60 protein-coding genes (2 of these 60 only partly in view) are annotated in these 57,671 nt (G+C 31.2%); 55 read left to right on the top strand and 5 right to left on the bottom strand.

The annotated features are described in order from the left end of the window. The 9 genes from fmt to ACREWB_RS14910 all read left to right on the top strand — a co-directional run. A protein-coding gene (gene fmt / locus ACREWB_RS14950; protein WP_431548242.1) for a methionyl-tRNA formyltransferase crosses the window boundary here: on the top strand, positions 1-552 show its 3' portion. It extends 429 nt beyond the left edge of the window; the window shows 552 of its 981 coding nt (coding positions 430-981); the start codon falls outside the window, past its left edge; it ends in the stop codon at positions 550-552. Between the two features lie 56 nt (positions 553-608). After that, on the top strand, positions 609-1,940 hold the full coding sequence (rsmB, locus tag ACREWB_RS14945; RefSeq protein ID WP_431548241.1) for a 16S rRNA (cytosine(967)-C(5))-methyltransferase RsmB: 1,332 nt from the start codon (positions 609-611) through the stop codon (positions 1,938-1,940). An 8-nt stretch (positions 1,941-1,948) separates the two neighbouring features. Then, positions 1,949-2,995: a dual-specificity RNA methyltransferase RlmN gene (gene rlmN, locus ACREWB_RS14940; RefSeq protein WP_431548240.1), complete on the top strand. Its 1,047-nt coding sequence runs from the start codon at positions 1,949-1,951 to the stop codon at positions 2,993-2,995. Positions 2,996-2,997: 2 nt separating this feature from the next. After that, positions 2,998-3,744: a Stp1/IreP family PP2C-type Ser/Thr phosphatase gene (locus tag ACREWB_RS14935; protein WP_431548239.1), complete on the top strand. Its 747-nt coding sequence runs from the start codon at positions 2,998-3,000 to the stop codon at positions 3,742-3,744. Next, positions 3,719-5,623, top strand: a complete 1,905-nt coding sequence (gene pknB, locus ACREWB_RS14930) for a Stk1 family PASTA domain-containing Ser/Thr kinase (protein WP_431548238.1) — start codon at positions 3,719-3,721, stop codon at positions 5,621-5,623. The genes ACREWB_RS14935 and pknB overlap by 26 nt, the downstream gene beginning before the upstream one ends. Before the next feature lie 66 nt (positions 5,624-5,689). Further along, positions 5,690-6,559, top strand: a complete 870-nt coding sequence (gene rsgA / locus ACREWB_RS14925; RefSeq protein WP_431548237.1) for a ribosome small subunit-dependent GTPase A — start codon at positions 5,690-5,692, stop codon at positions 6,557-6,559. Continuing rightward, positions 6,556-7,206 carry a ribulose-phosphate 3-epimerase gene (gene rpe, locus ACREWB_RS14920; protein ID WP_431548236.1) on the top strand — a complete coding sequence of 217 codons (651 nt, stop codon included), beginning with the start codon at positions 6,556-6,558 and terminating at the stop codon, positions 7,204-7,206. The genes rsgA and rpe overlap by 4 nt, the downstream gene beginning before the upstream one ends. 1 nt (position 7,207) lies before the next feature. After that, positions 7,208-7,843, top strand: a complete 636-nt coding sequence (locus ACREWB_RS14915; protein WP_431548235.1) for a thiamine diphosphokinase — start codon at positions 7,208-7,210, stop codon at positions 7,841-7,843. Between the two features lie 136 nt (positions 7,844-7,979). Beyond that, a complete protein-coding gene (locus ACREWB_RS14910) occupies positions 7,980-8,150 on the top strand; it encodes a hypothetical protein (RefSeq protein WP_431548234.1) in 171 nt (56 codons plus the stop codon). Between the two features lie 156 nt (positions 8,151-8,306). Here the strand turns inward: ACREWB_RS14910 and rpmB are convergent, their stop codons facing one another. Next, the gene (gene rpmB, locus ACREWB_RS14905) at positions 8,307-8,498 is read right to left on the bottom strand and encodes a 50S ribosomal protein L28 (RefSeq protein ID WP_291641315.1); all 192 of its coding nucleotides are present in this window, start codon (positions 8,496-8,498) and stop codon (positions 8,307-8,309) included. Between the two features lie 192 nt (positions 8,499-8,690). Between rpmB and ACREWB_RS14900 the strand changes: the two genes are divergently transcribed. The 6 genes from ACREWB_RS14900 to ACREWB_RS14875 all read left to right on the top strand — a co-directional run bounded on the left by ACREWB_RS14900 (position 8,691) and on the right by ACREWB_RS14875 (position 14,494). Next, positions 8,691-9,041: an Asp23/Gls24 family envelope stress response protein gene (locus ACREWB_RS14900; RefSeq protein ID WP_431548233.1), complete on the top strand. Its 351-nt coding sequence runs from the start codon at positions 8,691-8,693 to the stop codon at positions 9,039-9,041. Between the two features lie 13 nt (positions 9,042-9,054). Further along, positions 9,055-10,698: a DAK2 domain-containing protein gene (locus ACREWB_RS14895; protein ID WP_431548232.1), complete on the top strand. Its 1,644-nt coding sequence runs from the start codon at positions 9,055-9,057 to the stop codon at positions 10,696-10,698. A gap of 57 nt (positions 10,699-10,755) precedes the next feature. Further along, complete coding sequence (gene recG / locus ACREWB_RS14890; protein WP_431548231.1) at positions 10,756-12,792, top strand: ATP-dependent DNA helicase RecG; 2,037 nt, start codon at positions 10,756-10,758, stop codon at positions 12,790-12,792. 78 nt (positions 12,793-12,870) lie between these two features. Then, a complete protein-coding gene (gene rsmD, locus ACREWB_RS14885; RefSeq protein WP_431548230.1) occupies positions 12,871-13,434 on the top strand; it encodes a 16S rRNA (guanine(966)-N(2))-methyltransferase RsmD in 564 nt (187 codons plus the stop codon). 40 nt (positions 13,435-13,474) lie between these two features. Then, positions 13,475-13,957, top strand: coding sequence for a pantetheine-phosphate adenylyltransferase (gene coaD / locus ACREWB_RS14880; RefSeq protein WP_431548229.1), 483 nt, complete (start codon positions 13,475-13,477; stop codon positions 13,955-13,957). Positions 13,958-13,969: 12 nt separating this feature from the next. Next, the gene (locus tag ACREWB_RS14875) at positions 13,970-14,494 is read left to right on the top strand and encodes an ATPase (protein ID WP_431548228.1); all 525 of its coding nucleotides are present in this window, start codon (positions 13,970-13,972) and stop codon (positions 14,492-14,494) included. Here ACREWB_RS14875 and spoVV read toward each other — a convergent pair. Beyond that, positions 14,477-15,655, bottom strand: a complete 1,179-nt coding sequence (gene spoVV, locus ACREWB_RS14870; protein ID WP_431548227.1) for a dipicolinic acid transporter SpoVV — start codon at positions 15,653-15,655, stop codon at positions 14,477-14,479. The genes ACREWB_RS14875 and spoVV overlap by 18 nt on opposite strands. Positions 15,656-15,730: 75 nt before the next feature. Then, on the bottom strand, positions 15,731-16,954 hold the full coding sequence (locus ACREWB_RS14865; RefSeq protein ID WP_431548226.1) for a nucleotidyltransferase: 1,224 nt from the start codon (positions 16,952-16,954) through the stop codon (positions 15,731-15,733). A gap of 242 nt (positions 16,955-17,196) precedes the next feature. Between ACREWB_RS14865 and pta the strand changes: the two genes are divergently transcribed. The 20 genes from pta (at position 17,197) to rnhB (ending at position 35,005) form a co-directional block, all read left to right on the top strand. Next, positions 17,197-18,198 carry a phosphate acetyltransferase gene (gene pta, locus ACREWB_RS14860; RefSeq protein ID WP_431548225.1) on the top strand — a complete coding sequence of 334 codons (1,002 nt, stop codon included), beginning with the start codon at positions 17,197-17,199 and terminating at the stop codon, positions 18,196-18,198. Positions 18,199-18,231: 33 nt separating this feature from the next. After that, positions 18,232-19,425, top strand: coding sequence for an acetate/propionate family kinase (locus tag ACREWB_RS14855; RefSeq protein ID WP_431548224.1), 1,194 nt, complete (start codon positions 18,232-18,234; stop codon positions 19,423-19,425). Positions 19,426-19,632: 207 nt separating this feature from the next. Next, on the top strand, positions 19,633-20,133 hold the full coding sequence (locus tag ACREWB_RS14850) for a YceD family protein (protein ID WP_431548223.1): 501 nt from the start codon (positions 19,633-19,635) through the stop codon (positions 20,131-20,133). A gap of 12 nt (positions 20,134-20,145) precedes the next feature. Then, complete coding sequence (rpmF, locus tag ACREWB_RS14845) at positions 20,146-20,331, top strand: 50S ribosomal protein L32 (protein WP_291641753.1); 186 nt, start codon at positions 20,146-20,148, stop codon at positions 20,329-20,331. Between the two features lie 138 nt (positions 20,332-20,469). Beyond that, positions 20,470-21,480 (top strand): phosphate acyltransferase PlsX, encoded by a 1,011-nt coding sequence (gene plsX, locus ACREWB_RS14840; RefSeq protein ID WP_431548222.1) that lies wholly within the window; start codon positions 20,470-20,472, stop codon positions 21,478-21,480. Positions 21,481-21,509: 29 nt separating this feature from the next. Continuing rightward, positions 21,510-21,743: an acyl carrier protein gene (acpP, locus tag ACREWB_RS14835; protein WP_431548377.1), complete on the top strand. Its 234-nt coding sequence runs from the start codon at positions 21,510-21,512 to the stop codon at positions 21,741-21,743. Between the two features lie 176 nt (positions 21,744-21,919). Further along, positions 21,920-22,621: a ribonuclease III gene (gene rnc, locus ACREWB_RS14830; RefSeq protein WP_431548221.1), complete on the top strand. Its 702-nt coding sequence runs from the start codon at positions 21,920-21,922 to the stop codon at positions 22,619-22,621. Continuing rightward, positions 22,614-23,723 (top strand): elongator complex protein 3, encoded by a 1,110-nt coding sequence (locus tag ACREWB_RS14825; RefSeq protein WP_431548220.1) that lies wholly within the window; start codon positions 22,614-22,616, stop codon positions 23,721-23,723. Before rnc ends, ACREWB_RS14825 begins: the two co-directional genes overlap by 8 nt. A gap of 238 nt (positions 23,724-23,961) precedes the next feature. After that, the gene (gene smc / locus ACREWB_RS14820; protein ID WP_431548219.1) at positions 23,962-27,516 is read left to right on the top strand and encodes a chromosome segregation protein SMC; all 3,555 of its coding nucleotides are present in this window, start codon (positions 23,962-23,964) and stop codon (positions 27,514-27,516) included. Positions 27,517-27,559: 43 nt separating this feature from the next. Beyond that, positions 27,560-28,471 (top strand): signal recognition particle-docking protein FtsY, encoded by a 912-nt coding sequence (ftsY, locus tag ACREWB_RS14815; protein WP_431548218.1) that lies wholly within the window; start codon positions 27,560-27,562, stop codon positions 28,469-28,471. 108 nt (positions 28,472-28,579) lie between these two features. Continuing rightward, on the top strand, positions 28,580-28,927 hold the full coding sequence (locus ACREWB_RS14810; protein WP_431548217.1) for a putative DNA-binding protein: 348 nt from the start codon (positions 28,580-28,582) through the stop codon (positions 28,925-28,927). Positions 28,928-28,937: 10 nt separating this feature from the next. Continuing rightward, positions 28,938-30,287 (top strand): signal recognition particle protein, encoded by a 1,350-nt coding sequence (ffh, locus tag ACREWB_RS14805; RefSeq protein ID WP_431548216.1) that lies wholly within the window; start codon positions 28,938-28,940, stop codon positions 30,285-30,287. A 48-nt stretch (positions 30,288-30,335) separates the two neighbouring features. Continuing rightward, positions 30,336-30,578 carry a 30S ribosomal protein S16 gene (gene rpsP, locus ACREWB_RS14800; protein WP_431548215.1) on the top strand — a complete coding sequence of 81 codons (243 nt, stop codon included), beginning with the start codon at positions 30,336-30,338 and terminating at the stop codon, positions 30,576-30,578. Between the two features lie 33 nt (positions 30,579-30,611). Beyond that, a complete protein-coding gene (locus ACREWB_RS14795; RefSeq protein WP_431548214.1) occupies positions 30,612-30,839 on the top strand; it encodes a KH domain-containing protein in 228 nt (75 codons plus the stop codon). Positions 30,840-30,897: 58 nt separating this feature from the next. After that, positions 30,898-31,389, top strand: coding sequence for a ribosome maturation factor RimM (gene rimM / locus ACREWB_RS14790; RefSeq protein WP_431548213.1), 492 nt, complete (start codon positions 30,898-30,900; stop codon positions 31,387-31,389). Then, complete coding sequence (gene trmD / locus ACREWB_RS14785) at positions 31,386-32,111, top strand: tRNA (guanosine(37)-N1)-methyltransferase TrmD (RefSeq protein WP_431548212.1); 726 nt, start codon at positions 31,386-31,388, stop codon at positions 32,109-32,111. Before rimM ends, trmD begins: the two co-directional genes overlap by 4 nt. A 132-nt stretch (positions 32,112-32,243) precedes the next feature. Beyond that, on the top strand, positions 32,244-32,594 hold the full coding sequence (gene rplS, locus ACREWB_RS14780; protein WP_431548376.1) for a 50S ribosomal protein L19: 351 nt from the start codon (positions 32,244-32,246) through the stop codon (positions 32,592-32,594). A 60-nt stretch (positions 32,595-32,654) separates the two neighbouring features. After that, on the top strand, positions 32,655-33,209 hold the full coding sequence (lepB, locus tag ACREWB_RS14775; RefSeq protein ID WP_431548211.1) for a signal peptidase I: 555 nt from the start codon (positions 32,655-32,657) through the stop codon (positions 33,207-33,209). Beyond that, positions 33,175-34,026 carry a ribosome biogenesis GTPase YlqF gene (gene ylqF / locus ACREWB_RS14770; protein WP_431548375.1) on the top strand — a complete coding sequence of 284 codons (852 nt, stop codon included), beginning with the start codon at positions 33,175-33,177 and terminating at the stop codon, positions 34,024-34,026. The genes lepB and ylqF overlap by 35 nt, the downstream gene beginning before the upstream one ends. Before the next feature lie 199 nt (positions 34,027-34,225). Next, positions 34,226-35,005 (top strand): ribonuclease HII, encoded by a 780-nt coding sequence (gene rnhB, locus ACREWB_RS14765; protein WP_431548374.1) that lies wholly within the window; start codon positions 34,226-34,228, stop codon positions 35,003-35,005. Here the strand turns inward: rnhB and ACREWB_RS14760 are convergent, their stop codons facing one another. Continuing rightward, positions 35,006-35,374 carry a YraN family protein gene (locus tag ACREWB_RS14760; RefSeq protein ID WP_431548210.1) on the bottom strand — a complete coding sequence of 123 codons (369 nt, stop codon included), beginning with the start codon at positions 35,372-35,374 and terminating at the stop codon, positions 35,006-35,008. A gap of 186 nt (positions 35,375-35,560) precedes the next feature. Beyond that, positions 35,561-35,713, bottom strand: a complete 153-nt coding sequence (locus ACREWB_RS14755) for a hypothetical protein (RefSeq protein WP_431548209.1) — start codon at positions 35,711-35,713, stop codon at positions 35,561-35,563. A 98-nt stretch (positions 35,714-35,811) separates the two neighbouring features. Here ACREWB_RS14755 and ACREWB_RS14750 point away from each other — a divergent pair, with 98 nt between their 5' ends. From ACREWB_RS14750 to infB, 20 genes are all read left to right on the top strand, one after another. Then, a complete protein-coding gene (locus tag ACREWB_RS14750) occupies positions 35,812-36,159 on the top strand; it encodes an AIR synthase-related protein (RefSeq protein ID WP_431548373.1) in 348 nt (115 codons plus the stop codon). 173 nt (positions 36,160-36,332) lie between these two features. Next, positions 36,333-37,895: a YifB family Mg chelatase-like AAA ATPase gene (locus tag ACREWB_RS14745; protein WP_431548372.1), complete on the top strand. Its 1,563-nt coding sequence runs from the start codon at positions 36,333-36,335 to the stop codon at positions 37,893-37,895. A 49-nt stretch (positions 37,896-37,944) separates the two neighbouring features. After that, positions 37,945-39,027 carry a DNA-processing protein DprA gene (gene dprA / locus ACREWB_RS14740; RefSeq protein ID WP_431548208.1) on the top strand — a complete coding sequence of 361 codons (1,083 nt, stop codon included), beginning with the start codon at positions 37,945-37,947 and terminating at the stop codon, positions 39,025-39,027. Positions 39,028-39,074: 47 nt separating this feature from the next. Beyond that, positions 39,075-41,186 (top strand): type I DNA topoisomerase, encoded by a 2,112-nt coding sequence (gene topA / locus ACREWB_RS14735; protein ID WP_431548207.1) that lies wholly within the window; start codon positions 39,075-39,077, stop codon positions 41,184-41,186. Between the two features lie 202 nt (positions 41,187-41,388). Further along, positions 41,389-42,165: a GTP-sensing pleiotropic transcriptional regulator CodY gene (gene codY, locus ACREWB_RS14730; RefSeq protein WP_431548371.1), complete on the top strand. Its 777-nt coding sequence runs from the start codon at positions 41,389-41,391 to the stop codon at positions 42,163-42,165. 253 nt (positions 42,166-42,418) lie between these two features. Then, positions 42,419-43,120 (top strand): 30S ribosomal protein S2, encoded by a 702-nt coding sequence (gene rpsB, locus ACREWB_RS14725; protein WP_431548206.1) that lies wholly within the window; start codon positions 42,419-42,421, stop codon positions 43,118-43,120. A 112-nt stretch (positions 43,121-43,232) separates the two neighbouring features. Beyond that, a complete protein-coding gene (gene tsf, locus ACREWB_RS14720) occupies positions 43,233-44,153 on the top strand; it encodes a translation elongation factor Ts (RefSeq protein ID WP_431548205.1) in 921 nt (306 codons plus the stop codon). 59 nt (positions 44,154-44,212) lie between these two features. Then, positions 44,213-44,932: a UMP kinase gene (gene pyrH, locus ACREWB_RS14715; protein ID WP_431548204.1), complete on the top strand. Its 720-nt coding sequence runs from the start codon at positions 44,213-44,215 to the stop codon at positions 44,930-44,932. A 24-nt stretch (positions 44,933-44,956) separates the two neighbouring features. Further along, a complete protein-coding gene (frr, locus tag ACREWB_RS14710) occupies positions 44,957-45,514 on the top strand; it encodes a ribosome recycling factor (RefSeq protein ID WP_431548203.1) in 558 nt (185 codons plus the stop codon). Between the two features lie 80 nt (positions 45,515-45,594). Further along, complete coding sequence (gene uppS / locus ACREWB_RS14705; protein WP_431548202.1) at positions 45,595-46,374, top strand: undecaprenyl pyrophosphate synthase; 780 nt, start codon at positions 45,595-45,597, stop codon at positions 46,372-46,374. Between the two features lie 10 nt (positions 46,375-46,384). After that, positions 46,385-47,191, top strand: coding sequence for a phosphatidate cytidylyltransferase (locus tag ACREWB_RS14700; protein WP_431548201.1), 807 nt, complete (start codon positions 46,385-46,387; stop codon positions 47,189-47,191). 79 nt (positions 47,192-47,270) lie between these two features. Next, positions 47,271-48,431 (top strand): 1-deoxy-D-xylulose-5-phosphate reductoisomerase, encoded by a 1,161-nt coding sequence (dxr, locus tag ACREWB_RS14695; protein ID WP_431548200.1) that lies wholly within the window; start codon positions 47,271-47,273, stop codon positions 48,429-48,431. A 14-nt stretch (positions 48,432-48,445) separates the two neighbouring features. Next, on the top strand, positions 48,446-49,480 hold the full coding sequence (rseP, locus tag ACREWB_RS14690; protein ID WP_431548199.1) for an RIP metalloprotease RseP: 1,035 nt from the start codon (positions 48,446-48,448) through the stop codon (positions 49,478-49,480). Between the two features lie 12 nt (positions 49,481-49,492). Beyond that, on the top strand, positions 49,493-50,542 hold the full coding sequence (gene ispG, locus ACREWB_RS14685; protein WP_431548198.1) for a flavodoxin-dependent (E)-4-hydroxy-3-methylbut-2-enyl-diphosphate synthase: 1,050 nt from the start codon (positions 49,493-49,495) through the stop codon (positions 50,540-50,542). A gap of 20 nt (positions 50,543-50,562) precedes the next feature. Beyond that, entirely contained in the window at positions 50,563-54,897 is a 4,335-nt protein-coding gene (locus ACREWB_RS14680) for a PolC-type DNA polymerase III (RefSeq protein ID WP_431548197.1), read from the top strand. Positions 54,898-55,100: 203 nt separating this feature from the next. Further along, positions 55,101-55,562, top strand: coding sequence for a ribosome maturation factor RimP (gene rimP, locus ACREWB_RS14675; RefSeq protein WP_431548196.1), 462 nt, complete (start codon positions 55,101-55,103; stop codon positions 55,560-55,562). Positions 55,563-55,575: 13 nt separating this feature from the next. Next, positions 55,576-56,697 carry a transcription termination factor NusA gene (gene nusA / locus ACREWB_RS14670; protein WP_431548195.1) on the top strand — a complete coding sequence of 374 codons (1,122 nt, stop codon included), beginning with the start codon at positions 55,576-55,578 and terminating at the stop codon, positions 56,695-56,697. A gap of 11 nt (positions 56,698-56,708) precedes the next feature. Then, on the top strand, positions 56,709-56,978 hold the full coding sequence (gene rnpM, locus ACREWB_RS14665; protein ID WP_431548194.1) for an RNase P modulator RnpM: 270 nt from the start codon (positions 56,709-56,711) through the stop codon (positions 56,976-56,978). Then, the gene (locus ACREWB_RS14660) at positions 56,965-57,306 is read left to right on the top strand and encodes a ribosomal L7Ae/L30e/S12e/Gadd45 family protein (protein WP_431548370.1); all 342 of its coding nucleotides are present in this window, start codon (positions 56,965-56,967) and stop codon (positions 57,304-57,306) included. Before rnpM ends, ACREWB_RS14660 begins: the two co-directional genes overlap by 14 nt. Before the next feature lie 23 nt (positions 57,307-57,329). Then, a protein-coding gene (infB, locus tag ACREWB_RS14655; RefSeq protein WP_431548193.1) for a translation initiation factor IF-2 crosses the window boundary here: on the top strand, positions 57,330-57,671 show its beginning. It continues 1,725 nt past the right edge of the window; the window shows 342 of its 2,067 coding nt (coding positions 1-342); the start codon lies at positions 57,330-57,332; its stop codon lies beyond the right edge, outside the window.

Genomic DNA, 57,671 nt, shown 5'->3' with positions numbered 1-57,671 from the left:
GGAGAGTCTAAAAGCGGAAATACAACCATGTTTATGGATATTGGTCTTGATACAGGGGACATACTTTTAAAAGAAGAAGTTGAACTTAATAATACTATTACGGCAGGTGAACTTACTGATATTCTTAAAAGTAGTGGTGGTGAACTCTTAATTAAAACTATAAATGGTATAGTTAATAGTGAGATAGAGCAAATTAAACAGGAAAATGAGCACAGCTGCTATGCATCTATGCTAGACAAGAAAATGGCTCAGATAAACTGGAATCGAAGTAGTGTAGAAATTCATAATCTTATAAGAGGATTAAATCCTAGGCCCGTGGCTTATACTCACTACGAAGATGTGGTAATGAAAATATATAAATCAAGAGTAATAAATGAACAGTCAAATGAAAATGTTGGAAGCATTATTGAGGTTTCTAAAGAGGGATTAAAAGTAGCCACTGAAAGTGGTGTTCTACTTATTGAAGAGATACAATTCCCAGGTAAAAAACCACTAAAAGTAAAGGATTATATTATTGGAAATAAGATAAATGTGGGTGTCATCTTAAAATAAATACCTTGTTTTAAGTCGAGATAGATAAAAATCAAATAGAAAATTGAGGTAATAATATGAATAATAGTAGACTTGTAGCAATTGTAATTATAGAAAAGGTATTGAATGAAAATGCTTACTCTAATATAGTTTTAGGAATGGAACTTAATAAATCGGACTTAAGTGATAAGGACAAGGCACTAGTTACAGAAATAGTTTATGGTACAATAAAATATAAATATACAATAGATAAAATTTTGTGTAACTATGTTAAAAAGGGTATAGATAAATTAGATAGCTTTGTTTTAAATATATTAAGAATATCAATTTACCAAATTAGGTACCTAGATAAAGTGCCAAGTTTTGCAGCAGTTAACGAGGCTGTAAACTTAACCAAAAAAAAGAGCAATATAGGAGCATCAAAACTTGTTAATGCTGTTCTTAGAAGTTATCTAAGAGAAACAAGCGCAAATTATTATAACACAGAAGATGAAATTGATAGATTATGTTTTGAATATTCCTTTACGAAGGCCTTAGTAAAGCTTTTTATAAAGCAATATGGTTTTAATAGTGCTGAGGAAATTCTTAAAGGACTAAATTATAAACCTGATGTTACAGTTAGGGTTAATACTCTAAAGTTAACTTATGATGAAATATGGGAAAAACTTATAGAAAATGGGTATAATATAGAAAAAGGGAATGTAGCTCCTGAAGCGATACGAATTATTAAAGGGAAAAACATAGAGAATAATCTTTTGTTTAATGAGGGGTACATAACTGTTCAGGATGAAAGTGCAATGCTCACAGCACCTTCTATGGATTTAAAGCCAAATCAAAGGGTCTTGGATCTTTGTAGTGCACCTGGAGGAAAGACCACACATATTGCAGAGATTATGAGAAATACAGGTGGCGTTTATGCATATGATATACATCAAAACAAGCTATCATTAATCCAAGAAAATTTAAAGAGAATAGGGATTACTAATACAACTTGTGATGTTATTGATGCTACGGTATACACAGAGAATTTATTTGAAAGTGCAGATAGAGTACTTATTGATGTACCTTGTTCCGGGCTTGGAATTATTAGAAAAAAACCTGAGATAAAGTGGAGCAAACACATAAATAATATAAAAAGTATAATAGATACGCAAAGAAAAATCATGGATAATGCTTCGAAATACCTAAAAAAAGGTGGAGTGATGGTATATTCAACTTGTACTCTTAATAAAGAAGAAAATGAAGATAATATAGATTGGTTTATAGAGTCGCATCCCGAATTTAAAATTGAACCAGTATTTTTTGGACAATTGGATAATATAAGATATAATGATAGTGGTTATATTACTATATTTCCAAACCAGTACATGGATGGATTTTTTATAGCCAAAATTATAAAGTCTCGGTAGGTGTATAAATGATAAATATTTTAGACTTGAATTTAGTAGAACTAAAAGAGTGGATGAAAAATAATGGAGAGAGTCAGTTTAGAGCGAGGCAAGTTACAGATTGGATTTACAGGGGTATTTGGAAGTTTGAAGATATGAGTAATATTTCAGAGAGTACAAAAGAAAAGCTAAAAAATAATTTTTGCATAAGAATACCTGAGCTTATTTCCGAATATAAATCAAAACAAAACGATACAATAAAATATCTATTTGCACTTGAGGATGGTAATTTAATTGAATGCGTTGTTATGAAATATAAACATGGAAATTCTATATGTATATCCACACAAGTTGGATGTAGGATGGGATGTAAATTTTGTGCATCTACAATCGGAGGACTCATTAGAAATTTAACGTCTGGAGAAATGTTGTCTCAAATAATGAAAGCACAGGAACTAATTTCGGAGAGAATTTCTAATGTGGTATTAATGGGTAGTGGGGAACCTTTTGATAATTTTGATAATGTTATGAAATTTCTGGATATTGTAAATTCAGAAAATGGTTTAAATATTGGTCAAAGGCATATAACTATTTCTACATGTGGGATAGTTCCAAAAATTATAGATTTTGCTGATATTAATCTGCAAACAACACTGGCTATTTCACTTCATGCGGCTACAGATGAAGCTAGGATGAAAAGTATGCCAATTGCAAACAAATATTCTATTGCAGAAATTATAGAGGCGTGTAAGTACTACATAAGAAAAACCAACAGAAGAATAACTTTTGAATATGCTCTTGTTAAGGATGTAAATGATAGCGCGGGAGATGCAGAAAAGTTAAGCCATCTATTAAAGGGCATGTTATGTCATGTTAATTTAATTCCAATCAATGAAATAAAAGAAAATGAATTAAAAAGATCTACAAATGAAAATGTTGCTGAGTTCAAGAGAGTACTTGAAATTAATAATATTCAAACAACTATAAGGCGTGAAATGGGCCTAGATATTAATGCAGCGTGTGGACAACTTAGAATAAGCCACATTAAAAGCGAAAACTCAAATGAGGGGGTATAACAATGCTGGGGATTTTATCTGATGTCGGAAATGTTAGAAAAACAAATGAAGACTCAGTAGGTTATTTTGAAGGGGCTGATATTGCTATTTATGCTGTAGCAGATGGCATGGGTGGACACAATGCAGGAGAGGTAGCAAGTGAACTTGCTATAAATATTATAATAGAATACATCAAAGATAATCACAGTAATTTAGATATGAAAAAAGTGATTTCTGAAGCGATAAAATCTGCTAATGATAAAATTTATGATATGGCAAGTAGAGACGATTCCCTTAAAGGGATGGGTACAACTATAACAATGTGCTTATTAAAACAAAGTAAAATGGTTGTTGCAAACGTAGGAGACAGTAGTTGTTACATTGTTGACAATAAAAGAAAATTAATAAAAATAACAAGGGATCATTCACTGGTGCAACAGCTTTTAGATAATGGTAGTATAACTGAAGAAAAAGCTAGAAATCACCCGAATAAAAATATTATTACAAGAGCGCTTGGGACCAATGAATCAGTAGAAGTAGATTTATTTGATGTTAATTTAAATAATGCAATTAAATGTATTTTATGTACGGATGGCCTTAGTAACGAAGTAACCTATTCTGAAATGTCTAACATTATTACAGAAAATGATAATGATTCTAGCTGCAAACTATTAGTAGATTTAAGCAAATCAAGAGGTGGAAGAGATAACATATCAGTTATCGTATTCGAAGGAGGGTGCACAGATGATAGGAAGAATATTAGGGAGTAGATATGAACTGCTTGAAAAAATCGGTGAGGGTGGAATGGCAATAGTTTATAAAGCTAAATGCCGTTTGCTTAACCGTTTTGTTGCTGTTAAAATACTAAAAGAAGAATTTTCAAATAATATAGAATTCATGGAAAAGTTCAAAAGAGAAGCAGCATCTGTAGCTAGTCTTTCATCAAATAATATAGTTAATATTTATGATGTTGGACACGAAGGTGATGTTAACTATATTGTAATGGAGTATATTAAAGGTAAAACCTTAAAAGAAATTATACTTCAAAATGGTAGCATGGATAGTAATTTAGTAATAGACTATGGTATGCAAATTGCAAAAGCACTTGAGTGTGCTCATAAAAATAATATTATACATAGAGATATTAAACCCCATAATATTTTAATAACTGAAGATGGAACAGTTAAAGTCACAGATTTCGGTATAGCAAAAGCTGCTAGTTCTGTAACTATGACTAATACTAGCACGGTAATGGGTTCAGCTCATTATTTTTCACCAGAACAAGCAAAAGGAAGTTTTGTTGATTTTAGAACAGACATATATTCTTTTGGGATAGTGCTTTATGAGATGACTACAGGGAGAGTGCCATACGACGCAGAAAGCCCCGTATCAGTTGCACTAAAACATATACAGGAACCAGTTGTTCCACCTAAAAATATAAATGATAGGATTCCTTCAAATTTAAATAAATTAATAGTAAAAGCTATAGAAAAAGAGCCTATAAAAAGATATCAAACTGCTAAAGATATGTATTTAGATTTAAAAAGGATACAAAGTAATAGTGATTATACTATAGCAACAAATAACAATGAAAATGATTATACTAGAATTATGGCACCTGTAAACGTAGCTGACTATGCAAAAGAAGAAGATCTAAAAGATACAAATCCCAATCCAAATGTTAACAAGAAAAGTAAAACAAAGATAATAATATCTCTTGCAATAATTTTACTTCTTGTTCTAGGTAGTATTTCAGGTATAATATGGAAAACTATGCTTTCTCCAAACAAAGGTGAGGATAAAGTTGCAGAGCAAATACTAGTGCCAAAAATTATCGGGTTAGATCAGGAGGAGGCAAAAGCATTAGTAAAAGGGGAAAATTTACTTTTTACAGTAAGTGAAGAAATAAATAGTGAGGAACCTGAGGGCATAGTTGTAGAATGTTTTCCTGAGGAAGGAGCAGAAGCAGTTACTGGAGAAGTAAGAGTTAAAATAAGTAAAGGACCTAAAACTGTTAAAGTTCCTTATGTTAAAGGGTTTGATCAAATTCAGGCTAAAAACATGATTGAGCAAAGAGGGCTGGTGCTAAACACTGTTGATCAGGAATTTAGTGATTCCGCAGCTAGTGGCATTGTAATAAGTCAAGATCCGCCTGAAGACACTTTAGTCTCAAAAGGTGATAAAGTGAATTTAGTAATAAGTAAGGGAAAAGACTTTAAACCTACAGAGGTTCCAGATTTAACTGGAAGATCTGTAAGTGAAGCAGAAAGTTTATTAACAAGTAATAATTTAATATTGGGAAATAAAAAAGAAGTAGAAACTGAAGATAAAAAACTGGAGGGCCAAATATTTAATCAAAGTATTCCAGCAACTACTAAAGTTGAGGAAGGTAGCACTGTAGGCGTTAGTTATTATGTTTATAAAGAACCGGTTAAAGAACAATATGTTGTTCCGAATTTTATAGGAAAAACTGTTAGAGAGGCAAATGATTTAGCAGCAGCAGAAGACATAAACATTAAAGTTACTGGTGCAGATGAAGATATTATTGATTCTCAGGATAAAGCTGCGGATACTAAGGTTGATGTTGGAGATGCTATAACTTTAACATCCAAGGCAACAGTACCTCCAGTACCTCCAGTAACACCTTAAAATAATTAAAGGTTGTATAAAATATATTTAAAGAATATTAAATAATAAGTAAAAGATGGAGGATATATGCTAGGAGTAATTACAAAGGGTATAGGTGGACTTTATTTTGTGAAAGTTGAGGACAAAGTCATAGAATGTAAGGCAAGAGGGAAGTTTAGGTATACCGGGCTTTCCCCTGTTATTGGTGACAAAGTGGAAATAATATTAGAGACGGATACTAGTAAAGGTGTAATTGAAAAAATTTTTCCGAGAGAAACAGAAATGATACGCCCAGTTGTTGCTAATGTGACTCAAGCCTTTGTAGTTTTTGCCTTTAAACAACCTGATCTTAATATGGATCTTCTAAATAAGTTTTTAGTGCTTTGTGAACACTATAATTTAAAAATAGTTCTTTGTTTGAATAAGCTGGATTTAGTTCAGAAAATTGATGCAGAGCTTATAGAAGAACTTAAAAGCGTGGGATGTGATATAGTATTTTTAAAAGCATTAGAGGGCGAAGGACTTCAGGAGCTTAAGGCAAGAATAACAAATAATATTTCTGTTTTTTGTGGCCCGTCTGGAGTTGGTAAGTCAACTATATTAAATAGTTTACTTGGAAGAGAAGCTATGAAAACTGGAGACATAAGTAAAAAATCACAAAAGGGTAAACACACAACTCGGCACAGTGAACTTATTGAATACGAAGAAGGATTTTTGCTAGATACCCCAGGATTCTCATCTTTAAGTTTAGATTTTATAGATAAAGAACAGTTACAATATTGTTTTCCTGAATTTGAAAAACATAGGTGTGAATGTAGATTTTCTAATTGTATGCATTATAAAGAACCTAACTGTAAGGTGAAGGAAGCAGTAGAAAATAACGAAATTTATACCAATAGATACAAATTCTATGTGAAAACATTAGAAGAAATCATTGATAGGAGGAATAACAAATGATAAAAATAGCACCGTCTATACTTTCGGCAGATTTTTCAAGACTAGGAGAACATATTAGAGTGTTAGAGGAATCAGGTGCTGATATGATTCATATTGACGTAATGGATGGAATGTTCGTACCTAATATTTCTTTTGGAGTACCTATTATCAAGAGCATTAGAAAACTAACAAAATTGCCCTTTGATGTACATCTTATGATAGAAGAGCCCTCAAGATATGTGGAAGATTTTGCAGCTGCAGGAGCTGACATCATAACCGTTCATTATGAAGCTGATAGGCATATTGATAGAACCATAAATTACATAAAAAGTCTTGGAGTTAAAGCAGGAGTTGCATTAAACCCTGCTACCGCTGTAGACACAATAAAACATTTAATAAGTAATGTTGATATGGTACTTATTATGTCGGTAAACCCTGGATTTGGTGGTCAAAAGTATATTAAGTACTGCTCAGGTAAAATCAAAGAAGTTAAAGAGCTTTCGGATAAATGCAATAAAAATCTTATGATTCAAGTAGATGGCGGCGTTGATAGCACTAATATCTCAGAAGTTATAAATAGTGGTGCTAATGTAATTGTAGCTGGATCAGCGGTATTTAAAAATGATGAAATCGAGAAAAATATAAAAATTTTAAAAGCAGGAATTTAGTATGAAGATCATAATAGTATCAGGTGGTATACCTCCTTCTAGAGAGCTTCTCACAAAAGAAAACACAGAGGGTACATTTATAATTGCAGTAGATAGTGGTGCTAACTGCTTATATGACTATAAGATTTTTCCGGATTTACTGATAGGAGATTTTGATTCTATCAGTAAAAAGGTATTAGAGTATTTTAAAAAAAGTAAATGTATCATAGATACTTATCCTACAGAAAAAGATTTTACTGATACGGAAATTGCGGTTAGAAAAGCTATAAGCATGAAACCAAGTGAAATAGTATTACTAGGATGTACTGGAAGTAGAGTTGATCATCTACTGGGAAACTTAGGAATGCTTAAAAAGTGTTTGAAAAATAGTGTTAGTGCCCATATTGTGGACAAAAACAATGATATTAGGTTATCTAATACCGCAACTACATTAAATGGCACTGTGGGCCAAATTTTCTCAGTACAAGCTTATGGGGATGAAGTAATTGGATTAACTATTGATGGTGCAAAATATCCACTAAATAATTATAATTTGAAAAATGGTGAGAGTATAACTATTTCAAATGAGTTTGTATCACCTAATGTTAAGCTTAATTTTAAATCTGGAACACTGATGATAATATTATCATGTGATTAATATAAATTTAGTTCCATATAAGAAAGGTATATGTTATGCCATATGAAGGTGTAATATATACTTTTCTTTTTTTTTGTATCATTAGCAATGGTAAATCATATAATAATATTGGAATACTTTGGGAGGGGAGCAACTTATGAGAAGGCGTTATAGGCGTTTAGGAAATCAGCTTGGAGTAATTGTTACCTGTGTAGGTATAGGGGTTATATCAGTAGTAATAGTTCCATTTTGGTTGTGGCTAATTGCTGCGGGAGGAGGAATTGTTTACTGTGGGTTTACTATAATGAATCATAACAATCATTGTTAGTGATATGCATTTCATGTTTGGGAGGTAGTAGAAATGAAGATTATGACTATCAAATTGCCTAGATTTATGTCTGCAATAATTAGATTTTTTTTGAGAAGATAACATAAAAAAGTAAAATAAAAAATGCAGCTTTATAGCTGCATTTTTAATTCACAATTATATTGCACGTTGTACTTTACCAGAACGAAGACATCTAGTACAAACATGAATAGATTTAGGTGTTCCGCTAACTATAGCTTTAACTTTTTGGATATTTGGAGCCCATTTTCTTTTTGACTCTCTGTGTGAGTGACTATACTGGCTACCTGAAATAACACCTTTATTACATATATCGCATTTTCTTGACATGAAAACACCTCCTTAACCTACGAAGATAAATCTTCTCGATTGAAACACAAATTATTGTATCATAAATTAGACTACTCTTGCAAGTAAAATACAAATAATTTAGTATTAAAAGCAATTATAAAAACAATTTTCTTGAATAAATTAGTATTATAATATAAAATAATCTATATAGTGGTATAAGGAGGAGTTACAATGAAAGGTAACATCATGAAAGACAATGGAACTATATATTATTCAGAGGAGGCTTTAGCTAACATAGTTGGCATTTCTACTATGGAATGTTATGGAGTTGTTGGCATGGCACTAAAAGACGCTAAGGATGGATTTTGGCAACTAATTAAGAGTGATGGTTTAAATAGAGGTGTAAAAATTCATTCTAAGGAAAATCAACTATTTATTGAATTATATATAATAGTTGAGTATGGCACAAAGATATCTGTAATAGCAGAAAATATAATTCGAAAAACAAAATATAATGTTGAAAATTATACAGGACTGAATGTTGCAGCAATAACAGTTAACGTCCAAGGTGTAAGGGTCTAAGGGGGTACAGACAGTGGAATGCTTAAAAATTAACGGGCAAAACTTCCGTAATATGCTAATAAATGCATCAAATAGGTTAGAAGCAGAAAAAGAATATGTAAATACACTAAATGTATTTCCAGTTCCAGATGGTGATACAGGTACTAATATGTCGATGACATTTAAAGCTGCGGTATGTGAAATTGAAGATATGACAACGGAGTCTATTTCTGAGGTGTCACAAAAGCTAGCTAGAGGTGCGCTTATGGGCGCAAGAGGTAATTCAGGCGTAATACTATCACAAATATTTAGAGGCATCAGTAAAGGACTTGAAGGCATTTACGAAGCTACTGCTGAAGAATTTGCTAAGAGTATATTAGAAGGTGCTACTTATGCATATAAGGCTGTTATGCGGCCAACTGAAGGAACTATTTTAACTGTTATTAAAGCAGCTGGTCATAGTGCAGTTAATAATAATACAACTAATGTAGTTACACTTATGCAAGATATATGCAAGGACAGTAAAATTATGTTGGATAAAACTCCAGATATGCTTCCAGCATTAAAGGAGGCGAAAGTAGTCGATGCAGGTGGTATGGGACTTCTAATATTATTTAAAGGTATGTATGAGGCCTTAAATAATAACATGCAAGCTAAAATTAATAAATTGCAAACACCAAGTGCTGAATCTGAAACAGTATCACCTGGAGCACTAGGCATGCCTGTACACATAGAATTTGGGTATTGCACTGAACTTTTAGTTATAGCTTCAGACGTTGATACAAATGAACTTAAGAATCATTTTGAAAAAATTGGAGACTCAATGGTTGTGGTTGCACAGGATGAATTTCTTAAAATCCATATACACACAAATGATCCGGGACTAATACTTTCGAAAGCAGTAACACTGGGAGAGCTTTCTAAAGTTAAGATTGAAAATATGAGAGAACAACATAGAAATTTACTAGGTCTTGATTATGAAGAAGTTGTGGAACCTGTAGTAGAACCTACTTATGAAAATAAAAAATATGGATTTATATCTGTTGCACTTGGAGAAGGTATTAAAAATATTTTTGAGGATTTAGGTGTGGATATTGTAATACAAGGTGGCCAAACTATGAATCCAAGTATACAAGACATACTAGATGGCATAAATAAAATTAATGCAGATAATATATTTATATTACCCAATAATAAGAACATACTTATGGCAGCATTACAAGCAGCCGATTTGTCAGATAAAAATGTGATAGTTATTCCTTCTAAAACTATCCCTCAAGGAGTAACGGCTGTAACCATGTTTAATGCAGAAGTTAGCGTGGAGGAAAATGAAAATACTTTAAAAGAAGCAATTAAGAATGTTACAACAGCTTCTGTAACATTTGCAGTTAAAGATACAGAGTCAGATGGTAAGATAATAAAAGAAGGAAATATTTTAGGATTAGTAGAGAATAGCATTAAAGAGGTTGGAACAGATATTTATAAAGTATGCGAATTAGTTATAGACAGTATGATAACCGAGGATAGTGAGCTTGTTACGATTTTTTATGGCGAAGATTGTAATTCAAGTGAAGTTGAGGAGTTTATTTCTGCACTAGAGCTTAAATATCCAGATATAGATATTCAACATTATAATGGAAAACAACCATTATATTATTTTATTGCTTCAGTTGAATAAAAGCCTTAGGGCTTTTTTTCATATATAGTTTAAAATTTTATTTTTGGAGTGGTATTTGTGGAAATTAATAGCGATATAAAATATATAAAAGGTGTTGGCCCTAAAATGGCTGAAATTTTAAATAAGTGTGGAATTTTTAATGTGTTAGATTTGTTGTTATATTTTCCTAGGGATTATGAGCAAGTTTCTGTTGGGAAAAGTATTCTAGAATGCGTAGCAAGTGAAAAAATAATTGTAGAGTGTATAGTTTTAGATATATTGAGAGATCTTAGATTAAAAAATAATAAAACTCTTTCAACAATAGTATTCTCTCAAGATGGAAACAAATTCAAAGGTAAATGGTTTAATCAAACCTATGCAAAAAATAGTTTTAAGATATCAAATAAATACATAATAACAGGTAAAGTTGATAAATTTAGGGATGAAATTACAATTATGAATCCTAAAATAGTAAAAAATACATCAATGGATATAAATAAAATTATCGCTGTGTATCCACTTAAAAATAATGTTACTAATAGTTTTTTTAATAAAATTATATCAGATGTGCTTTGTAACGTTGAAATAACAGAGAATTTACCGCAGTGGCTCCTTAAGAAATATGATTTTTGTTCTCTAGACGCGGCAACTCGAAATATACATAGCCCTAAAAATTTACAACTTCTTAATGAATCTAAAAGGAGGCTTAAATTTCAAGAGCTATTTAACTATTCATTAAAAATACTGATGCTAAAAGAGTTTATAAAGTATCATAATGACGGTATTGTGTTTAAAATAGCTCCAGAACTTACTATCTTAAAGAAATTGCTTCCGTTTGAGCTAACTAGGGCACAAAGCAAAGTTGTAAGGGAAATACTGATAGATCAAAAGAAAGACAGAGGCATGAATAGACTACTTCAAGGGGATGTTGGAAGTGGTAAAACTATAGTGGCTATAATTACTATGTTCAACGTGGTAAAAAATGGATATCAAGCTGCGCTTATGGCACCAACAGAAATTTTAGCAAAGCAACATTACGAAGAAATTAAAAATGTGCTAAAAGATTTTCCGCTTGATATACAGCTATTAAGTGGAAGCACATCGCCCAAAAATAAAGAACTAATTAAGGAGCAGTTAAGAAATGGAACTATTGACATAATTATTGGAACCCACGCACTTATTGAAGATAATGTAGAGTTTAAGAACTTAGGAATGATTGTTACTGATGAACAGCATCGTTTTGGAGTATCGCAAAGAAATAGATTTTCTAATAAAGGTAAAAATATAGATATACTTGTAATGACAGCTACTCCTATTCCAAGAACCCTATCACTATATTTATATGGTGATTTAGATGTATCTATTATTGACGAATTACCACCAGGAAGACAGAAAATTGATACATCTTATGAAAGTATGACGTCGAGCAGTCACGTGTATGAGTTTGCACTAAGTGAAATTAACAAGGGAAGACAAGTTTATATTGTTTGTCCACTTGTAGAAGAAAATGAAGAAATGAAATTAAGCTCTGTCCAAGTGCTTTATGAAGAATTGAAAGAAAAATATTTTAGTTCTATAGAAATAGCAATGATATATGGTAAAATGAATGGTAAACAGAAAATAGAAATTATGGATAAATTCAAAAACGGCGAAATTAAGGCATTAATTTCAACTACTGTAATTGAAGTTGGGGTAAACGTACCTAATGCCACAATTATGATAATTGAAAACTCAGAAAGATTTGGTCTTGCACAACTTCATCAACTTAGAGGAAGAGTAGGAAGAGGCGAACATAAGTCTTATTGTATATTACTGGCTAAGATTACAAGTGGCATAGTGAAAAGAAGACTAGATATACTTATCAAAAGTAATGATGGCTTTTTTATCGCTGAAGAAGATTTAAAAACCAGAGGTGGTGGAGAATTATTTGGATTTAAGCAACACGGGGAATCGGGTTTAATTTTAGCTGATGTAATTGAAGATATTAATATTTTAAAGTCTGCAAATAGTGAGGCGAAAAAATTAATAGAAAGTGATAATATGGAAGACAAAAAGATAAAAAATAAAATAATAGAAAAAATAGAACAAAATTCTAACTATATATGTTTTAATTAAGGAAGTGAATATCTTTGTATAAATTACATATATATGATAAAATATTATCGAAACTTGCTTGAATGGAGGAAAAAACATATGAGAATTATCGCAGGAAGTGCAAGAGGAAGAAAGCTATTATCCCCAATTGGAATGGGAACTCGGCCCACATTGGATAGAATAAAAGAATCGATGTTTAGTATAATACAAAATAAAATAAGAGATTCTATTGTGGTTGATATGTTTTCGGGCACAGGTAGCTTAGGCCTTGAGGCAGCAAGTAGAGGGGCGTCAATGTGCTATCTAATTGATATGGGTGACACTACATTTGAAATGTTACAAAAAAACGTAGATAATTTAAAGTTCAATGATAAATGTAAGTGTTTAAAAGGTGATACATATAAATATATGCAACAATTTGTAGATGAGAAAGTAGTGTTTGATTTGATATTTATAGATCCACCCTACGCTAAAGACATGATTCCACCTGCTATCGAGATTATTGCAACAAATAGGCTTTTAAGTAAAGGTGGACTTATTGTTTGTAAAATAGATTCATCAGAAGAAATATACCAAGGGAATTCTATTATTAACCTTTCTGATTTAAGAAAATATGGTAATACTACAGTACTTATTTATGAATATAAGGAAACTGATAATTAATAATTATTAGCTTTTCTAGTGGAAAAAGTGGAGGAATAAAATGAAAAAAGCAATTTGCCCTGGAAGTTTTGATCCAATAACCAACGGACATTTAGATATTATTGAAAGGGCGTCTATAGTTTTCGATGAATTAATTGTAGGTGTACTAGTTAATCCTGAGAAAAAAAGTCTCTTTTCTGTAGATGAGAGAGTTGATCAAATAAAAAGACTGGTGGGAAAATTACCCAATGTAAAAGTTAAAAAATTTAGTGGGTTACTTGTCAATCTAATGAATAAAGAAGGCGCGGGGGTTATTATAAAAGGACTTAGAGCTGTTTCGGATTTTGAATATGAGTATCAAATGGCATCAATGAATAATAAATTGGATCCAAGTAAAGAAACTGTGTTTATGATGACAAAAGCAGAATATTCATATCTAAGTTCTTCATCAGTTAAACAGGTTGCAATGTTTGGTGGATGTATTAAAGGCTTAGTGCCAGATGAAATCATTCCAGATATTATGAGGAAAATTAATTCTAAATAGGGGGGGGCAATTATGGATGTTATAAAGCTTTTAGAATATCTTCAAGAAATTATCGAGAGTTCGTCTAGAATACCAGTTACAGGTAAGGCAGTTATAAATAAAAAAGAAATATTGGATATAATTGATCAAATTATAAATCACTTGCCAGATGAGTTTAAAAAAGCTGAGTGGATTTGTGATGAAAAAGAGCGAATTCTTGTTGATGCTAAAAACCAAGCAAAGATTTTTGAGGAAGAGACTATTGATAAAATAAGAAGAAGAGTTGAAAAGCAAGACTTGGTTAAAGAAGCTCAAATAAGAGCTGAAGAAATTGTAGCCTCAGCTCAAAGAGATGGTAAAATTATGCGCCTGGGTGCTAAAGACTATGCTGACGAAATATTATCTCAATTAGATAAAGAAATCGAAGCAAAAGGTCAGCAAATGGTACATAATATTAAAGAGGATGTTCAAGAGTTCCTAACTTCTATGCAGGGAAAAGTTACAGATACAACATCGTCCATAAGAGAAAATGTAAAAGAGCTAAGAAGTATGAAATAGTTTAATTATATTTGCAAAAAATATGGGGATAAATAAAACAAACAAAATCAGAATATATAAATTACTATTACTATATATGCTGGTGTTATTAAAAGCGAAAACAGATGTGGTATGTAGGAAAACAAAGTATAAAATTATTGATAAGATTGAAGAAATTATTGCTTGAATAAATTTTCGGACCACGTATTTTTTTATTGATACATTATATTTATATGTATAACTATAAACTTGAGATATGATAGACAAGCCGCTAAAAGCAATTAAAAAACTGAGTGTTGGAAGTTTTACAATTAGGCTTAAATTACTGGAAGATATTAAATTGCAACCATTAGTTACTTCTAACATTCCAAGGATTAAACCCTGTATAAAATCACTAGAAAGACCAACAAATAAAGAAAGATCATTAAGGGCAATGTTAAATATGACATTGTCTTTTACTATTCCAGTTATTACGGAGAATATTACTATAAAACCACCTATATTTAGGGAGTTTTTTATGGCATCTTCAATACTGTTTTTGAATACTATACCAATATTTATTTGCGAAGTTAGATTTTTTTTAATATCATTGTTTTTAATATTATTTTTATTGAAAGAATTCTTTGAAGGGATAACAAATCCCATAAATAAGCAGGAGAGAATATTAGAAAGCAACAATACATAACCAATTTTACTATTTGACATCATAGAAGCACCTACTGTACCTATAACAAATAAGGGGCTTGCATTAGAAGCAATATTAAGCAATCTCTCACAGGTAGCTAAGTCAATTGCTTTTTTTTCGTATAGATTGCAAGTGTATCTTGCACCCAGGGGATAACCGCAAAGCACACTGACTATGAGTGCGATAGTAGATTTTTTTGGTAGTTTTAGCGGTGTGCAAATTATATTTCCTAAGAGCTTAGAATAAATATTAATGCCATCGTAGTTTATTATAATATTTATTAGGACTAAAAATGGGAAAAGAGAAGGGAAAACTGCATTAAAAAATAATTTTGCACCAGATATAGTGTAGTGAATACAAAGATTTGGGTTAAGTATCATTTGAAGAATAATAAGTGAACAAACTATTGTTATTAAGAGATTTATCCTTAAAGTTTTAAATAATTTTAGTAATAAAAATATTATAGAAATCAATAATACAATTAATAGTAACCTCAAGTCTAAACCCCTTTTTAAATAGTACTTAATTAAATATATTTGAAAGCACGTAAACTTATGTATTCTAAAAAAAAATTAATCTATAATTATAGGTGATATTAAATAATCGCTATTATAAGTTAAATTACTATTTATAATGCTATATGCTGCTGTAGATTGAATATCTAGTTTCAAGGTCTCACCTTGAACTTTTGGAAGTTTAGTATAAAGTGGAATGTTACTGTTGGATTTTATAGATTTTAAAATTGACTTCCCGTTTGAGTTAAAACCTAAAACCCGCGCATAGGGGCAAGATATTGATCTTAATTTTTCAGTATCAAAGCCATCAAATCCAATAAAATATTGACATAGGATTCTACTAAGTCTTGTATATGTGTAACGCCTGCTCTTCATATCTTCAAGTGCATTAGAATAGTTTATATTATTTTGGAGGGATGTAATAATCTTATTATGGAGCCCTTCAGACACATCTGGTAGATTCACCAAAGAATTTTTTGATGTAAGGCACTTGTGCTTTATGTAAGGGAACATGGAATCTTCAAAGGTGAACTTATAATTTTTTGAGTATAAATTTTGGATTTCAGCTAATACTGAATTTGGAAGGTGGCCTTTTAATTTATCTAATGCACCATTTTCTTTGATGAACTTTCTTATGGCGGTAGCACTTGAGAATTCGTCATTTAAAATATTACTTTTAAAAGAGGCACCTTCTCTTTTTAAGGTGTAAGGCGTAATAGAACTATTTAATTTAATTAAACTTTTACAATACTCGATACCTAATATGTTATTAGAGGAATTTAAAAACTTATGAAATAATGCACTTGACATGTCAAATTTCGAATTTTTCAAATAATCATAAAGTGCATTAGCTCTAGCTAGTGGAAATACATTACCTTTGGATAAATGTGACTTTAATAATAATTTAAATTCAAGGGGTTCATTGGATAATATATTGGAAATACTATTTATAGGGTCAATATCACCCTGTTCGCTGCCAAAGCAAATATTGTCCACTACTCCTAAGCTATTTAAAAGACTCACAGCGCCATAGGAAAAAAACTCTGCTGAAGACACACTGTAAATAGTTGGTAGTTCTAGTACTAGATCTACCCCGTTATTTAAAGCCATTTTAGTTTTTGTCCATTTGTCCATAGTAGATGGAATTCCACGTTGAGCAAAATTCCCGCTCATAACACAAATTAGCACATCGGAATTTGTTAGTTCTTTGGTTTTATTAATATGATATAAGTGACCATTATGTAATGGATTATATTCAACAATTATTCCGGAAATATTCACCGAACCATCTCCTAATAGATTATTTTAAACAAAGATTAAATTAGTTAAAGCTATTATATAATATAAAACAAATAAATAAAAGCATGTATATTGGAGTGGAAAGTAGAAAAGATTGAAAATTCATAATTTATGAAATATAACATTATGTAAAGCATTTTGGCATTTAGTGTTGAAATGTATGGTGGAAAAGTAGTATATTATTAGTGTACACAAGTCAATAATAACAGAGAGGAGAAACAAGAATGACATTTATAGAGAAAATATGTAAAAGAGCACAAGAAGATAAAAAAAGAATAGTACTTCCAGAAGGGGAAGAAGAAAGAACTATAAGAGCTAGTGAAATCATAAAAAATAATTCAATAGCTAATGTAATATTAGTAGGGGATAAAAGTGCAATACAAACAAAAGCAACAGATTTTGGGGTTAATCTTTCTGGTATAGAAATAGTTGACCCAAAAACTTCTGAAAAAACTGATGCTTATGCAAAAGAGTTTTATGAATTAAGAAAACACAAAGGAATGACTTTAGAAAAAGCATCACAGACAATGCAAGATACCATGTATTTTGGAACTATGATGGTTAAAATGAACGATGCTGATGGATTAGTTTCAGGAGCAATACATGCTACAGGAGATTTACTAAGACCCGGAATGCAAATTGTTAAAACTGCACCAGGAATTAAGGTTGTTTCAAGTTTCTTTATAATGGAATTACCTAACAATGAATATGGAGAAGATGGACTTCTTTTATTCGCAGATTGTGCTGTTAATCCAAATCCTAATTCAGAAGAATTAGCGTCTATAGCTATTAGCACAGCAGAAAATGCAAAACTTTTATGTAAATTTGAACCTAAGGTTGCAATGTTATCTTTTTCTACTATGGGAAGTGCAAAGCATGAATTAGTTGATAAAGTAGTAAAGGCTACTGAAATTGTAAAGAATGCTAGACCTGATTTACAAATTGATGGAGAGCTTCAGTTAGATGCAGCTATCGTTCCCAGTGTAGGAAAACTAAAAGCACCAAGTAGTACTGTAGCTGGAAATGCAAATGTTTTAGTGTTCCCAGACTTACAATCTGGAAATATCGGATACAAATTAGTGCAAAGATTTGCTAAGGCAAAAGCTATAGGACCTGTAAGTCAAGGATTTGCAAAGCCTATAAATGATTTATCAAGAGGTTGTAATGTAGAAGATATAGTTAATGTTGTTGCTGTAACAGCAGTTCAAGCTCAAATTCAAAAATAGTTTTTAAATACATAAGCTTAGGAGGTAAATCCAATGAAAATATTAGTTATAAATTGTGGAAGCTCATCGTTAAAATATCAATTGATAAATATGGAAAATGAAGAATGTTTAGCAATTGGATTAGTAGAAAGAATAGATATAGAAGGATCAAAACTCACTCAAAAGGCTAAGGGTGAAAAATATCTAATTGAACAGCCAATGAAAGACCATACAGATGCCATTAGATTAGTGCTTGGAGCGCTTGTAGACAATGAACATGGTGTTATTAAAGAATTGTCTGAAATAGGTGCTGTGGGACATAGAATCGTTCATGGTGGGGAGAAATATGCTGGATCAGTTATAGTGACAGATGAAGTGATGAAAAACCTACAAGAATGTGCTAAACTTGCACCGCTTCACAATCCTGCTAATATAATTGGAATAAATGCTTGTAGTGCATTAATGCCAAATATTCCAATGGTAGCTGTATTTGATACCGCATTCCACCAAACAATGCCAGAAGTTGCATACATATACCCACTGCCATATGAACTTTATACTGAAAATAGCATTAGAAAATATGGATTTCATGGAACATCGCATGACTATGTTTCAACTAAAGCAGCACAAATGATGGGTAAAGATATAAAGGATTTAAAATTAATTACTTGCCACTTAGGAAATGGAGCAAGTATTTGTGCAGTTCAAAATGGTAAATCAGTAGAAACAAGTATGGGATTTACCCCACTTGAAGGAATAGCTATGGGAACTAGATGTGGAAGTATAGACCCAGCTATAATTATATATATAATGCAAGAATTAAACTTAACAATTGATGAAGTAAATGATATGATGAATAAAAAATCAGGAGTCCTTGGAATATCAGGAATAAGCAGTGACTTTAGAGATATAGAAACTGCTGCATGGGAAAACGGAAATCATAGAGCACAGTTGGCACTTGATGTATTTACCTATAAAGTTAAGAAATTCATAGGTTCTTACGCTGCAGTAATGGGTGGAGTAGATGCTATTATATTTACAGCAGGACTTGGTGAAAACTCTCCAGAAACAAGAGAAGATGTTTGTTCTGGACTGGAATTTTTGGGGGCTGTTTTAGATAAGTCTAAAAATAAGGTTCGTGGAAAAGCTGTAGAAATAAACACAGAAGATTCTAAAACTAAAATATTTGTAATACCAACTAATGAAGAATTAGTAATTGCAAGAGATACTGAATCTTTAATAAAATAAAAACATTGCTAATTTTTATGATAAATAATTCTTGACTTTTCACTCTATTGTTTATATAATAGTCTGTGTTTGATGTAAGTAAAAAACAATTTAGTTAGGAGGGACATGAAGCTTTGCTCGAGCTGTATAATTTTTATTATACAAGGTATAAAGATTCTTTTATATGAGAAAAAACTGAATGGCATTTGGTTTTTCAGAGTGGATATTATGGTAATAGATGTTTCAGAAATATTTGGTAATAAAAACAGAAGGAAAGAAATTCATTTAGATTTTCAAAAGGATAAATTTTGGTATGATAATGAGTTTATACAATTCTCTAAACCAGTTGTGCTAAATTTGATTTTCAAACCTATTGATCATGAAATGGAGTTAACTGGAAGTATTGAGACAGAGCTGTTACTGGAGTGTTCTAGATGTCTTGAGACCTTTTCACATTCAATAAATATTGAATTTAATGAAAGATTGTCGAAAACTCTACATAGCGAAGATGAGGATATTATTTTTATTAAAGATGATAGATTAGATTTAAATGAGATTGTGGAAAATAATATCATTTCAATGTTGCCTATAAAAAAACTTTGCAATAGTGATTGTAAAGGGTTATGTCATCAGTGTGGAATTAATTTAAATCATAATTCATGTAAATGTGAAATTGATGATATTGACCCAAGATTTGAAAAGTTAAAAAAAATGTTTTCAACTGATTAAGGAGGTGTTACAATGGGAAATCCAGCTAGAAAATTTTCTAAAGGTAGAAGAGATTCTCGAAGAGCGCAAACATTTAAACTTGGTTTACCAGGAATAGTTGAGTGTCCTCAGTGCCACGATATGAAACTTGCTCACAGAGTATGTAAAAACTGTGGTTATTACAAAAATAGAGAAGTTATTGCAATGGAAGCAAAATAAAAAGAAAGTCGAAAGACTTTCTTTTTATTTATAATTATATTCTATTAGGATATTAATAATACTAGGAATTCTTGCACATTATAGTATATAATATAAATATGTATTATTTATAAGGCACATTCAAAGTGAGGGTTTAAAATGGTAGTTGTTGTAGATGGTATGGGGGGGGACTTTTCTCCTAATGCTGTAGTTTGTGGATGCATAGAAGCTATAAAAGAATATGATGTAGAGATTCTAATAACAGGTCAAGAGGATTTAATTAGTGAAGAGCTAAAGAAGTATACCTATGATTTGAGCAAAATAAAAATTATTGATGCTAAAGAAGTTATTAGCACAAATGAACATCCAGTAATGGCTATTAAGAGAAAAAAAGATTCGAGCCTAGTAAAAGCCTTGAACCTTGTAAAAATTGGAGAAGCAGATGCTGTTATTTCAGCTGGAAGCACTGGTGCTTTTTTAGCAGGATGCACTCTTATAGTAGGAAGAATAAAGGGAATAGATAGGCCAGCTTTGGCACCGGTATTACCTGGTAAAAAGGGACCTTTTATGATAATTGATTGTGGTGCAAATGCAGAGTGTAAACCGCATTATTTAGTACAATTTGGACTTATGGGTAAAACATATTTTGAAAATATTCTGAAAATAAATAATCCATCTGTAGGCCTTGTAAACATAGGAACTGAAGAAGAGAAAGGTAATGAACTTTCAAAATCAGCTCATAAACTACTAAAGGTAGCAAATTTGAATTTTGTAGGTAATGTGGAAGCAAGAGAAATTCCTACGGGAGATATTAATGTAATTGTTTGTGATGGATTTGTAGGAAACGTAATTTTAAAACTATATGAAGGGGCAGTTGCTAATATTTTTGATATATTAAAAACTGGTATAATGAGTTCCTTTAGAACTAAAGTTGGGGGAATACTACTAAAACCAGTATTTAAAAAGTTTAAGAAGGATTTTGATTATAAAGAATATGGTGGAGCTGCGTTTCTGGGAGTAGATGGAATTTGTATAAAAGCTCATGGCAGTTCAGATGCTAAAGCTTTTAAAAATGCAATAAGGCAGGCCACAATATTTTATGAAAATAAAGTTGTAGATAAATTAAAATTAGAAATTGAAAATTTATCTCAGCAAGAAAAAAACGTGTAATTTGTAATTTAATAAAAGGAGGTGAAAATATTATGTTTGAAAAAATCAGAGCAACTATAGCATCACAATTAAGCATAGATGAAGAAGAAATAAAAATGGAATCATCTTTTATGAATAATTTAGGCGCTGATTCTCTTGACATTGTGGAACTTATAATGGCATTAGAAGAAGAGTACGAAATAGAAATTCCTGATGAAGATGTTGAGAAAATTACTACTGTGGGCGATGTAGTAGAATATATTAAGGCTCATACTGAAGATTAATACAAGGCCCCGCATTACAGCGGGCCTTTAACTTTTTGGAGTTTATTTTTGAATTTACTATTAAATCATTTTCAAAAGTAAATTGAAGAATAAACTTTATTAATTTTTTTTAGTTAATAGGAAGATAATAATTAGTATGAGATATTTAAATAAACTTCCGAAAAGGAGTAATGATTATGAAAATCGATATAAAACTACAGCAACTAGAGGAAAAGCTTGGGCTGAATTTTGGTGATAAGCAGCTATTAAAAGTAGCGATAACACATAGTTCCTATGCAAATCAAAAAAGAGTGGTTGAATTTAATGAAAGACTCGAATTCCTCGGAGATTCTGTATTACAAATTATAATATCCGAATACTTATATTGTCATTTTACTGAAAAGCCCGAAGGATATCTAAGTAAAATTAGATCGTTAATTGTTTGTGAAAATTCTCTTTGTGACATAGCTAATGGATGGGAACTTGGAATGTATATGAATATGAGCAAAGGTGAAGAAATTACTGGTGGTAGAAATAGGGTTTCAATATTGGCTGATTGTGTTGAAGCAATAATAGCTGCTATATACTTGGACAAAGGAATAGAGTATTCTAAGACATTTATACTTAAAAATTTTAAAAGGACAATTGAAAAAGCCATTAGCAATGAGATAGTCTTGGATTACAAGACTAAGATTCAAGAAATATTACAGCAGAACGGAGAAGTGGATATTTGTTATGAACTTGTAAAATTTGAAGGTCCACCACACAGAAGAGAGTTTTTCGTGAATTTATTAATAAATCACGCTATAAAAGGATCAGGCAGAGGTTACAGTAAAAAAGAAGCAGAACAAAATGCAGCTAAAGAAGTTATCATAAGGAAGGAGGGTTTGTATGAGTAATTTGCATTACATTATCCCTATTTTTGTTCCACATGAAGGGTGTCCACATGAATGTGTATTTTGTAATCAAAATAGCATAACGGGCACAAAGGGTACAAAGGTAAAAATTGATGCAATATATGTGGAGAAAACAATAAATGAATACTTAAAAACAATAACAAATAAAGATGCCCTTATTGAGGTATCATTCTTTGGAGGAACTTTTACAGCTATAAAAATGGAAAAACAAATAGAGCTTTTAACTGTTGCTAAGAAATTCAAAGATAATAATAAAATAAAATTCATTAGATTATCTACAAGACCAGATTATATTGATGATAATATATTGCTAAATCTTAAAAAATACTCTGTAGACATTATAGAACTTGGAGTTCAATCATTGGATACAGAAGTCCTATTAAAATCTGGTAGAGGTCATACTGCTGTTGATGTGGAAGATGCTTCAATACTTATAAAGAAGTATGGGTTTACCTTAGGACATCAAATTATGATAGGACTACCCTCGGACAATATAAATAAAGATATAGATACGGCTAAAGGAGTTATTGTTCTTAAACCAGATATTTGTCGGATATATCCCGCTCTTGTAATTAAAGATACACCTATGGAAAGCATGTATGCACAAGGAAAATTTGTACCGTATTCATTAAATGAAGCAGTAGATATAAGCAAGATTATTTACATTATGATGATTGCAAACAGAATAAATGTTATTAGGATAGGGTTACAACCCACTGAAGAAATTTCAAAAGGCAATGACTTAATAGCAGGACCATTTCATCCTGCATTTAGAGAGCTAGTGGAAGGTAGTATATATAATGATTTGTTATACTATGTAATTATGAATAATATCAATAGTAACACTAGTCGCATTAAAACAAATAAGGTTTTAGTGAAAATCAATCCGAAAGATATATCTAAACTTTACGCCAATGGTAAAATATATTTTAATGATATGAAAAAACATATAAATACAATGTGTATAGAGGTATCTCAAGATATTTCTATAGAAATTGGAAGCGTTGGTGTAAGTATAGGGATTGAATGTATTATTATGACCGTATATGAATATGCATCAATGAAGTATAGTGAAGAATTTTAATTTATTATAGAAAAACCGTATACGCGGTTTTTCTAATTTATGTATAAACACTATGGATTGATATTTTCATGAAAATGCACTAAAATAAAGAGTAGCATAAAAATTAAAATATGAGGTGAATTATGAGTAAGAAAAAAAGAGAAAAAAGACAAAAAATATTGATTTATGGCATAGTTGTAATTTTTGTATTAGGTTTCATATTGCCAATGTTATTTAGGTAAAATAGGAGAGTGTTCCCATGTTTTTGAAATCTATTGAAATTCGAGGATTTAAATCCTTTGCAGATAAAACAGAATTAACATTCAAAAAGGGCATTACGGCAGTAGTAGGCCCTAATGGTAGTGGGAAAAGCAATATATCTGATGCTGTTAAATGGGTACTTGGGGAACAAAGTGTAAAAAATCTCCGTGGGGATAAAATGGAGGATGTTATATTTGCAGGTACTCAGTTTAGAAAACCAGTTGGCCTTGCACAAGTTTCCCTTACTTTAGATAATAGTGACAGCGCGCTTAATATTGATTATTCTAATGTGACAATATCTAGAAGATTATATCGGTCTGGAGAAAGTGAGTATTTAATAAATAATACATCTTGTAGATTAAAAGATGTTCAACAGCTTTTTATGGATACGGGTATTGGAAAAGAAGGGTACTCAATTATTGGACAAGGTAAAATTGATGCTATTTTGAGTGGAAAAACTGATGATAGAAGAAAACTATTTGAAGAGGCGGCAGGTATTGTAAAATTTAAGACAAGAAAAGAAGAAGCTCAAAAGAGATTGGACAATACAGAGCAGAATATGATTAGAATAAACGATATTTTAAGTACCTATGAAGAAAGATTAGAACCGTTAATGAAAGAAAGTGAAAAGGCAAAGAAGTTTTTAAAGTACTTTGAACAGTTAAAAAGTAAAGAAGTAAGTTTGATTATTGATTTTATAAATAAAGTTGAAGAAAAAATGAAAATTTTACAGGGTCAATGTGCTAAATTAAATGATGATGTTGTAAATTACACAGATATAAAAAATAAGGTAAGAAGTGATAGTGAATACTGGAAGGCTGAATCTGAAAAATTTGAAACTAAAAACCAAGAAGAAAAACAATTATATTATAATAACAAGCTAATTTACCAAAATAATACTTCTGAAATAAATATTCAAAATGAGAGAATACAAAATTTAGATAAAGTTATTAATAAAACTTCAGAAGATAGTGATGACGTTCATAAAAAACTTCTGGTTCTTAAATGTAATTTGGATGAACTAGAGAATTCTTCTAATAATATAAAAAATACTCAAGCAGAAATACAAGAAAAAATTGGATATGAAGAGAGAAAAATTGTAAACATTCAAGAAAACATAAAAGTCCAAAGTGATGAAGCTAGAAATCTAAAAGAAGAAGAGCAGTTTATAATCCATAAAACTATGGAAATTAGTAATAAATTATTGATTCTAAACAATAATATAGAGAGTGCTGAGAAAAGAGTGGTTTTCTTAGTGAATAAAATTGAAAACATTGGTGAGGAAGTAAAAATAAATACCAACACAAAATTAGATTATAAAAACCGAGTGCAACAAATTATAAGTAAAATAGAGGATTATGAATTAGTAATTAATGAGAACAAGCAGAATCATAGTAAACTCCAAAACATTTTAACCAATGATGAAACGATTATAAAAAACTGTAATATTAAAATGAGTAAAACAGAAGCTAATTTTAATGTGCTTACAAATTTAGAAAAAAAGTTTGAAGGCTATAATAAGTCAGTAAAAAATTTAATGGAGCATATAAATCAGGGTAAGGTAGGGAACATTTCTGAATGTTTCGTACTTGGAGAGGCTATAAAGGTCGAAAAAAGATTAGAAGTAGCAATAGAAATTGCATTGGGTGGTTCTATATCACACATAATAACAAAAGACGAAATCGTAGCAAAAACATTAATCAATTATTTAAAGGGCCATAGTTTAGGAAGAGCTACATTTCTGCCTTTAAACATTATTAGGGGTAAAAAACTTAACATTTCAAATGAAACTAAAGACCATGATGGCTTTGTTGGAATTGCAAGCGACCTTATAGGCTATGATGATAAATTTACTGAAGTTATGACATCTATTTTAGGAAGGACAATTATATGTAGTGATATGGATTCGGCCTTACAAATATCTAAAAATAATAATTTTAGATATAAAATTGTAACACTCTCAGGAGAAGTTATAAATCAAGGGGGATCATTAACTGGTGGAAGTATATACTCAAAGACTTCTAGTATAATTGGGAGAAAAAGAGAAATACAACAATTGGCTGCTGATTTAAATACTTTAAAAAATGAATATTTTATTTATACAGATAAAATAAAACAATGTAAATTTGAAATCGCAAGATTAGATAAAGTAAGTATAAATACATTGGATGAGGTTCATGTGCAAAGCATTGAGAAAACTAAGATGGAAGCTAAAATAAATTCATTAGAAGATGAAACAGATAGACTTAAAAAGAATCTTATGGATTTAGAGAATGAAAAAATGTCTGAAAAGAGTAAACTTTCTAGGGATAATAGTGAAATTAGTGAAAATAATGCCTCAGCTCTAAAATTAACAGGTGACAGTGAAAGAATTCAGCAAAAACTTTCGGTGGATCATTCCAAATTAAAGGATAAATTGCAAGAAATCGAGAATATAAAGGGAATAATTATCGATGCTAAGATAAAAAAAGCTGGAATCGATGAGGTAATGCAGAATAAACTTTCTGAAGTACAAAGGTTAAATGGAGAAATGTTTGTGCATAATGAAAAAATAACTTCGTTTTCTAGAGAAATACAAGAAGCTTTGGAAAGTAAAAATAGTAGTGAAAAGGCAATAGAAAGTGCTAATGAAAAAGTAAAAGAGATAACTACTAATTTAGAAAAAACGGAAAAAAGCCTTAAAGACCATGAAATACAGAGAATTAAAATTAAAGAAAAAATAAAAATAAACGTAGATAAGTTAGAGGATGCTACGCTAATGTTAGAAAAAAACGAGAAAGATTTATATAAATGTGAGCTGGCATTAGCAAAGGTAGAAATGGAAAAGGGTGTTAATTATTCCAAGTTGAACGATGATTTTGAGCTAACATATGCAGAAGCACTTAAATTTAAAATTGAAATCGACGATATTGACCTTCTTAAAAAGGAAATAAAGGCATTGAAAGGAGAAATATCAATGCTTGGAGAAGTTAATGTAGGTGCTATCGAAGAGTATAAAGAAGTTAAAGAAAAATTCACTTTTATGGACAGCCAAAAGGAAGATTTGATATTAGCTAAAAATGAACTATTGACAATGATATGTGAAATGACTGAAAAGATGAAAAAAATATTCGCAGAAAATTTTATAATATTAAGACAAAATTTTAATGAAACCTTCGTGGAATTGTTTAAGGGTGGAAGTGCAGATTTGATGCTTACGGAAGGTGATGAACTTACAGCAAAAATAGATATTAATGTTCAACCGCCAGGTAAAAAACTACAAAACTTAAGTTTGATGTCTGGTGGAGAAAAAGTTTTATCTGCAATTGCATTATTGTTTGCTATATTAAAGATGAAGCCAACACCCTTTTGTATTTTAGATGAAATTGAAGCAGCCCTTGACGATGCTAACGTAATTAGGTATGCTGAATTTTTAAAGAAATTCTCGGGCAGCGTTCAATTCATTATAATAACTCACAGAAAAGGAACAATGGAGGCTGGAGATGTACTATATGGCGTTACCATGGAAGAAAAAGGAGTGTCGAAAATAGTGTCTGTAGAGTTTAATAAATAAAGAAAATATTATATGGCAGCAAAAACAACTAGGAGGCTTTAAAATGTTTGGTGGATTTTTTGAAAAATTAAAAGATGGATTAGCAAAAACTAGAAGTAGTATAAGTGAAAAAGTTAGTGAAGTATTAAAATTGGCACTTACAATTAATGATGATTTATATGAAGAATTAGAGGAGATATTAATTACTGCCGATATAGGGGTAGAGACTTCTATTTACATTATCGAAAAGCTCAAAAAAAAGGTGAAGGAAGATAAAATAAAGGAACCTTCAGAAATTATGCCTTGTTTAAGAGAAGTTATAACGAATATATTAATTGAAGGTGAAACCTCAATAAAACCTATAGAGATTCCCAAAGTACTACTCATAATTGGCGTTAATGGAGTTGGAAAAACTACTTGTATTGGTAAAATTGCATCAAAGTTAAAAAATGAAAAATATAAAGTGCTAATTGCAGCAGCAGATACTTTTAGAGCAGCTGCAATTGACCAGTTAGAGGTTTGGGGCAATAGAGCAAATGTAGAACTCATAAAACAGCAAGAGGGATCAGATCCTGCTGCTGTAGTTTTTGATGCTGTTCAAGCAGCAAAAGCAAGAAAAGTTGATGTGCTAATTTGCGATACGGCTGGTAGACTTCATAATAAAAAAAATCTTATGGACGAACTTTCGAAAATAAATAGAGTAATTAAAAGGGAGTACAGTGAGGCACATATGGAAACTCTGTTAGTACTTGATGCTACAACAGGTCAAAATGGTGTGCAACAAGCAAAACAATTCATGGAAGTATGTACCATAGATGGTATAATACTAACTAAATTAGATGGTACTGCTAAAGGTGGGATTGTAATATCTATAAAAAAACAACTGCATATACCTGTTGTGTATATAGGTGTTGGTGAAGGTATAGATGATTTACAAGAATTTGATGCCAGTGATTTTGTAGAAGCGCTATTTTAAAATTCACCTTGCAAAACATCAATTATATAAAATAACAACCTGTTAAGCAAAATTACTTGACACCGAATATAAATTCTGATATTATATTACTTGTGAGTAGGTGATGAAATGGAAAAAAGATTTGAAATTTCACTATTATTTGATTTCTATAGTGAATTACTTACTGAAAAGCAAAAGGATATAATGGATTTGTATTTTAATAATGATTTATCACTATCAGAGATAGCAGAAATTAATAAGACGAGTAGGCAAGCTATCCACGATACTATTAAAACATGTGAAAAGTTACTTTTAGTATATGAGGAAAAGTTAAAACTTTCAGATAAAGACCATAAACTGAAAGAGATATATGGAAACATAATATATGAATTAGATAAATTACAGATTGATGTAAAAGATGACAAAATGAATCAAATTATATATGATATAAAAAACCAAATAATTGAGAACATTTAGGAGGTTTATTATGGCTTTTGAAGGACTATCTTCTAAGTTACAAGATACGATAAAAAAATTAAAAGGTAAGGGTAAACTTTCTGAAAAAGATATCAAAGATGCTATGAGAGAAGTAAAACTAGCACTCTTTGAAGCTGATGTTAATTATAAAGTAGTTAAGGATTTTGTAAAAAATGTTAGTGAAAAATGTTTAGGCAATGGAGTAATGCAAAGCTTAACACCTGGCCAACAAGTTATAAAAATTGTTAATGATGAATTAACAAGTTTAATGGGGAATTCAGAGTGTAAATTAGAGTTTTCTATGAATGGAATAACAGTTATAATGCTTGTGGGTCTTCAAGGTGCAGGTAAAACCACAATGGGCGGAAAACTTGCGCTTTCACTTAAAAGAAAAAATAAGAAACCATTATTAGTTGCTTGTGATGTATACAGGCCAGCAGCAATTAAGCAACTTCAAGTAGTAGGGAAGCAAATTGATGTTCCAGTATTTACTATGGGAGACAAGGTAAGCCCTGTAGATATAGCCAAAGCATCTTTAGCTTTTGCAAAGGAAAATGGTAATAATGTAATTATAATAGATACTGCAGGAAGACTTCATATAGATGAAAATCTAATGGAGGAACTGCAAAATATAAAAGCGTGCATGCAGCCAAGTGAAATTATGCTTGTAGTAGACTCAATGACTGGCCAGGATGCAGTTAATGTGGCAGATAGCTTTAATTCACAGCTAGATATAACTGGTGTTATTTTGACTAAATTAGATGGAGATACAAGAGGTGGAGCTGCACTATCTATTAAAGCAATAACTGGCAAATCTATAAAATTTGTTGGTGTTGGTGAAAAAATGAGTGATTTAGAAGTTTTTTATCCTGATAGAATGGCATCAAGAATACTTGGTATGGGCGATGTGCTTTCATTAATCGAAAAAGCGCAGCAATCCATAAATGAAGAAGAGGCAAAAGAACTTGGAAACAGAATGATGTCGCAAGAATTTAATTTAGATGATTTTTTAGCGTCAATGCAACAAATAAAAAAACTTGGACCATTAAATAAATTAGTTGAAATGATGCCAGGCGCTAATAAAAAAGAATTGCAGGGTGTAGATTTATCTCAGAGTGAAAAAGAAATGGGAAAAGTTGAAGCTATTATAAGGTCAATGACTGTAGCAGAAAGAAAACATCCTAGTTTGATTAGTGGTTCTTCTTCTAGGAAAAAGCGAATTGCTAATGGGTCAGGCACTTTAGTGCAACAAGTAAATAAGTTATTAAAGGATTTTGAGATGATGAAAAAATTTATGAAACAAGCTAAGGGATTCCAAAAACCTGGTAAAAAAGGTATGTTTGGTAAAATGCCTTTTTAATAAAATAACTTAGGTTATAATAATATACATTTAAAGGAGGTGATATACGTGGCAGTTAAAATAAGATTAAAAAGAATGGGTGCTAAACATGCTCCATTTTATAGAGTAATAGTTGCAGATTCAAGATCTCCTAGAGATGGAAAATTCATTGAAGAAATAGGATATTACAATCCAAGAACAGAACCAACTACAATTAAAATTGATACTGAAAAAGCAGCTAGTTGGATAAAAAAAGGTGCTCAACCATCTGATACAGTTAAAAGATTACTTAACAAAATAGCAGTCAACTAGAAAAGTTTATAAGTAATGAATGGAGGGTTTTCCATGAAACAGTTACTTTACGTATTGGCAAGGTCTTTAGTTGATAAACCTGAAATGGTAGTAGTAAACGAAGTAGCTCATGAGCACACGGTAGTTCTTCAATTATCTGTGGCGAACGAGGATATGGGAAAAGTTATTGGTAAACAAGGTAGAATAGCTAAAGCTATTAGAACTGTTGTAAAGGCAGCTGCTGTTAAAGAAAATAAAAAAGTAGTTGTTGAAATAAAGTAAGAGTTAGGTTCTGCCTAACTCTTATTTTAATATAAGCAATTTGTAAGGAGGATTTTAAGTGAAAGATTTTATGGGTGTTGGTCAGATTGGTAAAACACACGGGTTAAAGGGTGAAGTTAAAGTTTTTTCATTAACTGACTCGCTTGAAAGATTTAAGAAATTAAAAAATGTATATATTGATGGCGAAATCAGAAAAATAGAAGGATGTAAACTTCAATCAGATAAAGTAATATTAAAAATTGAGGGTATAGATAGTATAGAACAAGCGGAGACTTATAGAAATAAGATTCTTATGGTTAGTCGTGAAGAGGCCATTCCACTTGAAGAGGATAGTTATTATGTAGCTGATCTTATAGATTGTAGTGTTTTTGATACAGATGGAGGAGAACTTGGAAAAATATATGACGTTCTTAGTACACCAGGTAATGATGTATATTGGGTTAAGGGAGATACAGAAGTGCTTATTCCGGTACTTAAGGATATAGTTGTTAGTATAGATATTAATAAACGTGTAATAATAATTAAACCAGTAAGTGTTTGGTCAGAATGAAAATAGACATTTTAACACTATTTCCTGAAATGTTTGAAATATTTAATAGCAGTATAATTGGAAAAGCCAGAGAAAAAAACATACTGAATATTTCATCTCACAATATTAGGGACTATGCATTGAATAAACATAAAAAAGTAGACGATTATCCTTATGGTGGTGGAGCTGGTATGGTAATGCAAACTCAACCAGTGATTCACTGTATTAATGATGTTAAATTGTGTAATAGTGGAAAGGTGATATTTTTAGGGCCAAGAGGTAAAACTTTCACTCAGGAAATGGCTAAAAACCTATGTAAGGAAAGTGAATTAATATTTTTATGTGGTCATTATGAAGGCATTGATGAGAGAATCTATGACTATATAGATATGGAAATTTCACTGGGAGATTATGTTTTAACAGGTGGAGAAATGGCATGTATACCTATAGTGGATAGTATCTGTAGACTGATTCCAGGAGTATTATCTTGTAGTGAGAGCTTTACTGAAGAGTCTTTTTATGATGGACTACTGGAATATCCTCAGTATACAAGGCCAGAAAGTTTTGAAGGTGAAAGTGTTCCAGAAATATTGACCTCAGGGCATCATGAAAATATACGGAAGTGGAGAAGAACTCAGTCTCTTTTAATAACTAAAGAAAAAAGACCGGATATGTTTCAAAAACTTGAACTTACTAAGGAAGACAAAAAATTACTCAGTGTGGCCTATAAAATAAAAGAATAAGGCTATAAAAGGTATTTTTATGTTGATATATATATATAGTTATGTTAAAATATACTTTGTGCTAGTACGGACGGTCCTCTGCTATATTTTATGGGCATGAACGTCACAATAAAATATTAGGAGGGAATGCACATGTTAGATATTATAAGAGCAATTGAACAAGAACAAATCAGAACTGACTTACCAAATTTTGGTGTGGGTGATACTGTTAAAGTACACATAAAAATTAGTGAAGGTAACAAGGAGAGAATCCAAGTATTCGAAGGAACCGTTCTTAAAAGACAACACGGCGGTTTAAGAGAAACTTTTACAGTAAGAAGAGTTGCATCTGGTGTTGGTGTTGAAAAAACATTCCCAGTAAATGCTCCAGTAATTGATAAGGTTGAAATTGTAAGACTTGGTAAAGTTAGAAGAGCTAAACTATTCTACTTAAGAGATAGAGTCGGTAAGGCTGCAAAGGTTAAAGAAAGAATGAGAAAATAATAAAATTGGGGCTGAAAAGTCCCTTTTTATATTTTAGTGAAATTTTAAGTAGGTGCATATATGACAAGGAGAAATTTTAAAGTAGTAAAATCTATAGCAATTTTACTTGTAACTTCAGTATTCGTCATAAATTTTTTATTCCAAGTAGTAACAGTAAATGGTGAATCTATGGTTCCTACGCTTCATAACAATGATAAATTAATACTTGAAAAAGTATCATATAAAATAACGTCGCCTAAGCAAAATGATATTGTAGTAATAAGGTATCATGCTGATATAAGAGAAAGAATAATAAAAAGAGTTATAGCAGTCAGTGGCGACACGGTTAAAATAAGTGATAATATATTATATATAAATGGTAAAATTATAAATGAGTACTATATAAATGAAGATGTTATGAGTGATTATGATGAAATTCTGGTGCCCAAGGATTCAGTTTTTGTCTTGGGTGATAATAGAAATTTCAGCAGTGATTCTCGCAGTAATGAGATTGGGTTTGTAAAACTCAATCTTATAGAAGGAAAAGCAGTTATAAGGCTTTATCCATTCAATAAAATGGGAAGGATAGATAAGTATGAGTATGACCATAAATTGGTTTCCAGGACATATGGCTAAGACTAGAAGACAAATTCAAGAGAGTTTAAAACTTGTTGATGCTGTAATAGAAATGAGAGATGCAAGAATAGTAAAGTCAAGTGCAAATCCACAAATCGACGAGATTTGCAAAGATAAGCCAAGAGTCATTTTATTAAATAAAAGTGATTTAGCTGAAGATAAAGTAACTAAGGAATGGATAAAAAAGCTTACCACTGATACTGTAAAACCATTATCTGTAAATAGTCTTACAGGCGCAGGATTAAAAAGTATAAAGACTACTCTTGATGAATTATTGAAAGAAAAGCAAGATAGACAAAGGAAAAAAGGATTAGTTAATGTAATTACAAGAGTTATGGTAGTTGGTATACCTAATGTTGGTAAATCTTCTTTGATAAATAAACTGGCTAAAAACAATGCTGCTAAAACTGGCGATAGACCAGGCGTTACTAAAAGTAAGCAGTGGATTAAAACTAGTATAGGAATAGAACTTATGGATACTCCAGGAGTACTGTGGCCTAAATTTGAAGATCAAGTTGTTGGACTTAATTTGGCATTTACAGGAGCTATAAAAGACGAAATTATGGATATAGAGGAATTAGCGCTTAGACTAGTAGAAAGACTTCAAGTTGTTAATCCACAAAGATTAATGGAAAGATATAAACTTTCAGAAATTATGGAAGAAGCTATAGATAATTTGGACAATATAGGCAAGAAAAGAGGGGCTGTAATTTCTGGTGGCAACATTGACTATAATAGAATAGCAGTTATGCTTCTTGATGAATTTAGAGGTGGGAAATTAGGATCTATATCTCTAGAAAGACCAGACGATTATTAAGTTTATATATAATCATATGTAGTTTTTAGTTTTATTAAATAAGCAACTTTCTGATTGTGGATAGATAACAATTAATAATTGGTTTCTAAGACAAATACTAGAAGGTTGTTTTTTCATATAAATATATATACAGTATTTAATAAAAATTATGGAGTATTAAGGAGAAAATATTATGGAAAAAGATATTAATTTTCTATATATGAGTTATAAAGAAATATGTGAACATATAAAATCAATAGAAAATGCTAGGTCAGATAATGAGATGAAAAGTCTCATGGATATGCTTTTGAATGACAATAGAAAAACTGTACAAAAATTAGGCTTTAAAATATTTAAAATGTTTGAGGGCAAAGAAAAAGAGATTCAGAGAGTTAAAAAAATGTACGACTTTGATGGAAGCTATGGAAACTACAAATATTTAGCCGGAGTTGATGAGGTTGGCAGAGGACCACTAGCGGGCCCAATAGTGGCAGCGGCAGTAATATTAGATTTAAATATAAAGGATGATAAAGATTTAATTCTTAGAGCTAACGACTCTAAAAAATTATCGATTTCTGTTCGATCAGAATTATCCAAGATTATTAAAGAAAAGGCTTTAGCTTATAAGATTATTGCTATTGATAATAACCAGATTGATGAAAAGGGTATTGGATGGTGCAATAATCAAGTGTTTTTAGATTGCTGTAATGAAATTTCCATTAAACCAGATATAGTTCTATCTGATGGATATAAAATTAAAAATTATACGGGTTTAAATGAGTTTGTAATAAAAGGAGATACAAAAAGTATTAGCATAGCTTGTGCTTCTATTATCGCAAAGGTATATAGAGATGAACTGATGTTTGAGTATCATAATGAATACCCGAATTATGGTTTTGATAAAAATGTTGGTTATGGTACAGAGCAACATGTTATTGCGCTAAAAAAATATGGCGCTATCCCAATACATAGAAAATGCTTCCTTAAAAATATTTTATAACTATAATTGAAAAGCGTCTTCAATATGATTAACTAAAAAATCATTGTTATTGCTATTTAATAGAACTTCTATAACATCAAATCTAAAATTAGAGTCAGCAATATTTTTGTAGGAAATATATACCTGGGCTGTTTTGTGTAGTTTTTTCTGCTTTGCGTAATTGACTGACTCAGCTGGTAGACCGAATTTTGTTCCATATCTAGTTTTTACTTCTATAAAGCAAATATAACCACTATTTACTGCTATTAAGTCTATTTCCCCACATTTACATCTGAAATTTTTTTCTTTAATCACGTATCCTACATTCTTTAAATGAGTTTCTGCTATATCTTCACCTAGTGCACCAATATCACTGTTGTGTGCTTTCATTCAAAAACATCCTTTCCTAATAAAAATTAATATAAAATAATATATACTATTTAGTCTAAATAGTTATAATTATGACTTAATAAGATTGGCAAACTAATATAAGCATCTTGCAATGCCCTAGTTTGCCATCTGTTTTAACAATAAGCTGTCGATACTAGTATTTACACCAGTTCAACATTGTATAGCTTAGACTATGATTTTAAGCATTTCATTACAGATAGACTGAAACTTTATCTGTAGTTCATCACTTATATCATATCCCATTTTTATTAATTGTATTTCAATTCCAATAAAATAACCTTTAACATTAATATCATAGATGTTAATTAAATCCAACAAATTTAGTGAGTGAGTTTGCTTTTGGTATTTATAAGCTTTTTTTATATCGCTTAAAGGTATTATCGTTATGGTTTCAGCTGGATTAGAGGGATGCGACCATAGGGGGACTTGCAGCAGTTTTAAATGAAATTGCAGAGATGAGTAAGGTGTCTATTATATTAGACGAAACTTCAATAGTGGTAAAAGAAGAAGTACAAGGAGTTTGTGAAATGTTAGGACTGGATCCATTATACATACCAAACGAAGGTAAGGCTTGTTTTATTGTTCCCCAGGAGTATGCTGAGGCTGTACTTAATCAAATGAAAAGCCATCCACTGGGAACAAATGCATCCATAATAGGAAAAGTAATAGATGACAAACCTTATAAGGTTTATTTGAAAACTATAGTTGGTGGAACAAGAATAGTAAGTATGCCACTAGGTGATCAATTTCCTAGAATATGCTAAAAAGTTAATATAGTAATATAAAAAGATGTCCCTTCACTTTTTTTATTAAAAAGTTAAGGGATATTTTTTTCTTGCTCTTAAAAATTAATTGTTAATTATAATAAAAGAAAAATCATATGAAAATATAATCTACTTATAAGTTTATATAAAATTATTTTGTCAATAATTATGGAATAGAAGTAATAAGAAATAAGAAGGTTAAGGGTGATAATATGGCAATACAAATTATGTCGGCTGCATTTACAGGAATTAAAGGGGTTATAGTTACGGTCGAAATTGATATAACTCGTGGGCTTCCCGCTTTAAACATTGTTGGTCTTGCAGATATCGCAGTCAAAGAATCAAAAGAAAGGGTACGATCTGCAATACTAAATTCAGGCTTTGAGTTTCCTGTAAATAGAGTAACTATAAATTTAGCACCAGCAGATCTTAAAAAAGAAGGGTCATTATTTGATTTACCAATAGCTGTAGGCATCCTGCTTGCAACTAAACAAATAATAGTAAATGATATTAATGATTATCTTTTTATAGGAGAATTATCACTTTCTGGTGGGTTAAAGAGTGTAAGAGGCTCATTGCCTGTTGTTATGGAAGGAATCGAAAATAAAATAAAAAAGTTCATTGTTCCCAGTAATAATGCAAAGGAATGTAGTCTTGTAAAATCAGCAAAAATATATCCATTAGATAATTTAAAGCAAGTAGTAGACTTTTTAAATTATAGGGACTTAATGCCTTACAAGCAGGTGAGTGATGTAGAGGTATTAATTAATGAGCAATTAGATTATGAGGATGTTATGGGACAAGAAAGTTCAAAGCGTGCCATTGAAGTTGCAGCTGCTGGGAATCATAATTTATTAATGTATGGTCCGCCAGGCTCTGGAAAGTCCATGATGGCAAAAAGAATTCCTACAATACTGCCTTCTTTAAGTCAAGAAGAATCATTAGAGGTTACAAAAATCTATAGCGTTTGTGGAAAGTTAGGTGACACAGGGGGGATTATCTTGCAAAGACCTTTTAGAAGCCCTCACCATACCATATCAAGGATAGCTCTAGTTGGTGGCGGAAATAAAATAGCACCTGGAGAAATATCTTTAGCCCACACGGGAGTATTATTTTTAGATGAATTATTAGAATTTAAAAAGAATGTAATAGAAATATTAAGGCAGCCACTAGAAGATAGAAAAATCAATATTTCAAGAATTAATGGAAACATAGAATATCCATCAAATTTTATGTTTGTAAGTGCGTTAAATCCATGCCCTTGCGGATATTATGGGTCCTACGAGAAACGATGTAGCTGTAGTGATTATGAAAGGCGAAGATATTTAAGTAAACTCAGCGGTCCCTTACTGGATCGCATTGACATCTTTACAGCAGTGAATATACTACCCTATAATAAAATAGTTGATGGGAAAAATAGTGAAAAGTCTGAATTTATTAAAAAAAGAGTGGAAGTAGCAAGGAAAATTCAAGCGAAAAGATTTATAAAGGAAAAAATTCACTGTAATGCAGAGATGAGTCAAAAGTTAATTAAAAAATATTGTCATTTAGATAATAGCGCAAGTAAAATAATGGAACTCATGTACAATAAATTTAATCTAAGTACAAGAGCCTATTCTAGAATTCTTAAGGTAGCTAGAACTATTGCGGACTTAGATGAAAGTGAAAATATTTTAGATATGCATATCATCGAGGCTATGCAATATAGAAAATTTATAGATGAGAGGATAGTTTAGTAAATATTAATAATAACAAAATTTTATATATTGGAGGTATGTGAAAAATATGAATGACTACGATATATGGTTTTCTCTAGTTAAATTATCCCCTAGAATTAAACTGAAATTAATAAATGATTTACAAAACACTGAAAAAATATGGTATTATGGTGTACATACTAAAAAAACTGAATATTTCAAAAAAGAGTTATCTGATATCCTAACTAATGCTTGGAATGAAACGGATATTGATAATGTGAAAAGGAACTTAGAAATTAATGAAATAAAGGTAATTTGTAATTATGAGGATAAATACCCTAAAAAATTAAAAAATTATGACGATGCTCCATATACATTATTTTATAAGGGTAACATATTGCCAATAAATGAAGGGTATAATATTTCTATAGTAGGATCAAGAAAATTTTCGAATTATGGTAAGGATGTTACTAAAATTATATGTAGAGATCTATGTGCTAATAATGTTAATATTATTAGCGGAATGGCTAGGGGCATAGATACTTTTGCCCATAGAAATTCTTTAGAGAATGAGGGTTATACATGCGCAGTTTTAGGTTCAGGACTTGATATAGTATATCCAAAAGAGAATACTAAAATTTTCAATGAAATAGCTCAAAGAGGTTGTGTTATTTCGGAGTTTTTACCAGGAACACCACCATATGCGTATAACTTTCCTCAGAGGAATAGAATAATAAGTGCTCTTAGTGATATTATCATTGTAATAGAAGCTGGTGAAAAAAGTGGATCATTAATCACTGCAAATTTAGCGCTTGAACAAGGCAAGGATGTTATGGCAGTTCCAGGCTCTATATTTTCACATGAAAGTAAGGGAACCAACAAATTAATTAAAGATGGAGCCTTTCCGCTTACCTGTTCTGAAGATATATTTAACTTAATCGGAATAGATATGAAGAATATAAAAAACACTGCTGTAACTCCATTAAAAAACGAAACTCATAAAGATATATATAACGTAATAAATGATAGTCCACTACATATTAATGATATTATTAGAATAACTAACATTGACATAAAACAATTATATGAGGTATTATTTGAACTGCAGATTAAAAATCAAATATTATGTTTATCAGGAAATTATTATGTAAGAGTAAACGACAATATTTAATTGAAAATATACTAACTATACTAGAATACATTGATGGAGGGGATAAAATGGGACAAAAACTTGTAATAGTTGAGTCACCCGCAAAAGCTAAGACCATAAAAAAATATTTAGGTAGCAGCTTTGTAGTTGAAGCGTCCATGGGACACGTTAGAGATTTACCAAAAAGCCAATTAGGGGTGGATATAGATAATAACTATCAACCTAAATATATTACTATCCGTGGTAAGGGAGAAATTCTCAGTAAACTTCGAAAAGAAGCAAAAAAAAGTGATAAGGTTTATTTGGCAACTGACCCTGATAGAGAAGGTGAAGCAATAGCTTGGCATTTAGCAAAAGCCTTAAAAATAGATGAAAAAGATAAGTGTAGAATAGAATTTAATGAGATAACTAAAACGGCAGTTAAAAATGCTATAAAAACTCCAAGAATAATAAATGCACCTCTTGTAGATGCACAGCAAGCAAGACGTATACTTGATAGATTGGTTGGATATGAAATTAGTCCTATACTTTGGAGAAAGGTTAAATGGGGACTTAGTGCAGGTCGTGTTCAATCAGTTACACTTAAAATAATCTGTGATAGACAAAAGGAAATACAAAATTTTATTACGCAAGAGTATTGGACTATAGAGTGTCTACTACATAAGGAAGGTCAAACTCATAAACTAAATGTTAAATTAGCCTCTAAGGGTGGAAAGAAAATTGAGATAAATTCTAAAGGTGAAAGTGATGAGATTATTAACACACTTAATAAAAAAGAATTTATTGTAAGAAAGATAAAGAAAGCTTCTAAGAGCAAAAATCCACTTCCACCGTTTATAACAAGCACGCTTCAGCAAGATGCTTATAGGAAACTTAATTTTTCAACTAAAAGAACCATGTCTGTAGCACAACAATTATACGAAGGTATAGATATTGAGGGACATGGAACAGTAGGACTTATTACATATATGAGGACTGACTCTGTTAGAATATCTGAAGAAGCACAAGGAAATGCAAAAGAATTTATTGAAAATAAATATGGTGAAAAATATTACCCTGAAACTCCTAGAATATATAAAGGTAAAAAAAATATACAGGATGCTCATGAAGCTATTAGACCATCATATGTTGAAATAACACCGGAAATAGCTAAGAAAACCTTAAAGGCGCCACAATATAAGCTGTATACCTTGATTTGGAATAGATATGTTGCTAGTCAAATGGAATCATGTTTACTAAGTACGGTATCCATAGATATAGAAAATGGAGACTATATACTTAAGGCATCCGGTTCTAAAGTAACTTTTGATGGATTTAGAAAAATTTATAATGAGGACTTAGATGAAGATGAAAACACTATGAAACTCCCAGAACTTACGGAGAAAGATGTTTTAATTAATGAAAATACTGAAGGTAAGCAGCATTTTACTCTACCGCCTGCAAGATTTTCTGAGGCATCTCTTGTAAAAACCTTAGAAGAAAATGGCATAGGAAGACCTAGTACGTATGCACCAATTATTTCAACTCTTCTTGGTAGGAGATATATAGAAAAAGATAAAAAAACACTAGAAGTAACTGAACTTGGAAATATCGTAAATAATATAGTAAGTGAATACTTCAAACAGATAGTAGATATTGAGTTTACAGCGCAAATGGAGAATAATTTAGATACTATAGAAGAAGGACAAGAAAAATGGGAGAATATTGTTGACGTTTTCTTTAAACCATTAAAAAAAGATATTGAGATTGCTGAAAAAGAGATAGCTAAAATTACAATTGAAGATGAAGTTACTGAGATTGTGTGTGATAAATGTGGTAAGTTCATGGTGATAAAACATGGAAGGTTTGGTGATTTCTTAGCCTGTCCTGGTTATCCGGAATGTAAAAACACAAAAGCAATTACTAAAGAACTAGAAGTTAATTGTCCTAAATGTGATGGGAAAGTTTTAGAACGAAGAAGTAAAAAGGGTACTAAATTTTTCGGATGCAGTAATTATCCAAAGTGTGACTTCGTGAGTTGGTTTGAGCCAACAGCCATAAAATGTCCTGAGTGCGATACCTATATGTTTAAAAAATATAGTAAATCTAAAGGAGAATACATGGAATGTTCAAATCCAGAATGTAAGCATAAGGAATACAAAGTGGAAGAGATAATTGAAGAAAAAGCGGAAGAAAAGTAAAAACCATAAGCAATTCAAACAATTTACTAACTTCATAAATAATTTGTCGAAATTTATGAAATAATATTGATATGACTTGAATGTTATGATATTATTAAATGGATAAGGAATAATTCTAAAAATTTGAAAAATTATGAATTTTGTTTATTATAGAATTTAATTGAGAATTGATCAAATAATAAAAAAATATTAAAGGAGGAATATCGTGTCATTATTAGAAAAAACGAGAAAGTTAAATAAGATATTGCAAAAATCAGGAACTGAACCAGTAGTTTTTGATGATATTTGTAATTTACTAAGTGATGTATTGAAATGTAATGTGTATATTGTTAGCAGAAGAGGGAAAATATTAGGTTATACATTATCGGGTGGGTATGAATGTGATATCGTAAAAGATGAAATTATAAAAAATATGAGATTTCCAGAAAATTACAATAATAATTTACTTAATATTAATGAAACAAAGGAAAATCTTTCGAATAAAGCCCTTTGTGTACTAGAAGATAATAAAGAATGCAAAATAGATAATAAAATAACCACTATAGTACCTATAAACGGAAATAGAGAACGATTAGGTACGCTTTTGCTTGCAAGATTTGATAGGGATTTTACAGAAGATGATTTAGTAATAGTTGAATATAGTGCTACTATAGTTGGGCTTGAAATTTTGAGAGCCAAAAATGATATAATTGAAGAAGAAGCACGAAAAAAAGCTGTAGTACAACTTTCTATTGGAACACTATCTTATTCAGAACTTGAAGCTGTGCAGCATATTTTCAATGAATTGGATGGCCCGGAAGGATTACTCGTGGCTTCTAAAATAGCAGATAAAGTGGGGATAACAAGATCTGTTATAGTTAATGCACTAAGAAAATTTGAAAGTGCAGGAGTAATAGAATCAAGATCCCTTGGAATGAAAGGTACACATATTAAAATATTAAATGATAAACTAATTGATGAACTTAATAAAATAAAATAATAAGAAGCAGAGCAAAGTTGCTCTGCTTCTTATTATTTTCAGTAAACATAGTATAAATATGTATAATATGAGAATATTAATAACTATGCTACGTTTTTATTTTGATTTAAAGTTTTTATTGAATACATTAATATCTTGTGATATACTACATACGTAAGAAAATACACACATTACTTAATTATTGAAGGGTTCCTATATACGGACTTCAATAAGATGATGGTAATGGAGGTAAAAACCAGGGAGGTTATTATTAATGGCAGTTATATCAATGAAACAATTATTAGAAGCAGGTGTTCATTTTGGACATCAAACTAGAAGATGGAATCCTAAAATGGCGCCTTACATATTTACAGAAAGAAACGGAATATATATTATCGATTTACAAAAGACAGTTAGAAAAATCGATGAGGCATATGATTTTATTAAATCTGTATCTGAAGAAGGCAAGGATGTTTTATTTGTAGGTACAAAAAAACAAGCTCAAGAAGCTATTAAATTTGAAGCTGTAAGATCAGGTATGCATTTTGTAAACAATAGATGGCTCGGCGGAATGTTAACAAACTTCAAAACAATTAAAACAAGAATAAAAAGATTAGAAGAATTATTTAAAATGGAAGAGGATGGAATTTTTGAAGTTCTTCCAAAAAAAGAAGTAAGTAAACTTATGCATGAAAGAGAAAAACTAGAAATAAATTTAGGTGGAATCAGAAGCATGGATGCAAACAAAATAGGAGCTCTATTTATTGTAGATCCAAGAAAAGAAAAAAATGCGATTTCTGAAGCTAAAGCTCTTGGAATCCCAGTAGTTGCAATAGTTGATACAAACTGTGATCCAGATGAAATTGATTATGTAATTCCAGGTAATGATGATGCTATAAGAGCAGTTAAATTAATAACTGAAAGATTAGCAGATGCTATTATAGAAGGAAGACAAGGCGAACAATTAGCTGAATAATAGTAATTAGATTTATGAGATAAGGTAATTATGGATATAACATTTGAGGGGTAGGTGGAAGGTAATGCTTTCATTTACCTTTTAAATTAGATAGGAATAGGAGGAAATAATAATGATTAGTGCAAGTATGGTTAAAGAGTTAAGAGAAATGACCGGAGCTGGAATGATGGATTGTAAAAGGGCTCTAACGGAGACCGATGGTGTTATTGATAAAGCCGTTGAACTTTTAAGAGAAAAAGGTTTAGCAGCTGCTGCTAAAAAAGCTGGAAGAATAGCTTCCGAAGGATTAGTATGCACGCATATTTCAGAGGATATGAAGACTGGATCTGTTGTAGAAGTTAATTGCGAAACTGACTTCGTTTCTGCTAATGAAGACTTTGTTAATTTAGCTAAAAACGTTGCATTGCAAGCAGCGCAAACTACTTCAACTACTATAGAAGACTTTGTTTCTGAAAAATATATAGCTAATAAAGATATAACAGTTACAGGCGCAGTTACGGATTTAATATCTAAATTGGGTGAAAACATGTCTGTAAGAAGATTTGAAAAGTTCTCTATTGAAAATGGTGTAGTACAAAGCTATATCCATGGTGGTGGAAGAATTGGTGTTTTAGTTGAACTTGCCTGCGACAAAAAAGATGATGTGTTAATTAAAATTGCTAAAGATATTGCAATGCAAATAGCAGCTGCAAGTCCACTATTCTTAGATAATACATGTGTTGATAATGAAACACTAGATAAAGAAAAAGAAATATACAGAGTTCAAGCACTAAATGAAGGGAAACCTGCAAAAATCGTTGAAAAAATGGTTGAAGGTAGAGTAAATAAATATTATAAAGAAGTTTGTCTGCTTGAACAAATATGGGTTAAAAATGCTGACTATACTATTACAAAATTACTTCAAGAAGAATCTAAGAAACTTGGTGCTGATATAAAAGTAACAAGATTTGTAAGGTTTGAAAGAGGCGAAGGTATAGAAAAGAAGGAAGAAAACTTTGCTGAAGAAGTTGCTAGACAAGTGCAGGGTAAATAACAATTAAAGGGGACACTGCGTGTTCTCTTTTTTAAAATAATTCTGGAGGTGTAATATTCATGGAAGTTGCTAAATATAAAAGAGTTATGTTGAAGATTTCTGGAGAAGCTTTAGCTGGCAAACAAGGATTTGGGATAGACTTTGATATTACAAATGAGATAGCACTTCAAATAAAAGAACTAGTAAACCTGGGTGTTGAAATAGGTATAGTTGTTGGGGCAGGAAATATATGGCGTGGTAGAAGTGGTAAAGGAATGGACAGGACTACTGCAGATTATATGGGGATGATGGCAACTTGTATTAATGCATTAGCACTCCAAGATTCGCTAGAAAATGTAGAAGTAAAGACTAGGGTGCAAACAGCCATCGAAATGAAGGAAATAGCCGAACCATTTATAAGAAGAAAGGCTATGAGACATTTGGAGAAAGGCAGAGTTGTTATTTTTGCAGCAGGTACTGGTAATCCTTATTTTTCAACAGACACAGCTGCAGCACTTAGAGCAGCAGAAATAGAAGCTGATGTAATACTGCTTGCTAAAAAAGTTGATGGAGTTTATGATAAGGATCCTCATGTATATAAAGATGCAGTAAAGTTTGATACATTAAGTTATCTTAATGTGCTGGAAAAAGGGCTACAAGTTATGGATTCTACTGCTACATCATTATGTATGGACAATAATATACCTATACTAGTTTTTGGACTTGATAAACCGGAAAACATAAAAAGAGCTATTTTGGGAGAAAAAATTGGTACTTTAGTATCTGCTTCTACCAAATAATAAGAATAATATGGAGGGGATTCTATGATTAATAAAATTATTAGTATTGCTGATGAAAAAATGAATAAAACTATTCTTGTTTTAAAACATGAGTTTGGAAGTTTGAAAGCTGGAAGAGCGAATCCTAAAATGCTAGATAGGATTCACGTTGAATGTTATGGAAGTCTTATGCCTCTGAGTCAGTTGGCAAACATTTCAGCACCAGAACCTAGAGTGCTAATGATTCAGGCTTGGGATAAAGCATCTATGAAAGATATAGAAAAAGCTATATTGAAATCTGATTTAGGATTAAATCCTTCAAACGATGGATCAACCATTAGGCTTATTATTCCTGAACTAACTGAAGAAACAAGAAAAACACTGCTTAAAACTGTTAAGAAAACAGCTGAAGATGCAAAAGTAGCTATAAGATCTATAAGAAGAGACGCTAATGATAAAATTAAGGCACTTAAAAAAAATAGTGAGATTAGTGAAGATGAAGTTAAAAAAGCAGAAGATACAATCCAAAAGGAAACAGATAAGTTCATTAAAGAAGTGGATAAATTAACAGATATTAAAGAAAAAGATATAATGAAAGTTTAGCATATAATTTTAAATAGAACCTGCTTATTGCAGGTTCTATTTAAAATTATGCTATAATTAATAAAAGGGAGAGAATTATATTGAAAAATTTATTCGCTTTTTTAAAAAAGAAGAAAAATACAAGTGATACTGATAGTGCAAATGTGGATTTAGATATGTCGAAAATACCAACGCATATTGCAATTATAATGGATGGTAATGGTAGATGGGCAAGAAAACGTAAGTTGCCAAGGGCCCTTGGACATAGGGCTGGAGTTGAATCCATAAGAAGAATTGTGAAGGAATGTAATAAACTTGGAGTGAAATATTTAACATTATATGCGTTTTCAACAGAAAATTGGAATAGACCGTTACCAGAAGTAGACTCTTTAATGAACTTATTAGTAGAATATTTAAAAAACGAGTTGGAAGAATTAAACAGTAATGATGTTGTTATTAATTCAATAGGGAATATTTCGAAATTACCAAGAGTATGTAAAGTAGAATTAGATCATGCTTACGCAAAAACAAAAGGAAATAAGGGTTTAGTTTTAAATCTAGCGTTAAATTATGGTGGAAGAAACGAGATAGTAAATGCTGTAAAACAAATTTCTTTAGATTTAGTGAGTAAAAAAATATCTCAAGATGAAATAACTGAAGAATTGTTTTCCAGATATATGTATACCGGTGAAATGCCAGACCCTGACCTTATAATAAGGCCTAGTGGGGAGTTAAGATTAAGTAATTTTTTACTGTGGCAGAGTGCTTACTCAGAACTTTGGTTTTCGGATATTAATTGGCCGGATTTTCATGAAAAACAGTTAAAACTTGCAATATCGGAATATCAAAAAAGAGATAGACGATTTGGAAAGGTTAGATAGGGGAGAAAATATGAATAATAGATATATAGGAGCACTTACTCTAGCACCGTTAATAATATTTTTATTTTTAGGTGGGGACTACTTGAAATATCTTGTAATGGTACTTTCACTTTTTGGTATGTACGAGTTCTATAAAGTTTCTAGAAAAAAACACTATAAGCCAATTGGACTAATAGGATATATTTTATGTGTAGTATATTACATAAATATGGGTGTTGATTTTTTATCTAGTTTTAATGTATACATTTTAATAGCAGCAATTTTCTTCTTATTATGTATACCTATATTTTATACGAATTATAATTTTGTAGATATTGCGCTCACTATTTTTGGTTTTTTATATGTGGCAGTATTTTTTAGTTTCATAGTGTTTATTAATAATAAAACCTACGGTGGATATTTAGTATGGATTATATTTATTTGTTCATGGGGTTGTGATACGGCAGCTTATTATTCGGGAAGAATTTTTGGTAAAGGTGGCAAACATAAGTTATGTCCTAAAATTAGTCCTAATAAAACAATTGAAGGTTCTATAGGTGGGTTACTTGGAAGTGCTATAGGATGCACAATTTATGGGTATATCATTTCACAATATGGAGTTTCTATAGAGCTATATCATTACGTTATAATAGGCATACTTTGTGGTATCTTTGGACAATTTGGAGATTTAATTGCGTCGTCTATAAAAAGATTTGTGGGAGCCAAAGACTATAGTAATCTTATACCAGGTCATGGTGGAATTTTAGATCGTTTTGATAGCATTTTATTTGTTTCGGTAGTAGTATTTTATTATATTACATTTACATTAAAAATATAAATGGTGAAATTAGAACATAAATAGAATTTTAAAGCTATATAATATAAAAAAACAGTTTTATATGAATGGAGAGATTTACATGAAGAAGGTTACTATTTTAGGAGTTACTGGGTCCATAGGAACCCAAACCCTAGATGTTATACGGAAGGATATTAATAATTTTAAAATTATAGGGATTTCGGCTAACGTCAGCTTTGAGAAAATCATTCCTATTATAGAGGAATTTAAACCTAAATATGTTGCCATGATGGATGAGAGATCTTCATTAGAACTTAAAAAATATTGCAAGGTGAAAGGATATTTAACTGAAGTTTTGCAAGGGCTAGAAGGTTTAAATTATATAAGCACACTGCCAGAAGTTGATCTTGTAGTAACAGCTGTTGTAGGAATGATAGGGCTCGTTCCAACTATGAAAGCTATAAGTGCGGGAAAAGATATTGCCTTAGCTAATAAAGAAACTTTAGTGGTAGCAGGTGGTCTAGTAATGGATGCTGCTAAAAAAAATCACGTTAATATTTTGCCGGTTGACTCAGAGCACGGTGCTATTTTTCAATGTCTACAGGGGAATAGATTAGATACTGTTAATAAAATAATATTAACTGCTTCTGGAGGTCCTTTTAGGGGTAAGACTAAACAGCAATTAATAGATATAAAACCGGAAGAGGCTCTTAAACATCCTAAGTGGGAAATGGGTAAAAAAATATCTATTGATTCTTCTACACTTATGAATAAAGGACTAGAGGTTATAGAGGCACACTGGTTATTTGGAGCCGATTATAAAAACATACAAGTAGTAGTTCATCCCCAAAGTGTAATACATTCTATGGTAGAATACAAAGACGGAAGTGTGATGGCGCAGCTCAGTTCCACGGACATGAGACTTCCTATCCAATATGCTATAAACTTCCCTGAAAGAGTGAATGCTGTTATTGATAAATTAGATTTTTATAATATGGGTAATTTGACTTTTGAAAAACCAGATATGGATACTTTTAAATGTCTTAAGTTGGCCTATAAAGCAGGCGAAATGGGTGGGAATATGCCAACTATTATGAATGCTGCTAATGAAGTGGCTGTTGAATTATTTTTAGATTATAAAATAAAGTATCTTGACATTGAATATATTATAGAAAAATGTATGAATAAATTTGAACACTTTATTAATCCGGATCTTGAAGAAATTTTAGAAATTGATTTAAAGGTAAGAGAATATGTAAGAAATAATTATGATGAAAAGTAGGGAGGAAAATTGATATGAGTAGTTTTATAGGGAAGATACCGTATTTTATTATGGCTATACTAGCATTTAGTCTTTTGATTATAATACATGAATTAGGCCATTTTATGCTAGCTAAACTTAATGGAGTAAAAGTACATGAGTTTTCACTGGGAATGGGTCCGAAAATTTTTGGAATTAAAGGAAAAGAAACAGAGTATTTGATCAAAGCATTTCCTATTGGTGGATATGTTAAAATGGAAGGTGAAAACGAAGAAAGTGATGACCCGAGATCTCTTGCTAACAAAACTCCATGGCAAAAACTAAGCATAGTATCCGCTGGAGCAATTATGAATATAATATTAGCATTTGTTTTATTTTCCATTATAGGTGCTTCAATCGGAGGAGATACAATGCCTACAGTTGGAGACTTAGTCCCTAATAGCCCAGCTTTGCATGCTGGAATAAAAGTTGGAGATAAAATTACTAAGGTTAATAAAGTTAATATAGAAAAATGGGATCAATTTGTAAATGAAATTTCTACGTCTAAAGGTAAGAGTACGACTATTGAAATAGTCAGAAATTCAAAATTAGAAAAATTTACGCTTACCCCAATTATGAATGAAAAAGAAAATAAATTTATGATAGGAATCGCTGGGCTTCAAAAGAAACTGAATTTCGGTGAAGCTGTAGGTTATGGATTTAATCAAACTATTAATACATCAAAAATGATTTTTGGTATCTTCGGTAGTATTTTTAAAGGGAAAGTTTCTATAAACGACGTTGGAGGACCTATAAGCATAATAAGAATTTCAACAATGTTTGCACAAGCTGGAATAATAAATTTAATGTTGTTAACAGCAATGTTAAGTGTGCAACTAGGAATATTGAACATAATACCTTTCCCAGCACTAGATGGAGGATGGATTTTTATACTTTTATTTGAAATAATATCCGGAAAAAAATTAGATGATAAGAAAGTTGCAGCTGTAAATTATGTTGGATTTATGATTTTAATGGCATTCATGGTGTTTATAGTCATTAAGGATATAGTGAATCCCATGAAATTCTAGGAGATGAAGGAAATGAAGGTTAAACAAACAAAGAAGATTAAAATTGGAAATATATATATAGGTGGAGATTCTAAGGTAACGGTGCAGTCGATGACAACTACAGATACAAGAGATGTAGATGCTACTGTTTATCAAATTCTTAAGCTGGAAAAGGCAGGTTGTGAAATTATACGTTGTGCGGTGCCTGATATGGCAGCTGCTGACGCTATTAAAGATATTGTGAAAAGAATTCATATACCATTAGTTGCAGATATTCATTTTGATTATAGGTTAGCTTTAAAATCAATTGAAAATGGAATATCAAAATTAAGAATTAATCCAGGTAATATTGGGAGCGTCGATAAAATTAAATTAGTTGCAGAGGCTGCTAAAGAAAGTGGTATTCCCATTAGAATTGGTGTTAATTCTGGATCACTAGAAGGCGATATTCTTAAAAAGTATGGTCATGTATGTGCGCAGGCGCTAGTAGAAAGTGCGTTAAGACATGTTGAAATACTAGAAAATTTAAATTTCTATGATATAGTTATTTCTATAAAATCTTCTGATGTACTTATGATGATAGAAAGTTACAAATTAATTTCAGATAGTGTAGACTATCCACTACATCTAGGTGTTACTGAGGCTGGAACTACATGGAGAGGAACTATAAAATCAAGTGTAGGTATTGGGGCGCTTTTAGCCTCTGGCATTGGGGATACTATAAGGGTATCATTAACAGGTGATGTAGTGGATGAGGTTAAAGTTGGGATAGAAATCCTGAAATCCATAGGGTGTAGGGATTCGGGAATTAAATTTGTATCATGCCCAACTTGTGGAAGAACTCAAATTAACCTTATTAAAATTGCAAATGAAGTAGAAGAAAGATTAGAACATTGCAATAAGAATATAAAGGTTGCAATAATGGGGTGTGTAGTAAATGGACCAGGGGAAGCTAGAGAAGCTGATATTGGAATAGCTGGTGGAAAAGGGGTTGGCCTCATATTTAAAAAAGGTGAAATAATTAAAACAGTTAACGAAGAAGATTTAGTAGAAGAGCTTATTCGGGAGATAGATAAACTATAGACGTCCATCGGGAGGTACTAATGAATGCAAGCTTAGCTGAAATGTTAAAAAATGATTTCGATTTAAATGAAGAAACAACTGTAGATGATATTGTGGTACTTAGAGTTCAATATCTTAAAAAGAGCAATAGATTAAGGGTGATAATCAAATCCTTTGAAGATATAGATGATAATAAAAATCTGCTAATTAAAAATATAATTAAAAAAAGATTATGCAGTTTTCAAGATATACAGCTAATTTGCTATAAAGATGTATCAAACGCAACTATAGAAGATGTAAAAGATAAGTATTGGTCAGATGTTGTAAACGTAATAGCTACTTCGGAGCCATCCAGTAGGGATAGTTTATTAAAATCTTATAGGATAATTGAGAATGGTACACTGAAAATTCAATGTGGTAATGATTTTATGTGTAAAATTTTAAGAGATAAGAACATAGAGGTTCTTCTAAAAACTACTATAAATGACATGTTTGGTGTTAATTCAACAGTTAAACTAGAACATAGTAGTGAACTTTTAAAAGAAGATTATTTTGTAAAAAAAGAAGTGGAAGATCAAACTATAATAAATGAAATTGTCAAAAATATCAATGCAGAAAAGAAAGATAAACCTCAACATAGCAGTAACAATAAAGACAATACCAATGGAAACAAATGGAACAAGGGGCAGGGTTATAAAAAATATGATGCTGCTGATGAAAACACTATAATGGGAAGAAATATAAACAATAGCGATAGTATAGCAATAAGTGAAATAAATGAAGCTTCAGGAATAGTATGTGTTTCTGGAGATATTTTCAAGGTGAATATATTAGAAACAAAAACTGGAAGAATAATCATAACTTTTTTCATTACGGATTATGAGAGCTCAATTACAGTAAAATGTTTTCCAAAGCCTAAAGATGTAGAAAAGATAATGGAAGAAGTTAAAGTGGGCCTTTTCTGTAAGGTACGTGGAGAGGCCAGTTATGATACTTATGCAAGAGAAGTTGTTGTAATGGTTAGAGATATAATTAAGCTAAAAAAAATAGAAAGAATGGATACGGCACAGGAAAAAAGAGTTGAGCTTCATTTGCACACTCAAATGAGTGCTATGGATGGAATAAGTCCAGCATCTAAGCTTGTTGAAAGAGCCGCTAAATGGGGACATAGTGCAATAGCAATAACTGATCATGGTGTAGTTCAAGCTTTTCCAGAAGCTATGGATGCGGCTAAAAAAAATAAAATAAAAATTTTATATGGTGTTGAGGGGTATTTAGTAGATGATGGAGAGCCAATTGTCATTAATAATCATAACGAAAAATTAGATGGCATTTTTGTGGTTTTTGATTTAGAAACAACAGGTCTTTCTAGTGAAAATGATAGAATAACGGAAATTGGAGCAATTAAGATTGAAAATGGGAAAATAGTAGATAGATTTAATGAATTCGTAAATCCGCGAATAGACATACACTACAAAATTACAGAGCTTACTGGAATTACAAATGATATGGTTGCTGGAGCAGAGTCTATCGAAGAAATACTACCTAAGTTTTTAGATTTTGCAAGGGGGAGCGTAGTAGTAGCCCATAATGCTGGTTTTGATGCTTCTTTTATAAAGAAGAACTCAGAGAGACTGAATTTAAAATTTGAAAATGCAATTATGGATACAATACCACTAGCTAAATATTTACTTCCGGACCTTAAAACATTTAAGCTGAATATAGTAGCTAAGCATTTAGGTATCTCTCTTGAAAATCATCATAGAGCCATAGATGATGCTAAAGCTACTGCTGATATATTATTACATTGCTTTGGACTGCTTAGAGAAAAAAACATCCTAGACTTAGATACATTAAATAGTGAATTTCTAGGTGATTTTAATGTAAAGAAAGCAAACACATATCATGTTATTATCCTGGTTAAAAACCTTGTCGGACTTAAAAATCTGTATAAGCTTATCTCATTTTCAAATTTAGATTATTTTCATAGAAGACCTAGACTTCCTAAGACCATAGTGGAAAAATATAGAGAAGGTCTTATAATTGGATCTGCTTGTGAAGCTGGGCAAGTATATAAGGGAGTACTTCAAGAGAAATCTGAGGAAGAACTTAAGAAAGTTATAGGATTCTATGATTATTTAGAAATACAACCTCTTCTAAATAACAAATTTATGATTAAAAATGGTACGGTAAAAGATGAAAGTGAATTAATGGATATTAATAGAAAAATATGTGATATAGGAGAGAAAAATAATCAGCTGGTAGTTGCTACAGGAGATGTGCATTTTCTAGACCCTTCTGATGAAGTTTTCAGAAAAATTTTAATGGCTGGTAAGGGTTTTTCAGATGCAGATGATCAACCTCCATTATATTTTAAAACTACTAATGAAATGTTAAAAGAGTTTTCATATTTAGGAGATAAGAAATGTAGAGAGGTTGTAATTTATAATACGAATAAAATTGCAGATATGATAGAAGTTATAAAACCTATACCTGATGGAACGTTTACACCCACAATACCAGGTGCAGAAGATGATATACGACTAATGACTTCAAATAAAGTTCATTCTATATACGGGGAAAAATTACCGGAGATAGTTGAAAAAAGATTGGGTAAGGAACTAAACTCTATAATAGGTAATGGCTATGCTGTACTTTATTTAATAGCTGAAAAATTAGTAGCAAAATCCCTTGCAGATGGTTATTTAGTTGGCTCGAGAGGCTCAGTTGGATCTTCTTTTGCAGCTAATATGTCTAATATAACAGAGGTAAATGGACTTCCACCTCATTATGTGTGCCCGAATTGCAAAAGAAGTGAATTTATTTTGGATGGATCTGTTGGATCAGGTGCTGATTTACCTGATAAAGAGTGTCCAAGTTGTGGTACCTTATACATGAAAGATGGCCATGATATTCCATTTGAAACTTTTTTAGGATTCGAAGGGGATAAAGAGCCAGATATAGATTTGAATTTTTCGGGGGATAATCAAGCAGATATTCATAGGTATACAGAAGTGCTATTTGGTAAAGGCCATACTTTCAAAGCAGGAACAATTGGAACAATTGCTGACAAAACTGCTTATGGTTATGTGAAAAAATATTTAGGTCAAAAGGACATTATGGTTCCTCAAGCTGAAATAGAGAGGCTAGTCCAGGGATGTACTGGGGTTAAGAGAACATCTGGTCAGCATCCAGGTGGAATAATGGTTGTTCCAAGCGATAACGAGATATATAATTTCTGTCCGGTGCAGCATCCTGCTGACGACCCAAACTCAGATATTATTACTACACATTTTGATTATCATTCTATAAGTGGTAGACTATTAAAACTTGATATCCTTGGACATGACGATCCTACAATGCTTAAAATGCTTCAAGATTTAACAGGGCTTGACCCTTTGACTATTCCGCTATCAGATTCTAAGGTCATAAGTTTATTTACGTCTCCAGCTGCGCTAGGACTTACCGTTAAAGAATTGGGCTGCGAAGTTGGAAGTTACGGTGTTCCAGAATTTGGTACGAAATTTGTTAAACAAATGCTTTTAGATACACAGCCTAAGTCTTTTTCAGACCTAGTTAGAATTTCTGGACTATCTCATGGTACGGATGTATGGCTTAACAATGCACAATATTATATTAAAGAGGGATTAACAACGCTTAAAGATTGTATTTCTACAAGAGATGATATAATGGTTTATCTAATTCAGAAAAATCTTGACCCTAAGACTGCTTTTACTATCATGGAGAAAGTACGAAAGGGCAAAGGACTTACAGAAGATGATGAGCTAGTGATGAGAGAACATGATGTTCCAGAATGGTATATTGGATCATGTAAAAAGATAAAGTATATGTTTCCTAAGGGCCATGCAGTAGCATATGTAATGATGGCTGTAAGAATAGCATATTATAAGGTTTACTTTCCCAAGGAATATTATGCTACGTTCTTTACTATAAGAGCAGATGATTTTGATGCTAATTTAATTGTAAAAGGTACCAGTGCTATAAAAGTAAAAATGGATGAGCTAACAGCTATGGGCAAGGATATAGGAAATAAAGAAAAAGGTCTTCTTACAGCGCTAGAGTTATCTTTTGAAATGTATAAAAGAGGGATAGTGTTATTAGAGGTAGATCTTTATAAGTCTGAGGCAGTTAAATTTACAATTGAAGATGAGTCAATAAGACCTCCACTCAGTAGCCTTGAAGGTGTGGGAGAAAATGCCGCTAAAAGCATAGTTTTATTAAGAGAGCAAGGTGAGTTTATATCTAAAGAAGATTTAAGAATTCGATGTAAAGTTTCCAAAACAGTTGTTGAAGCATTAGATAATCACGGGTGCTTAAAAGGGCTCCCTGAGACGAATCAGCTGTCGTTTTTTTAGTTAAATTGAATTAACTCTTGAAATAATAAATTTTATATGATAAACTTATATACAGTAGTTATCTGTGATAATACTATTACAAGAGAGTAGGCCAGTCCTACTCTCTATTTATTGAAACGCAACTCATGGTTGCGTTTTAATTATAATATTATGATTAAGTATACTAATAGATGTGGAAAATATGAATAAAGGAGGGTGTTAAAATGAAAAATGATACCTTGTTACAAAAACTTAGAGGATTAATTGGTCCAATAGTAGAGAAAAATGATTGTGAATTATATCATTTAGAATATGTAAAAGAAAAAGGAGAAAATTTCCTCAGAATTTATATAGATAATGCTAATGGGATATCGCTAGAAAATTGTGAAAAAGTAAGTAGAGCCACAAGTGAAATATTAGATATAGAAGACCCTATAGCGCAGGGTTACTGTTTAGAAGTCTCTTCACCGGGAATTGAGAGAATTTTATATGATGACAAGCATCTAGAAAAATACATAGGTGAGAATGTACTAGTCAATCTAAATAGTCTATATGAAGGCAAAAAAAAGCTTGAGGGTGATTTAATAGGATTTTCTGATGTGCAAATAGAAATTCAATATGATGGGAATAATATATCTATTCAAAAAGATAATATTTCTGTTGTAAGTTTGAAACCAGTGCTGTAAGGAGGAAGTTAAAATGAATCAAGATTTTATTGAAGCATTGCGAGAAATTGTAGACCAAAAGGGAATTAGCGAGGAAATGCTTTTTGAAACTATTGAAGATGCATTAGTAGCGGCATACAAGAAAAATTATGCTACTCTTTCTAATGCTAGCCAAAATGTAAAAGTGTCAATGAATAGAGAAACAGGTGAAATACATGTTTATGGTCAAAAGGTAGTTGTAGAAGAAGTAGTTGAAGAAGTTAATGAAATATCACTTGAAGAATCAAAGGAGTATAGTCCTAGATACCAAATTGGGGATACTGTTGATATTGAAGTTACTCCAAGAAAATTTGGAAGAATAGCGGCACAATCAGCAAAACAAGTGGTTATTCAAAGAATTAAAGAGGCCGAAAGAAACATCATCTACAATGAATTTATAACCAAAGAATTTGACATTATTACAGGAAGTGTTATTAGAAAAGATAGAGGAAATGTATTTATAGATTTAGGTAAAATCGAAGCTGTTCTTGGCGCTACTGAGCAAATGCCAGGTGAGGAATACAATTTTAATGAAAAATTAAAATTATATATTGTGGAGGTTAAAAACACTACAAAAGGTGCTCAAGTAGGTGTATCAAGAACTCATCCAGGTCTTGTAAAACGCTTATTTGAATTAGAGGTACCAGAGGTTTTTGGTGGAATTGTTGAAATAAAAAGTATTTCAAGAGAAGCAGGGTCAAGAACTAAAATTGCAGTGTATTCAAATGACGAAAATGTTGATGCTATGGGAGCTTGTGTTGGTCCTAAAGGTAGCAGGGTTCAGAATATAGTTAACGAACTAAGAAATGAAAAAATTGATATTATTAAGTGGAGCAAGAAATCTGAAGAGTATATATCAAATGCACTAAGTCCTGCAAAGGTATTGAATGTTGTAGTTGAAGAAAATTCTAAATCTGCAAAAGTAATAGTGGAAGATAATCAATTATCCTTAGCTATTGGGAAAGAAGGCCAAAATGTTAGATTGGCTGCTAGACTTACAGGTTGGAAAATTGACATTAAAAGTAGAACTCAGGCACAATATAACATGGAATCAGTTGAAGTTACTGAGTGCAATGTTAGTGAAAATGAAGCAATTGAACCAATTATTAAAGAGTAGGTGATAGCTTTATGAAGGTTAAAAAAATACCTCAGCGTATGTGCACAGGATGTATGGAAATGAAAGGTAAAAAAGAACTATTGCGCATAGTTCGTAGTAAAGAAGGCGAAACTTCTATAGATTTAACAGGGAAAAAGCCAGGCAGAGGCGCATATATATGTAAGAGCATAGAATGCTTTGAAAAATCTTTCAAAACAAAAAGATTAGAGCGAAATTTAGGTGGAAAAGTATGTGAAGATATTTATGTTAAACTTAGGGATGAGATAAATAATGAACAATAAATTTTTTAATTTTTTAGGATTAACAAAAAAGGCAGGCAAACTTATTGAAGGTTACAATCAATGTGAAGAAGCGCTGTCTCACAGAAGAGGAACTCTTATAATTTTGTCTGAGGAAAGTGCTGTAAATACAAAAGACAAATTTAAAAGACTGGGTATTAAAAACAATATACCGCTTATTGAAGGCACTTCCAGTGAAGATTTAGGTAAGTGTTTAGGTAGAGCAGAAATTAATGTACTGTGTGTAAATGATAAAAGGATGAGTGATAAGTTACTCAGTTTATGGAATGAAGACAATGAAGTAAATAAAGAAAATGAAGAAAATGAGTAAATTAAATTTCGGGGGTGAATGATTTGGCAAAAGTCAGAATATATGAATTAGCAAAAGAATTAGAAGTAACAAGTAAAGAATTAATTAATGTACTATTTGAGGAATTTAGTATAAAGGCCAAAAATCATATGAGTGTGATTGAGGAAGAGGATGCTGAGTTAATAAAGGAACTATATAGTGATGAGAATTCAGGACTCAAAGATGATAAGAATGAAACAGTAGAACATTACGAAAATTTAGCTAATGAAGATGCTAACAAAGTTATTATCAGAAAAAGAGGTAGAAAAGGTAGAGATGAACTAGGAAATGGTAACAATAGTGTCGAAGCAATAGATGATGAAGTTGTAGTGATTGAAGCGTCTATT

The sequence above is a fragment of the Clostridium sp. genome (genome assembly GCF_050717635.1).
In the GTDB taxonomy this organism is placed as follows: domain Bacteria; phylum Bacillota; class Clostridia; order Clostridiales; family Clostridiaceae; genus Clostridium_AD.
The sequence above is the reverse complement of the archived record's forward strand: the minus strand, read 5'-3'. Positions and strand labels throughout refer to the sequence as shown.

What these genes read in the sequence shown, in the direction of transcription:
- rsmB (WP_431548241.1), top strand. Translation starts at nt 609, where the DNA reads ATGAATAATAGTAGACTTGTAGCAATTGTAATTATAGAAAAGGTATTG.
- rlmN (WP_431548240.1), top strand. Translation starts at nt 1,949, where the DNA reads ATGATAAATATTTTAGACTTGAATTTAGTAGAACTAAAAGAGTGGATG.
- ACREWB_RS14935 (WP_431548239.1), top strand. Translation starts at nt 2,998, where the DNA reads ATGCTGGGGATTTTATCTGATGTCGGAAATGTTAGAAAAACAAATGAA.
- pknB (WP_431548238.1), top strand. Translation starts at nt 3,719, where the DNA reads ATGATAGGAAGAATATTAGGGAGTAGATATGAACTGCTTGAAAAAATC.
- rsgA (WP_431548237.1), top strand. Translation starts at nt 5,690, where the DNA reads ATGCTAGGAGTAATTACAAAGGGTATAGGTGGACTTTATTTTGTGAAA.
- rpe (WP_431548236.1), top strand. Translation starts at nt 6,556, where the DNA reads ATGATAAAAATAGCACCGTCTATACTTTCGGCAGATTTTTCAAGACTA.
- ACREWB_RS14915 (WP_431548235.1), top strand. Translation starts at nt 7,208, where the DNA reads ATGAAGATCATAATAGTATCAGGTGGTATACCTCCTTCTAGAGAGCTT.
- ACREWB_RS14910 (WP_431548234.1), top strand. Translation starts at nt 7,980, where the DNA reads ATGAGAAGGCGTTATAGGCGTTTAGGAAATCAGCTTGGAGTAATTGTT.
- rpmB (WP_291641315.1), bottom strand. Translation starts at nt 8,498, where the DNA reads ATGTCAAGAAAATGCGATATATGTAATAAAGGTGTTATTTCAGGTAGC.
- ACREWB_RS14900 (WP_431548233.1), top strand. Translation starts at nt 8,691, where the DNA reads ATGAAAGGTAACATCATGAAAGACAATGGAACTATATATTATTCAGAG.
- rsmD (WP_431548230.1), top strand. Translation starts at nt 12,871, where the DNA reads ATGAGAATTATCGCAGGAAGTGCAAGAGGAAGAAAGCTATTATCCCCA.
- coaD (WP_431548229.1), top strand. Translation starts at nt 13,475, where the DNA reads ATGAAAAAAGCAATTTGCCCTGGAAGTTTTGATCCAATAACCAACGGA.
- ACREWB_RS14875 (WP_431548228.1), top strand. Translation starts at nt 13,970, where the DNA reads ATGGATGTTATAAAGCTTTTAGAATATCTTCAAGAAATTATCGAGAGT.
- pta (WP_431548225.1), top strand. Translation starts at nt 17,197, where the DNA reads ATGACATTTATAGAGAAAATATGTAAAAGAGCACAAGAAGATAAAAAA.
- ACREWB_RS14855 (WP_431548224.1), top strand. Translation starts at nt 18,232, where the DNA reads ATGAAAATATTAGTTATAAATTGTGGAAGCTCATCGTTAAAATATCAA.
- ACREWB_RS14850 (WP_431548223.1), top strand. Translation starts at nt 19,633, where the DNA reads ATGGTAATAGATGTTTCAGAAATATTTGGTAATAAAAACAGAAGGAAA.
- rpmF (WP_291641753.1), top strand. Translation starts at nt 20,146, where the DNA reads ATGGGAAATCCAGCTAGAAAATTTTCTAAAGGTAGAAGAGATTCTCGA.
- plsX (WP_431548222.1), top strand. Translation starts at nt 20,470, where the DNA reads ATGGTAGTTGTTGTAGATGGTATGGGGGGGGACTTTTCTCCTAATGCT.
- rnc (WP_431548221.1), top strand. Translation starts at nt 21,920, where the DNA reads ATGAAAATCGATATAAAACTACAGCAACTAGAGGAAAAGCTTGGGCTG.
- ACREWB_RS14825 (WP_431548220.1), top strand. Translation starts at nt 22,614, where the DNA reads ATGAGTAATTTGCATTACATTATCCCTATTTTTGTTCCACATGAAGGG.
- smc (WP_431548219.1), top strand. Translation starts at nt 23,962, where the DNA reads ATGTTTTTGAAATCTATTGAAATTCGAGGATTTAAATCCTTTGCAGAT.
- ftsY (WP_431548218.1), top strand. Translation starts at nt 27,560, where the DNA reads ATGTTTGGTGGATTTTTTGAAAAATTAAAAGATGGATTAGCAAAAACT.
- ACREWB_RS14810 (WP_431548217.1), top strand. Translation starts at nt 28,580, where the DNA reads ATGGAAAAAAGATTTGAAATTTCACTATTATTTGATTTCTATAGTGAA.
- ffh (WP_431548216.1), top strand. Translation starts at nt 28,938, where the DNA reads ATGGCTTTTGAAGGACTATCTTCTAAGTTACAAGATACGATAAAAAAA.
- ACREWB_RS14795 (WP_431548214.1), top strand. Translation starts at nt 30,612, where the DNA reads ATGAAACAGTTACTTTACGTATTGGCAAGGTCTTTAGTTGATAAACCT.
- trmD (WP_431548212.1), top strand. Translation starts at nt 31,386, where the DNA reads ATGAAAATAGACATTTTAACACTATTTCCTGAAATGTTTGAAATATTT.
- rplS (WP_431548376.1), top strand. Translation starts at nt 32,244, where the DNA reads ATGTTAGATATTATAAGAGCAATTGAACAAGAACAAATCAGAACTGAC.
- lepB (WP_431548211.1), top strand. Translation starts at nt 32,655, where the DNA reads ATGACAAGGAGAAATTTTAAAGTAGTAAAATCTATAGCAATTTTACTT.
- ylqF (WP_431548375.1), top strand. Translation starts at nt 33,175, where the DNA reads ATGACCATAAATTGGTTTCCAGGACATATGGCTAAGACTAGAAGACAA.
- rnhB (WP_431548374.1), top strand. Translation starts at nt 34,226, where the DNA reads ATGAGTTATAAAGAAATATGTGAACATATAAAATCAATAGAAAATGCT.
- ACREWB_RS14760 (WP_431548210.1), bottom strand. Translation starts at nt 35,374, where the DNA reads ATGAAAGCACACAACAGTGATATTGGTGCACTAGGTGAAGATATAGCA.
- dprA (WP_431548208.1), top strand. Translation starts at nt 37,945, where the DNA reads ATGAATGACTACGATATATGGTTTTCTCTAGTTAAATTATCCCCTAGA.
- topA (WP_431548207.1), top strand. Translation starts at nt 39,075, where the DNA reads ATGGGACAAAAACTTGTAATAGTTGAGTCACCCGCAAAAGCTAAGACC.
- rpsB (WP_431548206.1), top strand. Translation starts at nt 42,419, where the DNA reads ATGGCAGTTATATCAATGAAACAATTATTAGAAGCAGGTGTTCATTTT.
- tsf (WP_431548205.1), top strand. Translation starts at nt 43,233, where the DNA reads ATGATTAGTGCAAGTATGGTTAAAGAGTTAAGAGAAATGACCGGAGCT.
- pyrH (WP_431548204.1), top strand. Translation starts at nt 44,213, where the DNA reads ATGGAAGTTGCTAAATATAAAAGAGTTATGTTGAAGATTTCTGGAGAA.
- frr (WP_431548203.1), top strand. Translation starts at nt 44,957, where the DNA reads ATGATTAATAAAATTATTAGTATTGCTGATGAAAAAATGAATAAAACT.
- ACREWB_RS14700 (WP_431548201.1), top strand. Translation starts at nt 46,385, where the DNA reads ATGAATAATAGATATATAGGAGCACTTACTCTAGCACCGTTAATAATA.
- dxr (WP_431548200.1), top strand. Translation starts at nt 47,271, where the DNA reads ATGAAGAAGGTTACTATTTTAGGAGTTACTGGGTCCATAGGAACCCAA.
- rseP (WP_431548199.1), top strand. Translation starts at nt 48,446, where the DNA reads ATGAGTAGTTTTATAGGGAAGATACCGTATTTTATTATGGCTATACTA.
- ispG (WP_431548198.1), top strand. Translation starts at nt 49,493, where the DNA reads ATGAAGGTTAAACAAACAAAGAAGATTAAAATTGGAAATATATATATA.
- ACREWB_RS14680 (WP_431548197.1), top strand. Translation starts at nt 50,563, where the DNA reads ATGAATGCAAGCTTAGCTGAAATGTTAAAAAATGATTTCGATTTAAAT.
- rimP (WP_431548196.1), top strand. Translation starts at nt 55,101, where the DNA reads ATGAAAAATGATACCTTGTTACAAAAACTTAGAGGATTAATTGGTCCA.
- nusA (WP_431548195.1), top strand. Translation starts at nt 55,576, where the DNA reads ATGAATCAAGATTTTATTGAAGCATTGCGAGAAATTGTAGACCAAAAG.
- rnpM (WP_431548194.1), top strand. Translation starts at nt 56,709, where the DNA reads ATGAAGGTTAAAAAAATACCTCAGCGTATGTGCACAGGATGTATGGAA.